The sequence below is a fragment of the Micromonospora sp. MH99 genome, from assembly GCF_021442385.1.
Classification (GTDB): domain Bacteria; phylum Actinomycetota; class Actinomycetes; order Mycobacteriales; family Micromonosporaceae; genus Micromonospora.
On sequence record NZ_MUZA01000026.1, the window covers coordinates 1 to 55236 of the forward strand.

General features: G+C 71.5%; 57 protein-coding genes and 1 tRNA gene (1 of these 58 only partly in view). 27 read left to right on the top strand and 31 right to left on the bottom strand.

From position 1 onward, the window contains the following. From B0E54_RS15760 to B0E54_RS15770, 3 genes are all read right to left on the bottom strand, one after another. The coding region (locus B0E54_RS15760) for a WXG100 family type VII secretion target (protein ID WP_234584289.1) at positions 1 to 933 on the bottom strand (933 nt) is incomplete at its 3' end. Then, the gene (locus B0E54_RS15765) at positions 930 to 1259 is read right to left on the bottom strand and encodes a hypothetical protein (RefSeq protein WP_234584290.1); all 330 of its coding nucleotides are present in this window, start codon (positions 1257 to 1259) and stop codon (positions 930 to 932) included. The genes B0E54_RS15765 and B0E54_RS15760, both read right to left, overlap by 4 nt. Further along, positions 1243 to 1677 (bottom strand): YbaB/EbfC family nucleoid-associated protein, encoded by a 435-nt coding sequence (locus tag B0E54_RS15770; protein WP_234584291.1) that lies wholly within the window; start codon positions 1675 to 1677, stop codon positions 1243 to 1245. The genes B0E54_RS15765 and B0E54_RS15770 overlap by 17 nt, the downstream gene beginning before the upstream one ends. An 85-nt stretch (positions 1678 to 1762) precedes the next feature. Here B0E54_RS15770 and B0E54_RS15775 point away from each other — a divergent pair, with 85 nt between their 5' ends. Beyond that, entirely contained in the window at positions 1763 to 1939 is a 177-nt protein-coding gene (locus B0E54_RS15775) for a hypothetical protein (protein WP_234584292.1), read from the top strand. 120 nt (positions 1940 to 2059) lie between these two features. Here B0E54_RS15775 and B0E54_RS15780 read toward each other — a convergent pair whose 3' ends face one another. Continuing rightward, the gene (locus B0E54_RS15780; RefSeq protein WP_234584293.1) at positions 2060 to 4516 is read right to left on the bottom strand and encodes a ricin-type beta-trefoil lectin domain protein; all 2457 of its coding nucleotides are present in this window, start codon (positions 4514 to 4516) and stop codon (positions 2060 to 2062) included. Between the two features lie 334 nt (positions 4517 to 4850). Then, positions 4851 to 6221, bottom strand: a complete 1371-nt coding sequence (locus B0E54_RS15785; RefSeq protein ID WP_234584294.1) for a lectin — start codon at positions 6219 to 6221, stop codon at positions 4851 to 4853. Positions 6222 to 6781: 560 nt separating this feature from the next. Between B0E54_RS15785 and B0E54_RS15790 the strand changes: the two genes are divergently transcribed. After that, complete coding sequence (locus B0E54_RS15790; RefSeq protein WP_308195363.1) at positions 6782 to 7144, top strand: STAS domain-containing protein; 363 nt, start codon at positions 6782 to 6784, stop codon at positions 7142 to 7144. Here the strand turns inward: B0E54_RS15790 and B0E54_RS15795 are convergent, their stop codons facing one another. Then, complete coding sequence (locus B0E54_RS15795; RefSeq protein WP_234584296.1) at positions 7145 to 8368, bottom strand: PP2C family protein-serine/threonine phosphatase; 1224 nt, start codon at positions 8366 to 8368, stop codon at positions 7145 to 7147. It lies immediately after the preceding gene. Positions 8369 to 8560: 192 nt separating this feature from the next. On the opposite strand from B0E54_RS15795, the gene B0E54_RS15800 reads away from it, so the two are divergent. The 3 genes from B0E54_RS15800 (at position 8561) to B0E54_RS15810 (ending at position 11989) form a co-directional block, all read left to right on the top strand. Next, positions 8561 to 9094 carry a SigE family RNA polymerase sigma factor gene (locus B0E54_RS15800; RefSeq protein WP_234584297.1) on the top strand — a complete coding sequence of 178 codons (534 nt, stop codon included), beginning with the start codon at positions 8561 to 8563 and terminating at the stop codon, positions 9092 to 9094. Continuing rightward, a complete protein-coding gene (locus B0E54_RS15805; protein WP_234584298.1) occupies positions 9081 to 10316 on the top strand; it encodes a hypothetical protein in 1236 nt (411 codons plus the stop codon). The genes B0E54_RS15800 and B0E54_RS15805 overlap by 14 nt, the downstream gene beginning before the upstream one ends. 302 nt (positions 10317 to 10618) lie before the next feature. Beyond that, on the top strand, positions 10619 to 11989 hold the full coding sequence (locus tag B0E54_RS15810) for a glycoside hydrolase family 6 protein (RefSeq protein WP_374109276.1): 1371 nt from the start codon (positions 10619 to 10621) through the stop codon (positions 11987 to 11989). 198 nt (positions 11990 to 12187) lie between these two features. Here B0E54_RS15810 and B0E54_RS15815 read toward each other — a convergent pair whose 3' ends face one another. After that, positions 12188 to 13408, bottom strand: a complete 1221-nt coding sequence (locus B0E54_RS15815; protein ID WP_234584300.1) for an MFS transporter — start codon at positions 13406 to 13408, stop codon at positions 12188 to 12190. 254 nt (positions 13409 to 13662) lie between these two features. On the opposite strand from B0E54_RS15815, the gene B0E54_RS15820 reads away from it, so the two are divergent. From B0E54_RS15820 to B0E54_RS15830, 3 genes are all read left to right on the top strand, one after another. Next, a complete protein-coding gene (locus B0E54_RS15820; protein WP_234584301.1) occupies positions 13663 to 14313 on the top strand; it encodes a CGNR zinc finger domain-containing protein in 651 nt (216 codons plus the stop codon). Between the two features lie 84 nt (positions 14314 to 14397). After that, positions 14398 to 15813 (top strand): nitrilase-related carbon-nitrogen hydrolase, encoded by a 1416-nt coding sequence (locus B0E54_RS15825; RefSeq protein WP_234584302.1) that lies wholly within the window; start codon positions 14398 to 14400, stop codon positions 15811 to 15813. Between the two features lie 1211 nt (positions 15814 to 17024). Beyond that, positions 17025 to 17097 (top strand) — tRNA-Arg (locus B0E54_RS15830). Positions 17098 to 17253: 156 nt separating this feature from the next. Here B0E54_RS15830 and B0E54_RS15835 read toward each other — a convergent pair. Next, entirely contained in the window at positions 17254 to 18219 is a 966-nt protein-coding gene (locus B0E54_RS15835; RefSeq protein ID WP_234584303.1) for a phosphotransferase enzyme family protein, read from the bottom strand. A 190-nt stretch (positions 18220 to 18409) separates the two neighbouring features. Here B0E54_RS15835 and B0E54_RS15840 point away from each other — a divergent pair, with 190 nt between their 5' ends. Then, a complete protein-coding gene (locus tag B0E54_RS15840) occupies positions 18410 to 18931 on the top strand; it encodes a GNAT family N-acetyltransferase (RefSeq protein ID WP_234584304.1) in 522 nt (173 codons plus the stop codon). Between the two features lie 6 nt (positions 18932 to 18937). Here the strand turns inward: B0E54_RS15840 and B0E54_RS15845 are convergent, their stop codons facing one another. After that, positions 18938 to 19840, bottom strand: coding sequence for an NADP-dependent oxidoreductase (locus tag B0E54_RS15845; RefSeq protein ID WP_234584305.1), 903 nt, complete (start codon positions 19838 to 19840; stop codon positions 18938 to 18940). A gap of 105 nt (positions 19841 to 19945) precedes the next feature. Here B0E54_RS15845 and B0E54_RS15850 point away from each other — a divergent pair, with 105 nt between their 5' ends. Further along, positions 19946 to 20344: a helix-turn-helix domain-containing protein gene (locus B0E54_RS15850; RefSeq protein WP_234584306.1), complete on the top strand. Its 399-nt coding sequence runs from the start codon at positions 19946 to 19948 to the stop codon at positions 20342 to 20344. Positions 20345 to 20384: 40 nt separating this feature from the next. Here the strand turns inward: B0E54_RS15850 and B0E54_RS15855 are convergent, their stop codons facing one another. Continuing rightward, on the bottom strand, positions 20385 to 20735 hold the full coding sequence (locus B0E54_RS15855) for a DoxX family protein (protein WP_234584307.1): 351 nt from the start codon (positions 20733 to 20735) through the stop codon (positions 20385 to 20387). Positions 20736 to 20855: 120 nt separating this feature from the next. Then, positions 20856 to 21626: a hypothetical protein gene (locus B0E54_RS15860; RefSeq protein ID WP_234584308.1), complete on the bottom strand. Its 771-nt coding sequence runs from the start codon at positions 21624 to 21626 to the stop codon at positions 20856 to 20858. Between the two features lie 258 nt (positions 21627 to 21884). Between B0E54_RS15860 and B0E54_RS15865 the strand changes: the two genes are divergently transcribed. The 3 genes from B0E54_RS15865 to B0E54_RS15875 are packed head-to-tail and all read left to right on the top strand — an operon-like array spanning position 21885 to position 24531. After that, on the top strand, positions 21885 to 22721 hold the full coding sequence (locus B0E54_RS15865; protein WP_234584309.1) for a CPBP family intramembrane glutamic endopeptidase: 837 nt from the start codon (positions 21885 to 21887) through the stop codon (positions 22719 to 22721). Beyond that, positions 22721 to 23875 carry a sensor histidine kinase gene (locus tag B0E54_RS15870; RefSeq protein WP_234584310.1) on the top strand — a complete coding sequence of 385 codons (1155 nt, stop codon included), beginning with the start codon at positions 22721 to 22723 and terminating at the stop codon, positions 23873 to 23875. The genes B0E54_RS15865 and B0E54_RS15870 overlap by 1 nt, the downstream gene beginning before the upstream one ends. Then, complete coding sequence (locus B0E54_RS15875; RefSeq protein WP_234584311.1) at positions 23872 to 24531, top strand: response regulator transcription factor; 660 nt, start codon at positions 23872 to 23874, stop codon at positions 24529 to 24531. Before B0E54_RS15870 ends, B0E54_RS15875 begins: the two co-directional genes overlap by 4 nt. Before the next feature lie 10 nt (positions 24532 to 24541). Here the strand turns inward: B0E54_RS15875 and B0E54_RS15880 are convergent, their stop codons facing one another. Together B0E54_RS15880 and B0E54_RS15885 are read right to left on the bottom strand one after the other, a co-directional pair. Beyond that, positions 24542 to 25141 (bottom strand): ClpP family protease, encoded by a 600-nt coding sequence (locus B0E54_RS15880; RefSeq protein WP_234584312.1) that lies wholly within the window; start codon positions 25139 to 25141, stop codon positions 24542 to 24544. Between the two features lie 136 nt (positions 25142 to 25277). Then, the gene (locus B0E54_RS15885) at positions 25278 to 25865 is read right to left on the bottom strand and encodes a helix-turn-helix domain-containing protein (protein ID WP_234584313.1); all 588 of its coding nucleotides are present in this window, start codon (positions 25863 to 25865) and stop codon (positions 25278 to 25280) included. 265 nt (positions 25866 to 26130) lie between these two features. Here B0E54_RS15885 and B0E54_RS15890 point away from each other — a divergent pair, with 265 nt between their 5' ends. Then, positions 26131 to 27144, top strand: coding sequence for a TrkA family potassium uptake protein (locus B0E54_RS15890; protein ID WP_234584314.1), 1014 nt, complete (start codon positions 26131 to 26133; stop codon positions 27142 to 27144). A 10-nt stretch (positions 27145 to 27154) separates the two neighbouring features. Here B0E54_RS15890 and B0E54_RS15895 read toward each other — a convergent pair whose 3' ends face one another. After that, positions 27155 to 27634: a MarR family winged helix-turn-helix transcriptional regulator gene (locus B0E54_RS15895; protein ID WP_234584315.1), complete on the bottom strand. Its 480-nt coding sequence runs from the start codon at positions 27632 to 27634 to the stop codon at positions 27155 to 27157. 82 nt (positions 27635 to 27716) lie between these two features. Between B0E54_RS15895 and B0E54_RS15900 the strand changes: the two genes are divergently transcribed. After that, positions 27717 to 28361: an FMN-dependent NADH-azoreductase gene (locus B0E54_RS15900; RefSeq protein ID WP_234584316.1), complete on the top strand. Its 645-nt coding sequence runs from the start codon at positions 27717 to 27719 to the stop codon at positions 28359 to 28361. Positions 28362 to 28433: 72 nt separating this feature from the next. Here B0E54_RS15900 and B0E54_RS15905 read toward each other — a convergent pair whose 3' ends face one another. From B0E54_RS15905 to B0E54_RS15915, 3 genes are all read right to left on the bottom strand, one after another. After that, a complete protein-coding gene (locus tag B0E54_RS15905) occupies positions 28434 to 29468 on the bottom strand; it encodes a 2-oxoacid:ferredoxin oxidoreductase subunit beta (RefSeq protein ID WP_234584317.1) in 1035 nt (344 codons plus the stop codon). Next, positions 29461 to 31308 carry a 2-oxoacid:acceptor oxidoreductase subunit alpha gene (locus B0E54_RS15910; RefSeq protein ID WP_234584318.1) on the bottom strand — a complete coding sequence of 616 codons (1848 nt, stop codon included), beginning with the start codon at positions 31306 to 31308 and terminating at the stop codon, positions 29461 to 29463. The genes B0E54_RS15905 and B0E54_RS15910 overlap by 8 nt, the downstream gene beginning before the upstream one ends. Positions 31309 to 31680: 372 nt before the next feature. Continuing rightward, positions 31681 to 33132, bottom strand: coding sequence for a hypothetical protein (locus B0E54_RS15915; RefSeq protein WP_234584319.1), 1452 nt, complete (start codon positions 33130 to 33132; stop codon positions 31681 to 31683). A gap of 127 nt (positions 33133 to 33259) precedes the next feature. Between B0E54_RS15915 and ndhC the strand changes: the two genes are divergently transcribed. After that, positions 33260 to 33637 (top strand): NADH-quinone oxidoreductase subunit A, encoded by a 378-nt coding sequence (gene ndhC, locus B0E54_RS15920; protein ID WP_234584320.1) that lies wholly within the window; start codon positions 33260 to 33262, stop codon positions 33635 to 33637. A gap of 70 nt (positions 33638 to 33707) precedes the next feature. Here the strand turns inward: ndhC and folP are convergent, their stop codons facing one another. Continuing rightward, entirely contained in the window at positions 33708 to 34577 is an 870-nt protein-coding gene (folP, locus tag B0E54_RS15925; protein ID WP_234584321.1) for a dihydropteroate synthase, read from the bottom strand. Positions 34578 to 34728: 151 nt separating this feature from the next. Here folP and B0E54_RS15930 point away from each other — a divergent pair, with 151 nt between their 5' ends. Further along, positions 34729 to 35364 (top strand): DivIVA domain-containing protein, encoded by a 636-nt coding sequence (locus B0E54_RS15930; protein ID WP_234584322.1) that lies wholly within the window; start codon positions 34729 to 34731, stop codon positions 35362 to 35364. Then, positions 35361 to 35858 (top strand): SRPBCC family protein, encoded by a 498-nt coding sequence (locus tag B0E54_RS15935; RefSeq protein ID WP_234584323.1) that lies wholly within the window; start codon positions 35361 to 35363, stop codon positions 35856 to 35858. The genes B0E54_RS15930 and B0E54_RS15935 overlap by 4 nt, the downstream gene beginning before the upstream one ends. Here the strand turns inward: B0E54_RS15935 and B0E54_RS15940 are convergent. Next, the gene (locus B0E54_RS15940) at positions 35803 to 36696 is read right to left on the bottom strand and encodes a sterol desaturase family protein (protein WP_234584324.1); all 894 of its coding nucleotides are present in this window, start codon (positions 36694 to 36696) and stop codon (positions 35803 to 35805) included. The genes B0E54_RS15935 and B0E54_RS15940 overlap by 56 nt on opposite strands. A 138-nt stretch (positions 36697 to 36834) precedes the next feature. Here B0E54_RS15940 and B0E54_RS15945 point away from each other — a divergent pair, with 138 nt between their 5' ends. Continuing rightward, entirely contained in the window at positions 36835 to 37404 is a 570-nt protein-coding gene (locus tag B0E54_RS15945) for a DNA-3-methyladenine glycosylase I (RefSeq protein ID WP_308195365.1), read from the top strand. 25 nt (positions 37405 to 37429) lie between these two features. After that, positions 37430 to 38053 (top strand): hypothetical protein, encoded by a 624-nt coding sequence (locus tag B0E54_RS15950; protein WP_234584325.1) that lies wholly within the window; start codon positions 37430 to 37432, stop codon positions 38051 to 38053. Here the strand turns inward: B0E54_RS15950 and B0E54_RS15955 are convergent. Genes B0E54_RS15955 through B0E54_RS15970 form a run of 4 tightly spaced genes read right to left on the bottom strand, consistent with a single transcriptional unit; the run spans position 38050 to position 42280 of the window. Then, positions 38050 to 39291 carry a DUF1501 domain-containing protein gene (locus B0E54_RS15955; RefSeq protein ID WP_234584326.1) on the bottom strand — a complete coding sequence of 414 codons (1242 nt, stop codon included), beginning with the start codon at positions 39289 to 39291 and terminating at the stop codon, positions 38050 to 38052. The two genes, B0E54_RS15950 and B0E54_RS15955, sit on opposite strands and share 4 nt — an antisense overlap. A 16-nt stretch (positions 39292 to 39307) precedes the next feature. Beyond that, complete coding sequence (locus tag B0E54_RS15960; RefSeq protein ID WP_234584327.1) at positions 39308 to 40606, bottom strand: DUF1800 family protein; 1299 nt, start codon at positions 40604 to 40606, stop codon at positions 39308 to 39310. A 59-nt stretch (positions 40607 to 40665) separates the two neighbouring features. Then, positions 40666 to 41457, bottom strand: a complete 792-nt coding sequence (locus tag B0E54_RS15965; RefSeq protein ID WP_234584328.1) for an enoyl-CoA hydratase-related protein — start codon at positions 41455 to 41457, stop codon at positions 40666 to 40668. A gap of 4 nt (positions 41458 to 41461) precedes the next feature. Next, complete coding sequence (locus B0E54_RS15970; protein ID WP_007455243.1) at positions 41462 to 42280, bottom strand: PaaX family transcriptional regulator C-terminal domain-containing protein; 819 nt, start codon at positions 42278 to 42280, stop codon at positions 41462 to 41464. A 190-nt stretch (positions 42281 to 42470) separates the two neighbouring features. On the opposite strand from B0E54_RS15970, the gene B0E54_RS15975 reads away from it, so the two are divergent. Then, positions 42471 to 42638: a DUF3117 domain-containing protein gene (locus tag B0E54_RS15975; RefSeq protein WP_007455245.1), complete on the top strand. Its 168-nt coding sequence runs from the start codon at positions 42471 to 42473 to the stop codon at positions 42636 to 42638. 148 nt (positions 42639 to 42786) lie between these two features. Next, positions 42787 to 44262 (top strand): M17 family metallopeptidase, encoded by a 1476-nt coding sequence (locus B0E54_RS15980; protein ID WP_234584330.1) that lies wholly within the window; start codon positions 42787 to 42789, stop codon positions 44260 to 44262. Positions 44263 to 44265: 3 nt separating this feature from the next. On the opposite strand, the gene B0E54_RS15985 is transcribed toward B0E54_RS15980, so the two are convergent. Then, a complete protein-coding gene (locus B0E54_RS15985) occupies positions 44266 to 44853 on the bottom strand; it encodes an O-methyltransferase (protein WP_234584332.1) in 588 nt (195 codons plus the stop codon). Positions 44854 to 45147: 294 nt separating this feature from the next. Between B0E54_RS15985 and B0E54_RS15990 the strand changes: the two genes are divergently transcribed. Together B0E54_RS15990 and B0E54_RS15995 are read left to right on the top strand one after the other, a co-directional pair. Next, a complete protein-coding gene (locus B0E54_RS15990) occupies positions 45148 to 46479 on the top strand; it encodes a S1C family serine protease (protein WP_374109277.1) in 1332 nt (443 codons plus the stop codon). Positions 46480 to 46555: 76 nt separating this feature from the next. Continuing rightward, positions 46556 to 46978, top strand: a complete 423-nt coding sequence (locus B0E54_RS15995) for a preprotein translocase subunit TatB (RefSeq protein WP_234584334.1) — start codon at positions 46556 to 46558, stop codon at positions 46976 to 46978. Between the two features lie 70 nt (positions 46979 to 47048). Here the strand turns inward: B0E54_RS15995 and B0E54_RS16000 are convergent, their stop codons facing one another. From B0E54_RS16000 to B0E54_RS16010, 3 genes are all read right to left on the bottom strand, one after another. Continuing rightward, on the bottom strand, positions 47049 to 48197 hold the full coding sequence (locus B0E54_RS16000; RefSeq protein WP_234584335.1) for an Mrp/NBP35 family ATP-binding protein: 1149 nt from the start codon (positions 48195 to 48197) through the stop codon (positions 47049 to 47051). An 87-nt stretch (positions 48198 to 48284) separates the two neighbouring features. Beyond that, positions 48285 to 48911 carry a DUF1003 domain-containing protein gene (locus B0E54_RS16005; RefSeq protein WP_234584336.1) on the bottom strand — a complete coding sequence of 209 codons (627 nt, stop codon included), beginning with the start codon at positions 48909 to 48911 and terminating at the stop codon, positions 48285 to 48287. Beyond that, positions 48904 to 50190 (bottom strand): magnesium transporter MgtE N-terminal domain-containing protein, encoded by a 1287-nt coding sequence (locus B0E54_RS16010; RefSeq protein WP_234584337.1) that lies wholly within the window; start codon positions 50188 to 50190, stop codon positions 48904 to 48906. Before B0E54_RS16010 ends, B0E54_RS16005 begins: the two co-directional genes overlap by 8 nt. Before the next feature lie 33 nt (positions 50191 to 50223). Here B0E54_RS16010 and B0E54_RS16015 point away from each other — a divergent pair, with 33 nt between their 5' ends. Both B0E54_RS16015 and B0E54_RS16020 read left to right on the top strand, forming a co-directional pair. Continuing rightward, a complete protein-coding gene (locus B0E54_RS16015; RefSeq protein WP_234584338.1) occupies positions 50224 to 51099 on the top strand; it encodes a PhzF family phenazine biosynthesis protein in 876 nt (291 codons plus the stop codon). Positions 51100 to 51111: 12 nt separating this feature from the next. Continuing rightward, positions 51112 to 51642 (top strand): hypothetical protein, encoded by a 531-nt coding sequence (locus tag B0E54_RS16020; protein ID WP_234584339.1) that lies wholly within the window; start codon positions 51112 to 51114, stop codon positions 51640 to 51642. Between the two features lie 17 nt (positions 51643 to 51659). On the opposite strand, the gene B0E54_RS16025 is transcribed toward B0E54_RS16020, so the two are convergent. Next, positions 51660 to 52385, bottom strand: a complete 726-nt coding sequence (locus B0E54_RS16025; RefSeq protein ID WP_234584340.1) for an HAD family hydrolase — start codon at positions 52383 to 52385, stop codon at positions 51660 to 51662. A 97-nt stretch (positions 52386 to 52482) separates the two neighbouring features. On the opposite strand from B0E54_RS16025, the gene B0E54_RS16030 reads away from it, so the two are divergent. Further along, positions 52483 to 53451 (top strand): DMT family transporter, encoded by a 969-nt coding sequence (locus B0E54_RS16030; RefSeq protein ID WP_255787084.1) that lies wholly within the window; start codon positions 52483 to 52485, stop codon positions 53449 to 53451. Between the two features lie 6 nt (positions 53452 to 53457). Here the strand turns inward: B0E54_RS16030 and B0E54_RS16035 are convergent, their stop codons facing one another. The 3 genes from B0E54_RS16035 to B0E54_RS16045 form a co-directional block, all read right to left on the bottom strand. Beyond that, positions 53458 to 54102: a hypothetical protein gene (locus B0E54_RS16035; protein WP_234584342.1), complete on the bottom strand. Its 645-nt coding sequence runs from the start codon at positions 54100 to 54102 to the stop codon at positions 53458 to 53460. A gap of 310 nt (positions 54103 to 54412) precedes the next feature. After that, complete coding sequence (locus tag B0E54_RS16040) at positions 54413 to 54688, bottom strand: hypothetical protein (protein ID WP_234584343.1); 276 nt, start codon at positions 54686 to 54688, stop codon at positions 54413 to 54415. A gap of 10 nt (positions 54689 to 54698) precedes the next feature. Further along, a protein-coding gene (locus tag B0E54_RS16045) for an SDR family NAD(P)-dependent oxidoreductase (RefSeq protein WP_234584373.1) crosses the window boundary here: on the bottom strand, positions 54699 to 55236 show its 3' portion. Its footprint extends 287 nt past the window's final position; 538 of the gene's 825 nt are visible here — the last part of the coding sequence; the start codon falls outside the window, past its right edge; the stop codon is at positions 54699 to 54701.

Here is a 55236-nt window from a genome sequence, read left to right on the forward strand (position 1 = left end):
GCCGGCCGGTCCCGGCCCGTGGCCCGCACCGGCCGGCCCGGGCCCGTCCTGCCAGGCCCACGGCGGCGCCTGCCCGCCCCCGCCCGCGGGATCGGTGTAACCCCGCGCGCCCGGGCCGGGAGCCGGCATGTCGGAAGGACTCGACCCGCCCGGGGTACGCCGCAGACCGCGCAGCGCCGTACGCAGGGTGTCGAGCAGTTCGCCGAGCTTGGACAGGATCGGCCGGAGCCGGCTGACGCTGCGGGCCAGCGCCGTGAGCAGCCCGGCGACCTTGGCGGCCCACTTGGCGACCAGCGTGGAGACCTGCGCCGCGACCAGTGGGGTGGCCGCCCCCAGGGTCAGCCCGGCCTCGGCGAGCCACTCCCACAGCCGGACGGCGAGGACCGAGACGAAGTCGGCGATCAGGTCCCGGACCAACTCCCGGACCAGCGCCACCAGCAGGCCCGCGCCCTCGACGACCGTGCCGATCAGCCCGGTGGCGTCCGCCAGGCCGGCGAGGTGGCGCACGTGCTGGTCGCTGTAACGGCGGTACGCCTCGGACGCGGGACCCGTCCAGGTGGCGATCTCGGTGCGTACCGCCTCGGACAGGGCGGTGACCTGACCGGTGACCTGCCGCGAGACGTTGTGCCACGTCTGCGCGTACGCGGTGATCTGGTCCGGGTCGCCGGCCAGCCAGTCGAGGGCGTCGGAGAGCGGCTTGACGTGCTCGATGAGCCAGGCGACCCCCCACGAGACGATCGACCCGATCGGGTCGACGCAGGTCGCCAGCACCTCCATCGACGTACCGAAACCGCCGATCGTCGTGTCGATCCAGGACCCGCTCTCGATGCCGTGACGCAGGTCAACCAGGCTCTCGACGAGGCCGACACCGCTGTACGCCGCGGTGGTGTCCTGCCGGGCGGCGATCAGCGGGTTCGCCACGTCGGTGCTCATCGGTGCATCCGCCCGAGGGCAGCGGAGATCGTCCCGTCCGTCTGGTGGTAGGCGTCCACCGTCCCGTCGAGTGCCCCGGCCGCGCTGTGCAACGCCTCCTGCGCCGCGGCGAGCGCCTCCACCGCCGGCCCCTGCAGGAAGTCCAACAGGAAGGGGATCGCCTGGCAGACGGGCAGATGCCCGTACGCGCCGGCGCCCATCCGCACGTACGCCCCCGCGTCGTGCGCGGTGCCGATCGCCTCGGCGATCCGGTCGACGGAGCGGGCGTGCCCGGTCACCGCCGCAGTGGTGACCTCGAACCCGGCTGCCTCAGCGCCCACGGTCACCCCAGCCGGCGTACCCCTGCTCGTCCTCTTCCTCGGGCACCTCCGGGAAGCGCCGCTCGTAGCTGCCGACGACGGCGCGGGCGGTCTCGGAGTCGGCGCCCACGGTCTCCGCCGCGGCGTCCGCGACCTGCGGGGCCAACCGCCCCTGCGCCCGGCGCATGACCGCCAGCACCTCGGCGGCGATCTCGTCCGCCCGCCAACGCGACACTCGGTCGTCGAGTCGAAGGTCGGTCATGGCGCCGGACGAGGCGACGGTCACCTGGACCGCGCCGTCCGCGCCTTCGGCGGTCGCCGACAGCGCCGCGACCCGCTCGGACAACTCCTGCGCCCGGGCGGCCCGCTCAGAGATGTCCGCCGACCAGGAGGCGACGAACCGCTCGGTCGCCGCGCCGAAGTCGCCGCTGGGAAACTGCGCCATCAGACCTCCCCGTGTGACGGCTGCCGGCCGGCCGGGATGAGCCCGTGCGGCGCGGCCAGCACACGATACGCCCTGATCCTCCGACGTGGAGTCCGCCGACGACTGTGGTCAGGGGACGGTGGCCGATCGGGGCTTCCGCGGCCGGGTCGTGGTCGGAGGCCGTTCCGGCAAGCCGGAGGTCACCGTGATCATGTACGCGACCACGATCAGCGCCCGGTTCCCGGACGACCCGGGTTCCTCGACCCTGACCCCGGCGGTCTGACGTCCACCGCAGCCGTGGGGATCGGGTCGATGCCCCTCCTGGCGACGTCGGCCGCCCGCACGGACGGCGGCCGGCCGCTCAGTTGAGCGGCCGGCCGTCGCGAATCGGGTAAGCGTCAGGTCAGCTACGAATCCACTGCTGGTTGCTGCCGCCGGTGCAGGTCCAGATCTGCACGGCGGTGCCGTTGGCGGTGCCCGCGCCGTTGACGTCGAGGCAGAGCCCGGATCCGACGCCGGTGATCGTGCCGTCGGCGTTGACCCGCCATTGCTGGCCGCTACCGCCGTTGCAGGACATGATCCGCGCGCGGCTCCCCGCTGCGGTGCCCGGCACGTCGAGGCACTTGTTGCCGTAGACGGTCAGCTGGTTGCTCGCGGTGAGCGTCCACTGCTGGTTGGCGCCGCCGTTGCAGTCCCAGATCTGCACGACCGACCCGTCGGCCTGGCTGGCCCCGTTGACGTCCAGGCACCGGTTGGAGCCCGCGCCCCGGATCGCTCCGGTCGCGCCCGGCTCACCGGAGTTGCCGACCGGCGTGATGGAGAGGTTGTCGAACTGGGCGGTGACCCCCTGACCCGTGCCGTACCCGATCTGGCCGGCGACCCAGGTCGAGTCGGAGACCGTCCCGACGGTGTTGCCGTCGATGGCCCCGGTGAGGGTGCTCCCGTTGAGCGTCAGCGACAGGGTGTGCCAGCGTCCGGTGCCCAGCGCCGAGGTGTTTCCGCTGGCCAGCGTGCGCCAGTTGCCGCTGGTGTTGTTGCTCCGGATGGACCACGCGCCACCGTCGGTCACCCGGAAGTAGTAACCGTTGAGGTTCTGCGGCCCCTGGTGGTTGTACGTGTTGGCGCGTCCGATGAGCTGCGCGTAGCCGGACTTCTCCAGCATCACGTCCGAGGAGACCGTGTAGTTGCGCCACGACAGGTCACCCAACAGCGTGTACGGCTCGGCCTGACCGGAGGTCCAGAAGATCGGCGTCTGCTCGGACATCTGGCGTACGCACTGGCCAGAGCGACCGCCCCCGCAGCCGGCGATCTCGAACGAGCCCTGCTGGTCCATCAGGTACTTCGCCTCGCGCCCGACCGCGTAGCTGTCGAAGGTGTCGGCGTACGGCAGCTTCAGGTTGCCCGCCGCCGGGCTGACCGCAGTGCTCTTACCCTGCCCGCTGGTGGTGGTGATGCTGTAGACGTAGCCGGGCTGGACGGTGAGCGAGAAACGACCGCCGCTCGGCGTGATGTCGCTGCCCCTGACGAAGTGGTCGGCGGTGTTGTTCGACCGGACGTTCGTCGACCAGACGTGCACGGCACCCGTGGACAACCCGCCGGTGACGGTGAAGTCGAGGGTCTGCGCGGAGCCGGCGTCCATCGTCTCGATGATGGTGCTGTAGTCACTGTTGTTGGTGGACTTCAGCGAGACGTAGCTGCCGTTGTTGCGGTTACCGCCGAGGTAGCCGGTCGATCCGTCGAGGTAGCGCCAGCCGGGAGCGGTGAACTGCGTGGTCTGCGCCATCACCCATGTGCTCTTGCCGATGGAGTACGCACCGGACCAGGGCTGCTGGGCCACCGCCACGCCCGTGGTCGCCCACGGGATGTTGGGCGTGATGGCGGCGATGGCGGGCCAGTTGATGTAGCCGGTCATCTTGCCGTCGATGTAGCCACGGTTGATGCCCCGGGCGAGGGCCTGCGCGCCGGCGTTGTAGTCGTCGGAGCCGTTCTCGCTGGCCCAGAGCGACTTGCCGGTGGATATCGCGTTGTTCGAGCTGGGGCAGCTGGTCTGTGCGCTGCGGTAGCCGCAGACGTAGTGGCTGCCGAAGACCTGCACGGCGTTGGCGAACGCCGGGTCGCGCAGCGATTCGTCGGCGGCGCCCCACCCGAAGTCGTCCGAGGCGACGATCTTCACGCTGCTGTAGCCGTGGGAGTTGAGGGCCGAGCGCAGGTTCTTGTACCAGGTGGCGTTGTAGCCCTTCTCGTTCCACCCGCCGAGGTAGTTGATGGTGAGCCCGTGGGTGGCAGCGCAGTCCAGCCAGGCCACCAGGTAGTCGATCGAGTCGTTGGACCAGAAGTTGCCGTTTCCGATCCAGCCGGGCGCTCCCCAGGCCAGGCCCGCCAGGGCGATGTTGGCGTTGCGCGCCCGCGCCTGCTCCATCAGCCACCACTCGTAGCCCCGGTTGCAGTTGATGTTGCCCCGGGTGTGCTCGTGGCTGGGCTCCGCGCCGGAGGTGGAGTTGGTGTCCCCGCCGATCTCCGTCTTCAGCAGCTGCATGGCGGCGCCGCGGCCCGGCTTGAACAGGTAGTCCAGGATGTCACTGCGCTGAGGCTCGGGGTAGTCGATCAGCAACCTGCTGTTGCCGCCGCCGCCACTGACCGCGCCGATCCCGTCGAGCGCCCGTCCACCGGATCCGCCGTTGATGGTGATGGCGGTCGCCGCCTGGGCGGGGGAGGCGAATCCGGTGAGCACGGCTGCCGCCAGGACCACACCTCCCAGCACCGAAGCGGTCAGCCGACGCGGAGGTCGCGTGCTTCGCCATCCCCAGCGGCGCGGCCCGCCCTCACCAGTACTGCGCCGATGACTCCCTCTACCGAACATCTGACTCGCCTCCCCAACCGCTTCCGACCCCAGAAGCCGTACGGCAGGTGTCGAGCTGTCGTACCGCAGAGGCCGTCAATCGAAGATCATTAATAACTAGACGTCATATGTTAGGCACTGCATGGATCGGCGGTCAACGGGTTCGACCAACCACAAATGCCGCGATCTTGGGCGGCAGGATCACCGGGCATCCTCGAAAGATTTGATGAATGCCGCGAGCACGCACCGGCAGGGCGGGCCGGCTCGGCGGCGGAACCGGGTGGTTCCGCAGCCGAGCCGGCCCCGTGGTGGGCTCAGCGATCCCGATCGGTGCGCCCCGAGGCGTTCGCCGGGTTCAGCTCCGACTCCATCGCTGGTTGGCCCCGCCGTTGCAGTCCCAGATCTGGATGCGCGTGCCGTTGGCCGTACCGTTGCCGACCACGTCCAGGCACCGGCCCGAACCAACTCCGGTGATCGAGCCGTCGGCGTTGAGCCGCCACCGCTGGTTCGACTGGCCGTTGCAGTCCCAGATGATCACCGAGCTGCCGTTCGCGGTGGCGGCGCCGTTGACGTCGAGACACTTGCCGCCGAAGACGCGCAGCTCCTGAGCGGCGGTCGAGGTCCAGCTCTGGTTGCTCTGGCCGTGGCAGTCCCAGATGATCGCCGCCGTGCCGTTGGCCTGCGAGGCGCCGTTGACATCCAGGCACCGCCCGGAGGCCGTGTTGCGCAGGGCCGACGTGCCGCTCGGAGGCGGGGTGGTCGGAGCGCCGGTGGGTGACACGGTCGGGCTCGGCGTCGGATCGGTGCTGCCGAACTGGGTGAAGAACCGCCACACCTCGCCCTTGGTCCAGGTCCGGGCTCCGCTGTCCCCGCCGCCGTCCACCGGGCCGGGGGTGTGCCCGCCGTCGAAGGCGGCCCACACCACGGGATAGCCGGCACGGCATCCGGAGTAGGTGGTGGTGATGTGGGTCAGGCTGCCCGCTCTCGGCTCGGGCGGACTCTGTGGGGTGCAGCCGTTGTTGCGCACGAACGTGTCCCGCAGGGACCGTCCGGCCGAGATGTTGAGCACCGGATCCCCGATGCCGTGGATTCCCATGTACGCGATCGGTTGGGTGCCGCCGCCGCATCCGCTGAGCTGCCCGCCGGAGTAGACCGCGACCGCGCGGAAGACACCCGCGCGCGAACAGGCGAGCGAATAGCTCATGCCTCCGCCGTAGCTGAAGCCGAGGGCGAAGAGCTGCGTCGTGTCGACGCAGAGGTCCGCCTCGATCAGGCTGATCATGTTGTCGACGAAGGTGACGTCCTGGCCGCCGGGGTTGGCCCAGCCGTTGCCGTTGCCCTGCGGGGCCACGAAGATGGTGCTGTTGTTCGCCTGCTGCCGCAACCCGTAGTAGGACCAGGCCGCGCCGTCCGAGCCGCCGCCGTCGACGTCGTTGGCGGTGCCGCCGTTCCAGTGGAATCCGAAGATCAACCGGTACGGGTGGTTCCGGTCGTAGTTGTCGGGGATCCTCAGGATGAAGCTGCGGTTCTGGCCGCTGCTCTGGATGGACCGTGAACCGCTGGTCAACGTGGGCGCCTTGCCGCATCCGGCGGTCGCCGCGGCCGCTGTGACGTTCGCGGTCGACGCGTTGGCGCTCAGGCCACCGGTCATTCCCGCCACGCCCACGGTCGCGACGACGAGCGCGGCCGTCGCAAGAGAACCAAGGAGGGGTCTACGTCTTGTCATGAGGGGGCTCCCGCCATTCGGCACGAACTGATTCAGGTCAGGGGGCGCGCGACGACCACCCTCGGTCACCCCGCCGACTCCGCTCGTCGTCGAGGAACGTGGAAGACGTGATCTGCCCACGACGACGGCCGGCTCATCGCCACAGGTTTTCGCCCCTGGCCTCGCCGCCCATGCGGGACCAGGTGGTCGTCGAATCGTCGGTGGCCACGTCGTTCGCCCGAACACCACACGACCGGCCGCCGAAGGACGCCGGAGGTGTCCGGCAGGTGGCCGAACCGATTCGACCCGACGCTAGATCGCACAGTGAAATATGTCAATGCCGTGTCCGGCGGGTTGCGATTCGGTCAGCCGGGGCGTCCGCACTGCGGTACGGGGCCACTCGTCGGTCGGCGAGGCGCCTGGCGATGCGGAGCGGCACCGGCCCTGGTGCGTCGGGAGGAAAGGCGACCATGTCGGCGAGTGCGCTGGTCAGGGGCAGTCCGCGGCCGGCGATGGCCGACGGCGGTTCACCCCTCGGCGAATTAGGGTAAGGGTGAGGTCAACGGCGTGGGGAGGTAGTAGTGGATCTAGGGTTGTCGGTCCGGCCGGGCCGCGGCTGCACCGTTCTCGAGGTGCGCGGCGAGCTGGACATGGCGACGTCCCCACAGTTGCGCGAAGGCCTGCAACGGCTGGTTGAAGCCGGGGAGCGTCTGGTGGTGGTGGACATGGCCGAGGTGGGGTTCATGGACTCCAGCGGGCTGGGCGCGCTGGTGGTGATGTTCAAGGCGTTGCGCGAGGCCGGGGGTCGGCTGTGCCTGGCCACGGTGCAGCCCGCCGTCCGCAGCGTCCTGTCGGTCACCTCGGTGGACCGGGTCATCGGCATCTACGACGACGTGCCGGCGGCTGAAGCGGATCTCCGCCCCGCCGACGCGACCGGCCGCTAGTCACCCCAGAGAGCTGGCGCGTTCCTGGTCGGCGCCGGCGCTGGTCCGCCGGTCCTCGCTGTGCCCGCCGTGCCAGTCGACGACGAACAGGGTGGCGTCGTCAGCGAGGGTCGGCCCGCTGACCTCCAGCACGGCGTCGGCCAACGCCCGGACGGCCTCGCGGGGGTGCAGACCGGCGATCGACCGCAGCATGGATGGCAGATCCAGGCTGGCCGCGTTGCGCTCGCGCACCCCGTCGGTGACCACCACCAGACGGTCGCCGGGGCGCAGCGTGACCTCGCCGGCGCTGTACGCGGCCTCGGTGAACATTCCCAGCGGGAAGTTGCCCGGCAGGGACAACGCGAGGGTGTCCCCGTCGCGTACCAGCATCGGCGGGACGTGCCCGGCGTTGAGCAGCGTGCACACCCCGGTGCGCAGGTCGAGACGGCCCAGTAGCGCCGTGACGAAACTGCCGGGCACGGCTGTGTGCCCGGCCACGTCGGCGTTCGCGGCCTCGGCCTGCTCCACCAGGCTCACCCCGCGACGTCGACCGTTGCGCAGACTGCCCACCCCCAGAGTGGCCGTCAGCGCGCTGGCCACCCCGTGGCCCATCGCGTCGGTGACGCTGAAGTGCAGCACGTCGCGGGCAAGGCTGTAGTCGAAGGTGTCCCCGCCGACGCTCGCGGCGGGCTCCAGCCAGCCGGACAGGGTGAACGCGCTGGCCTCACACGTGAACGAACCGGGCAGCAGGCGGCGTTGGATCTCTCCCGACAGGGTGAACGGGGTCGTGCGTTGCCCCCACTCGAAAAGGTCGGTGTGCCGCCGGTTGGCGATCACCACGAACGCCAGCACGTGCGCCGTGCGGCCGATCTCCTCCAGCTCCCGTGAATCCGGCTCCCTCGGCAGGACCATCTCGAGCAGGCCGATCGCCTCACCACGGTCGGTCACCGGTGCCAACACCGTCCAACCATCGGGCTGCCCGAAGACCCGCACCGTCTGGCTCCGCAACGCCTGCTCCACTGGGCCGCTGTCGAACGGCAGGACCGTGGCGAACTCAGCGCCGTCCCGGCGTCCGCCACCGGCGTCGGCCCCGGCGAACGGCACATGGGCCAACCGGACCAGCGCCCGGCCGCTGAGGTCAGCGATCAGGAACGCGACGCTACGTGCTCCCAGCGCCGCACCGAGTTCCCGGGTGACCGCCTCGACCGCGTCGACAGGCGAGGCGTTCTCCGCCGCATCCAACATGTGAGCCATTATCTGGCTCCGACTGCTCTCCACCATCCGAGCCTACGAGAGGCCCGAGCTGCGGCGCACAGGCGGCGAAGGTCCGCGCTGAGCCGCGCCGTCACGGTCGGTGAGCGCACAACTACTTCTTTCGCCGTGCAACTTCCCGGGCTACCGGCTCCGTTCTACCTCCGTCACGAGGAGGCAGTGGACTTGAGAGCCGAAGACGAGCAGGCATTCCGCGAGTTCGTGACGTCCGAGATGGCGTCGCTGCGCAAGCTGGCGTACGTGACCTGCGGCGACTGGCACACGGCGGAGGACGCAGTGGCCAACGCGTTGGTCAAGCTCTACCCCCGCTGGCGCAAGCTGGACCGACCCGATCTCTACGTCAAGACGATGGTCTATCGGGCAGCGGTCGACGAGACACGCCGGCCCTGGCGGCGTGAGCGGGCGGCCGGCGACGCCATGCCGGACGTCGCCCTGCGGGACCCGACCGGTGCGACCGACGAGCGGATGCGCCTGCGGGCGGCGCTCGACGCCGTACCGCCCCGACAGCGGGCCGCGGTCGTGCTCCGGCACTACCTGGGTCTGAGCCTGGAGGACACGGCCGGCGTCCTCGACTGCACGGTCGGCACCGCCAAGAGCCAGGTCTCCCGGGGCCTGGCGAAGCTGCGCGTGTCACTGGCCGCCGAACGCATCAATCTCACCGGAAAGCCGATCGAGGAGTGGACAAATGCAGTTGCATGAGTTCGTGGACGCCGTGACGGGCGAGGAGCCACCGATGGCCCGCACCGCGGACGACATCATCGCGGCAGGGCGGCGGGCCGAGCGGCGTCGCCGGGCCGGGTTCGCGTCGGCCGGCGCGGCCGGTCTCGTCGTGGTCGCGGTCGCGGGCGCGTTCGTGCTGCCCACCCTGGGCGCCGAGCGGAACACGCCGGCCCCGGTCGGCGCGGCGACGTCCAAGCTCGCCGAGGCCACGTGGTCCGACGCCGCGCCGTTCACCTTCACCTTCCAGGGGTACGACGCCGGCACCCTGCACGTGCAGGACCCGATCGTCGCGTCCACCGCCTACCAGATCGCTTCCGTCTACTCCGACGGTCACACCTCGAACGACAAGCCCCTCACGGAGGAAGAGGCCGCGGCGCTGGGCGGCGCCACCGAGCAGGACAGGAAGAAGGCCGCCGGGGGAAAGCCGAGCCTGTGGGCGTACCTGACGGTCTACCGGCCGGGCGCCTTCGACCCCGCGAAGATCAAGGACGGTACGGACGTCACAGTTGCCGGGCGCAGGGCCGTGCAGGCGCTGCTGCCGGTCGGCCTCGACCCGCGCAACGATGTCGACGCGGGCAACAAGCTGTTCGCCTGGGAGTACGCCGACAACGCCTGGGCGGCTGTCACGTCGATCTCCAGCGACGAGGCCACGCCGAGCTTCGAGAATCTGGGCGGCCTGGTCGAAGGTCTGAAGCCGAGCAAGCCGACGCCGGCTCTGGTGCCGTTCACGGTGGGCTACGTGCCGGGCGGCTACGCGCCGTTGCAGATCGGGAGCCACGCGATGCCCGGCCTCAGTGGCATCGCCGCGGCCCGTGCCGGTGACTACGGCGGCGCGACGTACACCAGGCCAGCCGCGCCCACGACGGGCCTTTCCGCGCCGTACGACACCGTCGAGGGCGCCATCAAGGACGGGTTCCACATCTTCGTCACGCCGAGCACCAGCTCGAACCAGTCGCCGGAGCCCGGCGCGACGACGTGCCACAACGTGTCCGACCAGCGCGGCCCGGACGCCGGCACCGGAGACGGCGGCTTCTGCAACGTCTGGAGCGCCGACGGGAAGGTCGTCGTCCAGGTGAGCACCAGTGGCCTCGGCAACGGCCTGCCACGGGCCGAGTTGGAGAAGATCGCCAAGGGCATCACGGTCGCCGACGTCGGGAACGAGTCGACCTGGACCCCGGCCGCGGACGCACTGCAGCCGTAACGATCGGCCTCTGACCGACCGCGCACCACCACGGCGGTGATCGCACACACAGGTGCGGTCACCGCCGTCGCGCGTTCGGGGGTCGTCAGCGACAGCGGGCCGGCCAGCCGCCGACCGCGTCCCCATGTCGCTGCGCGAGCCCGCCACGCCCGCGCCCACCGCCGCAACGACGAGCCCGCACGTCTTGGCAGCGACGCCCGCCTCCGCTACCGTCTTGGGAACGCTCCCACGAACTTAGATACATCAATGTGATCAGGAGGAAACACGTCGTGGCTATCCTCTCCCCCCGGCGCCGTAGATCGGTGGCCCTCAGTGTGGCGGCCATCGCGGGCACCGCCGCCGCCAGCATCTGCTACGCCGTCGGCGGCGCGTCCGCCGGCACGGTGTCCGGATCGCTCTACCGCGATCCGAGTTCGGCAGTCGTCCGCTGGGTCGCCGCCAACCCCGGCGACTCGCGTGCCGGCGTCATCCGCGACAAGATCGCGAGTCAGCCGCAGGCCCGCTGGTTCGCCAACTTCAACCCGTCGACAGTGCAGTCCGAGGTCTCCGGATTCGTCGGCGCTGCCAACGCGGCGCAGCAGATCCCGGTGCTTGCGGTGTACGAGATCACCAACCGGGACTGCGGCGGGGCCAGCGCCGGTGGCGCCCCCGACCTCAACCAGTACCAGACCTGGGTCTCGAACTTCGCCAGAGGACTCGGCAACCAGACCGTCCTGATAATCCTGGAAACCGACTCGCTCGCCTTGCAGACGTGCCTGAGCGGCAGCGAGCTCAACGCCCGCAACCAGGCGATCTCGACTGCCACCCGGACCATCAAGTCGGCGAACCCCAACGCCAAGGTGTACCTCGACGCCGGCCACTCCACCTGGAACAGCGCGAGTGAGACGGCCAACCGGCTCCGGGCGGCGGGCGTGCAGTACGCCGACGGCTTCTTCAGCAACGTGTCGAACTTCAACTCGACGTCCAGTGAGGCGAACTTCGGTCGGGCGGTCATCTCCGCCCTCAACGGCATGGGCCTCTCGGGCAAGCGCCAGGTCATCGACACCAGCCGCAACGGGGGTGCCAGCGGAGACTGGTGCGGCGACGACAACACCGACCGGCGCATCGGGATGTACCCGACCACCAACACCGGCGACAGCAACATCGACGCGTACCTCTGGGTGAAGCCGCCGGGCGAGGCCGACGGTTGCCGCTACACGGCTGGTTCGTTCCAGCCCGACCTGGCCTACAGCCTGGCCAATGGGGTGCCGAACCCGCCGACCACCGCGCCGCCGACGACGGCTCCGCCGACCACGGCTCCGCCGACGACGGCTCCGCCGACGACGGCCCCGCCGACGACCGCTCCGCCGACCACCGCGCCCCCCACCACTCCGCCGCCGACCGGTAACGGCTGCTCCGCGTCGGTGGCGGTCAACCAGTGGTCCGGCGGATTCACCGCGAGCGTGACGGTCACCGCCGGCTCCGCGGACATCAACGGCTGGACCGCGACCATCACGCTGCCCAGCGGCACCGCGATCACCGGCACCTGGAACGCCCAGGCCAGCGGCACCAGCGGAACCGTCCGGTTCACCAACGTGGGCTACAACGGACACGTCGGCGCGGGACAGTCGACCAACTTCGGCTTCCAGGGCACCGGCACCGGCCCGGCATCGGTCATCTGCGCAGCCAGCTGACCCCCCGAGGCGACGGCCCGGCGTGGAGGACCACCCTCCACGCCGGGCCCGACCTCGTGCTCAATGCGGCCACATCGACGCTGGCACACCGACCGTCGTGGCCCGGCGAGCGGCGGCAACCGGTGCGACCTTCGGCGACACGTCGTGGACCGTGCCCGGCGGGATGGTCGTGATCCAGGGGCCCCGTGGAACAAGGGATCAAGCGTGAGCCGCGCGATGTCCGGCCGGTGGTAGCTCGACATCGATCCGGGCAGCCTCATCGCCGCGACTTCTCCTGCGGGACATCTCGTGCCAGGCGAGCAGGGCGAACGCCGCGGCCGTCAGCAGGCCACCGAACAGCGGGATGACCCGTATCCCGGCCGTCGCCAGCAGGCCCGCGCCGATGAGCGAGCCGGCCGCGAGGCCGACGTTGAACGCGACGCTGAGACCGGCCGACGCCATGTCGGTGGTCGACGGGGCCACCTGCATGATGCGGTGTTGGATTCCCGCGATCAGCGAACTGAACGACATGCCCGCCACGGCGAGCAACGGGATCGTCAAGGCCTTGCTCGTGCCGAGCCCGTAGAGGCCGAGCATCGCGGCGGTGATCAGCCCGAGCAGACCCAGCACGACACCGAGCGGGAACCGGTCCAGCACCCGGCCGACCGCCCAGGTGCCGACGACGCCGAACGAGCCCTGCACGAAGAGCAGCACGCCGAGAGACGCCGCGGCGAACCCGCTGACGTCGAGGAGGAAGACGGTCATGTAGGTGAACGCCCCCATGGCGCCGGTGACCGCGAGAATGGTGGCGACGAGGAGCACCACGAAGCGCTGCCGGTCGGGCATCGGCCCGACGTCGCCCGTACTCTCGTGCGGTGTGACGGCCGGCAGGAGCAGCGCGACCGCGATGCACGTCACGAAGCCGAGGACGGCCATGGCAACGAAGGCGGCCCGCCACCCGGCCTGACCGCCCAACCAGGTGCCCAACGGCACGCCGAGCACCGGCCCCAAGGCGCTGCCGATCGACAGCCGCGCCACGATGCGGCCTCGGATGTTCGCGGGAAACATCGAGATCGCCACGGGAAACACCACCGCCCAGAAGACGCCGTTGGTGGTCGCGGCCAGCAAACGCGCGGCGAGCAGCACCTCGTAGGAGGTGGCGAAGGCCGACACCGCCGTCGCCGCCGCGAACACGCCGAGGGCGCCGGCGAGCAGTGGGCGTCGGGGCACTCGCCGGGTGACCCGGGTCAGCGGGAGCGCCACGATCATGACCACCACGGCGTACCCGGTCACCAGCAGGCCGGCCTCCGACCTGGACCGGCCCAGGTCTGGCGCGATCAGCGTGAGCAGCCCGATCGGAAGCACCTCGGTGGTGACGTAGCAGAACGTGGCGGCGGACAACGCGGCGAGGGCATAGACCGCGCGTCGGTGGTGCGCCATTGGCTACCTCCAAACCTCGAAGCCGCTACGCGGGCGCTGTGCAGTGAACGCCCGACCACGCTGCCGAGCAGTGATCGCAGGCCCGTCCGCGTGATGCCGGCTAACTGAGTTTTGACGGTAGCATGTGATCATCGAAACATCTCACCGTTTCCTGTGTGGAAGCTGTCCTGCGCTCATGCCGTGGCGGCCTCGGTGCGCGCACCGGCCACGATGGAGCAACCGCCTTCGGCGGGTTGGATGGTAGCCTTCCTTGCATGCCACCCGATGTGTGTCAGCTGCCGTTGGTCGGCGGGCACCCTGCACTCGATCTGGTCAACACCCTCGAACGAGGGGGCGCGTCGCCGCACGACTTCCTGTCCGACAGCTCCGCCCTGCTGCGCTGGTCGGTTCTGGCGGGCGTGATCAGCGACGCGGAGGCGGACCAGGTCGGCCGGGCGTGGGGCGACGAGCCCGCGGCGGCACAAGCGGGCCTGGTCGCCGTGCGGGACATCCGTGAAGGGCTGTACCTCGTGATGCTTGCGGTGATCACCGACGCGGACGGTGGTACGGCGGGCGATCCTGTCGCGGCCCGCGCCGCGCTTGTCGCCCTACATCAGCGCTGGTCCAGCGCCGCCGCCCGCGCAAGATTCGTGCTCGACCCGTCGCGGGTACGGCTGGCGTACGGCACGGTGCCGGCCATGGTGGTGCCCGACCGGATCGCCGAAGCGGCCCGCGACGTCATGCTGAACGCCGACCTGACCCGGGTGCGCCGCTGCCCGGTGCGCGAAGGTGGCTGTGGCTGGCTGTTCCTCGATCAGACTCGCAACGGCTCCCGTCGCTGGTGCCGCATGGCCGACTGCGGTAACGCGGTGAAGGCACGACGGCTCACCGAGCGCCGTCGCGCCGCCCGACCCCCGCTCGGTTGACGCGGACCGGCATCGATACGCGCCGGTACCATTCGAGAACTACCCCTATCGAACGGTATTGCCGATGTCCTGTCGGGACGCGTCGTGAGCGGTGCGGTGGTCGGGCAGGTCGCCGTGTGTGTGGCAGTTGCGGTGTTTTCCGGCGGGATGTATCACCTGGGTTCGGGGCTTCGACCGATTGCAGTTGCCGCCTGGGTGGCACCGGTGCCGCTGCTCGTGCTCGCGCCGAGGGTCCCGTGGTTCGCGGCGGTCACCGTGGCGGCTGGTGCCTGGCTCATCGGTCAGCTCGGGCTCTGCTCGTACTACACGCGTGATGTGAAAATGCCCAGCCCGCTTGTCGCGGTGCAGTTCGTCGGCGGCGCCGCAGGGGTCGCGTCCATCGTGGGGCTTGCGCGGGCGCACCTCGTCGGCGGTCACGTCGCGATGGCCGCGCTGGCCCTGCCCGTGGCGTGGGTGGCAATGGAGTTTCTCGTGGCGCGCGGATCGCCGCATGGTGCGTGGTGGAGCCTGGCCTATTCGCAGGCGGACGTTCCGACCATCACCCAGGTGGCCTCGCTGACCGGGGTCTGGGGCATCACCGCGTTGCTCGTGCTGCCGGCCAGCATCGCCGCTGCGGTGACCGCGCCAGTGGGCGCGGACGGCGAACGGGTGGTGGTGCCCTTCGTCGCCGCAGCCCTGGTCGCCGCACTCATCGGGTACGCCGCCCGGCGCGGCAGACGTGCAGTGGCCGGAGAGCCCACGCACGTCGGACTGGCTGCGGTTGAACAGCCCGATGGGCCGGTGCCGATCGACTCGCCGGACGGCGTGGTACTGCTGGCACGGTATATCGAGCGGGTGCGGCTGCTCGCGGGTCGGGGGGCCGGTGTCATCGTCCTGCCCGAGCTGACGTTCAGCGTCGACGAAGCCCGGATGGTTGAACAGATGCGGCCCCTCGCGCGGACGGCGGTCGACCTGAGCGTGGACGTCGTGGTCGGCGTGGCACGCCTAGCTGAGACCGGGGCGGCCAACGTCGCGGCGGTGTTCGGCGCCGGCGGCGACCCACCAACCATGTACGAGAAGCATCACCTCGTGCCGGGGTTGGAGGCCGCCTACCGACCAGGTCGCGACCTGCTCCACCTGCCCAATGACCGGCGCATCGGTGTGCTCATCTGTAAGGATCTTGATTTCCCCGGACTGGTTCGCGCCTACCGGCGAGGTGGCGCGCAGATGCTGATCGCGCCGGCGTGGGACTTCGCCCGTGATGGTTGGTTGCACAGCCGGATGGCGGTGGTGCGAGGTGTGGAGTCGGGCGTCGCAGTGGCACGCGTTGCCCGCACTGGCCGAGCCACGATAAGCGACGCGTTCGGCAGAGTCCTCGTCGATGTCGACACCTCCGAGGACGGGACCGTTGATGCCACATTCGCGCTGGCCGCGACCCCCACCATCTACAGCCGAGTCGGAGACTGGTTCGGGTGGTGCTGCGTTACAGCTGCGGTCCTGACCACGGTGACGCTGATCTGACGCAGACGGCCACCGACCTTATCCGTTTCGATCGATCTCTGCTTGTGGCCTGTTACCACCGCCGCCGTACCCACCGACGGTCGGCTCTTGATATATCGCGCGACACCACCACCGCGCACCGGCTTGGCGTTCATGCCGCTGCTGGATCGGCACCGCAGCCCGGACTCCACCGGCACCGGTCTCGGGAGGCGACGCTGCGTACCAGGCGGCCGTCCGACGAAACGACGTCGGCTTCCGGAGCTGCCGAGAAGCGGATGTTGGGCAAGTGGGCGCTTGGTGCAGACCGCTACGCTTCGCACCTGAGTTGTGAACTCGACTCTCGACCTCCCAGGCTTTGGGGGTGGTGGTGCCGGTCGTCCTTGGGCCATACCCGCTGTGTTTGCTGTGCCAAAAGACCAACGGCGGTCTGATCGCCGTCAGACACCGCCAGATTCACCTCCGAGCTCACGGCAAGGAGGCGTGTGTAGATGGCGGCCTTGCCGGACTGCTGGCCAGCTTGTGGGCGGTCTGCGACACGCGGAGCTGTTGCGAGAACGACGGCGGGCGTGCGTACGTCGTGCCGACCGCGGATACCTGTGACGCAGCAGTACGTCTGCTAACCAAGCTTGGACTGCACCCGACGGTCCTCGACGGGACCATCTATTTCCAGACGCCCAGCTCATTACGGTTGGACGACGTTGACCAGGTGCGACGAGCGCTCGAACAGCCAGGTAGTGCAGATTCGCGCTGGCGGGTGAACGAGAACGGGGTGTTCGAACCCGTCCGACCCGTCGACGGGTCTGCCGTCCCTGACGCCTGAACATGAGGAGCGTCTGCCGCGTTCCGTGCGCGGATGTGTCTGCGATGGGGTAACCGGGCGTAGTCGGACAGAGTGCTCCGCCTGAGTCGCGAGGGGCACTCGGGTCGGCCATCCTGGGCTCCGTCGTCATGTGGATCTTTGTACGTAAGTGCGTACCTACCTATGCACTCCGACGGCGGGTAGCCGCACATGATCTTCGACGATGTGCGGGGTGTGTGCTCTCCAGCGGATACCAACCCGGGTCCCCGGTGCCAACGCGGGTCACCGTGGCCGACCGCCGGTCGCAAACCGGGGTTCGTGTGCTCGGCGCGTGGTCCTGGGCTGGGCGAACGGCGGTCCGGGAAACGTGGGTGAACGTGGGCCACTCCCTGCCATCCCAGGCGAACCTCAGGTCGTTAGACTGGGCCCTCGCGCCCTCGTAGCTCAGGGGATAGAGCATCGGTTTCCTAAACCGTGTGTCGCAGGTTCGAATCCTGCCGGGGGCACCTCGAAGATCAGCCAAAGCGCCATCTGACCTGCGGATACGCTCGCACGTCGATCGGTTTGGCACGCGCAGCCCTCCACGCGGATGCTGCATTGATGGATCAACCGCAAGTGCGAAGCGACAGGTTGTGGCAGCGCGCTGACCGGTCGGGATCAGGTCAGGGCGTGTAGGTGGTCTCGGCGACGGTCTCGGCGATGCGGGTCAGCCAGTGCCTGTCGTTGGCCTGGGATTCTGGACTGGACTCGGGGCTGAGGATGCTGGACAGAAATGCGGCGACGTCGTCGAGCTGCCGCTCGGCGCGGTAGTAGCTCAGCATGGTCTGGTCTGGTTCCAGCGGCCCGTAGCCTCGGCGGAAGAGCTCGGCCCGGTGCGCGTTGACCGGGTGGTCGCCGAAGTCCTGGCTGTAGACGAACATCAGGTCCCGCTCGCGCGGTGCCAGGATCGGCGCATCCCAGTCCACGACGTGCAGCGGACCGTCGCCGTCAGCGAGCAGGTTGCCGGGGTGGATGTCGGCGTGGCAGATCACGTGGTGCGCTTGCGTCACTCGGGAGGCGAGGTCATCGACCGTTGCCGACAACCTATGCAGCGCCGCACCGTACCGGTCCCAGAAGGCGCCGAGGGCCTCGCTCGCCGCAGCCTGCTCCCCGAGGGCGCGCAGCCGCTCGCCCGCGTCCGATCGGTAGGTCTCGACCGGCAGGACCCCGGCGAGGTCGGCGCTCGGCCTGACCGCGTGCAGCCGACCCAGGAATTCGCCGTACTCGACCCACTGACGGTCGGTGAGACCGCGATCCCACAGACTGCCGCCGTCGTGGAACGGATAGAGCAGCAGCTGGTAGTGCCCGAACCCGCGACCGGCTCCGCCCTCGGGAAGGTCGATCGGCGCGACGACCTGCCGGACGCCCTGCGCTCGGAGAAAGCGGGGCAACAGGACTGCCGCCTCGGTGAACTCACCGCGGCGCATCTTCAGGAAGTAGCGGTCGCCGGCAGACGTGTCGACCCGGTACGCCCACGCACCCTCGTCGAGTCCGACCGGCAGAAAGACGAGGTCGGCGACATCGATGGCCCAGGCGGCGGCCACCTCAGCGGCCAGCAACCGCTGGTCGACGCGAGGCTTGTCGAACATCGACGGAGCGTCGCAGAGTGCGGTCCGGCCGGCAACAGATTTTTTGCCATCGGCAGGCGGACTCAGCGGAAAGCGTCCGGCTCTCGGCCGGAACGGCCGTCGACAGCAACGCCGTTGGACGGCGGCACTCTGACGAGCGTTGGGACGGTAATGCTGGCCCGGCCGCTGGGCCAGCACTACCGTCGGCCGCATGCCCGAACTGATCCTGCCGACCATCGACCTGCATGCTGCCTTCCTGCGGTGCCGCGACGACTGGGGCCCCGGCGTGCACGAGGACGGCTTCGGTCTGGGCGCTGACGACGACGTGGATTCGCCGGATGGCTTCGCCGACTGGGTGCGTCGGCGGACCCGGCTGGTCCATCCCGCCGGAACTCCGTGCCCGGACGAGGAGCACGGCTCGCCTCGGTGGATCGTCGCAAACGGTCAGGTTCTCGGCGGAATCGCGCTGCGGCACACGTTCGACGACGCCCTCGGGCAGATCGGCTACGGCGTACGCCCGTCCGCGCGTGGACGCGGCGTGGCGAGTTGGGCGCTGGGCGAGATGCTCAAGGAGGCCCGGGCTGCGCTGGGCCTGGACCGTGTCCTTGTCATCTGCCTCGCGGACAACCTTGCCTCGGCGCGAACCGTCGAACGCAACGGCGGTGTCCTTGACGGCATCCGCGACACCGGACATGGCCCGGTGAGGCGCTACTGGATCAGCCTGGTGGGGTGATGCCGGTCAGGGGACGATGACCACGCCGCCGCGTACGCCGCCCTGGGCGAGCCGTTCGTGGGCGGCGGCCGCGGCGGCGAAGGGGTACACGCCGGCGACCCGCAGCGGGATGTCGCCGCTGGTGACGAGCTTGACCAGTTCTGCCAGCCGGGATCCGTCCGACTCCACCTCCAGCGCGAAGGTCCGGATGCCCCGCACCGGCTCCGGGCGCAGCGGAGGTGACGCGGCCACGTAGCCGCCGCCGTCCCGGACGCGGTCCAGCAGCGAGGGACCGATCACCGCCAGGTCGATGACCGCGTCGTACGTCCCGGTCGGTTCGTCGGAGCGCGACAGGAACGCCGCGCCCAGCGATTCGACGAACTCGCGGTCGTCGGGGCCGGCGAGGCCGGTGGCGCGCAGGCCGGCCGCCCGCGCCAGGGCCAGGACGAACCCGCCGACCTGCCCGGCGGCGCCGGTGACGAGCACTGTCGAGCCAGCCGGGAGCGCGAGCAGGTCGAGGGCCTGGGCGGCGGCGAGGCCGTTGGCCGGCAGGGTCGCCGCCTCGGTGGCGGGGACGCCGGTGGGTGCGGTGGTCAGCGAGGTGGCGTCGAGCACCACGTACTCCGCGTGGGCGCCGGCGGTGGTTTGCAGCCACGGCGAGAAGCCGATGACCTCATCGCCGATCGTGTGCTCGTCGACCGATGGCCCGACGGCGTCGACGGTGCCGGCCACGTCCCAGCCGGGCGTGTACGGCAGGCCGGTCGGCAGCGGTGCCGGGAACCCGCCGGAGCGGACGATGAGGTCGACCGGGTGGACGACGGACGCGGCGACGCGTACCCGCACCTGTCCCGGGCCGGGTTCGGGCGTCGGTACGTCGGCCACGTGCAGGACCTCCGGGCCTCCGAACTCTTCGTAGCGGACTGCGCGCATCGTCGTCTCCTTCGTAGCTGTCGTGATCACCTCGACCGTACGAAGTAGCGGGCACCATAAGGAAGTAGGTACCTTGGAGTGCCTAGGGCACCGCAGGAGGGCAAGATGGCGACGACAACCGCGGCGCAACGCCGCGAGCAGGCAAAACGTGATTACGACGCGTTCCTGGAGCGCTGCCCGACGCGGGAACTGCTGAGCAGGCTCACCGACAAGTGGGTGGCGCTGGTGATCCCGGCGCTTGCCAACGGCCCGCAACGGCACGGCGAACTCGCCCGCCGCATCGCCGGCATCAGTCAGAAGATGCTCACGCAGACCCTCCGGACGCTGGAGCGCGACGGCCTGGTCACCCGCACGGTCACCGCGTCGGTGCCGGTCCGCGTCGACTACGAGCTCACCCCGCTGGGCCATGAACTGTTCCCGGTCATGATCTCCATCAAGGACTGGGCGGAATCGCACATGGACCGGGTGTTCGAAGCCCGAGCCCGATTCGACGCACTCCCCTGAGGAGCCGCGGTCCAGCGGCGACCGTGGGGCGCCCGGGCAGTCACCAGCGGTAGGCCAGGTGCACGGCGAGCGCGGCCAGCACGGTGACGAAGAAGACGGCCCATCCCACGAGATCGCGTGACCCGACCCGCAGGTGGGCGATGAGCGCGCCGACGAAGTAGAGCACCAGCCCCGCCGCGGCGAGCGTCCCCAGCAGCGGTACGACGAAACCGGCAAGCAGCCCCACGGAGCCGGCCGCCAACAGCAGGCCCAGCACCGGTAGCCAGGACCGTGGCACCCGCTTCCTGTCCGCCTGGGCCTTGGGATAGTCGTGGCCGATGAGGTAGGTGACCGCGGCGGTGCCGGTGAACACCGAGGCGATGATGGTGACTGTCACGTAAGCGGCGAACATGAACCCTCCCTGTGGTTGTCACCTCAGGGACGGGGCAGCTCCGCGAAACGTTACGGGCGCGCGCTCAGCAGAAAGCGGTGCCCTCCGGGTCATCCCGGAGGGCACCGCTTCGTCGCAGGGTCAGAGGAACTTGTACATGTCCGCGGAGGCGGGCTCGGTGTCGCCGGCGGGCGGCGCGGTCACCGAGACCTTCTCGCCGAAGCCGCTCATCTTCATGTCGGTGACGAGATCACCGAGGCTCTTCGTGGCGACCGTGTAGGAGAGCGCGGTGAGCCGGCCGTCGGCGTCGACTGTCGCCTCGAAGGGGACCGCCGCCGGGTCCTTCGCCAGCTTGGCGGTGGACTTGAGGCCGTCGCGCATTCCACCGTCGGTGCCGGCGGCCTCCGCGGCCTTGTTCAGGTCGGCGGTGCCGCTGTAGCGGCCGGGGCTCACCTCCTGAGCGGTCACGATGCCGCCGATGATGCCGGTCTGCGCCTTGAGGTCGAACGACTGGCGCAGCGAGCTGGTCGGCCGGAGCTTGTTGAGGTCGATCTTCATCCAGGGCTTCTCGCCCTCGAGCGAGTCCGACTTGATGTAGGCGGCATCGCCGATCAGCCGGGCCTCGATCGGCTCCGGGGCGTTCCCGGTGACGTGGATCGCCTTGGCGGCGGGGTCCATCTTGCCGCTGAGGGTGATCGACTGGTTGCCGGCCTTGACCGAGGCGTCCATGGTGACCGTGCCAGCGAGACTGCGGTCCATGGCCTGTCGCACGGCGGCGACCGGTTCGACCTTGGACGTGGCGGGGGCCGCGGAGGGCCCGGCCCCTCCGGTGCTGTCACCGGAGCTGGTGCCGCAGCCGGCCACGAGGGCGGCGGCGAGGGCAATCGAAAGGGTAGGGATCAGTCGACGCATAGACGTGACCCTAACCGCCCACCGCTACCCGATTTTCACGAGTGGCAGACGCCGCGCGAACAGGCCGAGGCGACAGGTGCAGGAGCCGGACGGTTTTCGGCTGTCCCGCTCGGCCGAGAACCTGGTCGACGAGGCCGTTGTCCCTCGTGCGAGCTACCCGCAAGTGTCCACCGCGCGGTGACGATTCCTGACCGGCGGCTCCATAGCGTTTGACGTGGCCGCGGCGCTACCGCCGCGGACCTCGTTGAAGGAGTCATCATGCGCCTGTTGAAGCAGCTCGTGACCGTTGCGGCGGTCGCCTTCGTCGGTGGCCAGGCCATCGCCGCGGTGGAGGGAAACGACTTGCTCACCCTGCTCCTCGGTCTGTCGACGGCCGTGGTCGCCGTCCTCGTCTATGGGTGGGTGGTACGGCGTACCGAACGTCGCCCGGTCACCGAGTTGGCGCGGTCCGGGGCAGGCGCTCGGATCACCCGAGGACTTCTGATCGGGTTCGGGATGTTCGCGGCGGTGATCGTCAACATCGCCTTCGTCGCCGACTACGACATCGACGGACTGGGGTCGGTGACCGGCGCGGTGGCGCTGCTCGGGTTCATGGCCGCCGCCGCCGTGACCGAGGAGTTGATGTTCCGGGGTGTGCTGTTCCGGATTGTCGAGGAGCGTACGGGCACCTGGATCGCGCTGGCGCTCACCGGCGCGGTGTTCGGCCTGATGCACCTGTTCAACCCCGACGCCAGCGTGTGGGGTGCGATCTGCATCGCGGTCGAGGCCGGGTTCATGCTCGCGGCCTGCTACGCCGCCACCCGCAACCTGTGGGTGCCGATCGGCCTGCATTTCGCTTGGAACTTCGCCGCCGGCGGTATTTTCAGCGTGGTGGTCTCCGGGAACGGCGAGTCTGAGGGCCTGCTGGACACCTCGCTGTCGGGCCCGGCCCTGGTCACGGGCGGCGACTTCGGACCGGAGGGCAGCCTGTACACGGTGGCGGCGGGTGTGGCGCTGACCGTGGTGTTCATGTGGCTGGCTCGCCGCCGGGGTCACATCGTCCCGCGTCGCCGCAAGGCGGTCGTCACCGAGGCGGCGCCGGTTACGGTTTCATGATGATCGACCTTCGGATGGTCCCGGGCTCGTGGCGGCGGTGGCCCGTCACGGTCCGGGATCTACCGTTGGCGCTGCTGCTCGCTCTGGTGTCGGTGGTGCCGCCGCTCCGCAATCACGGTACGCAGCTCGGCGACCTGCCGGGGCGTCCCTTCGACGCGCTGACCGTCGCGGTGATCGCCCTGGAGTGCCTCCCACTCGCCGTCCGCCGGCGCTGGCCTGCCCTCTGCCTCGCCCTGGTGTCGGTCGGTTTCGTGATCGACCAGCTGCGCGCCTATCACACGGTGGCGGGCTCCGCGTTGGCGATCGCGCTGCTGAGCGCGGGGGCACACGTGCAACGTCATCGACGTGCCACCATGGTGCTGGGCTCCGCCGCGTACGTGGCGCTGGCCGTCGCTCTCGACCGACAGGGGTCGACCGAGGGCGTGCTCGGCTTCGCCACGTTCTACCTGTTGCTGGTCCTCGCGTGGGGCGTCGGCGCGTGGTTGCGGGAGGCCCGGGCCGTCGAAACCGAACGCCGTCGCCATGTGGCAGTGACCGCCCGCGCCGCCGAACGCACCCGCATCGCGAGCGAACTCCACGACATCGTGACCCACCATGTGACGGCGATGGTCGTGCAGGCCGAGGCGGCCCGCTACCTGACCGCCGCCCCGGAGCGCCTCGACACGACGCTGACCGCCATCACCGACACCGGCCGCCGGGCCATCACCGATCTGCGGCACCTGCTCGACCTGCTCAACCCCGACCACAGCACCGACCCGTGTACGCCGGCCGTGGGCGAGCTGCACGCCCTCGTGGCGCAGACGCGGCAGGCGGGTCAGCCGGTGGAGTTCACCGAGGACGGCAGCCCCGCGGAGACGACAGGCGGTGCCGAGGTGGTTGCCTACCGGGTGGTGCAGGAGGCGCTGACGAACGCCCTCAAGTACGCGCGCGGCGGCCGCACCACTGTTCACGTACAGCACGGCGAGAGGGAGACCACTGTGCAGGTCAGCACCGAGGGTTCGGGTTCGTACTCCGAGGGTCCCGGCGGGAGCGGGCGTGGCCTCGCGGGACTGCGCGAACGGGTCGACGTGCTCGGTGGCGACTTCAGCGCGGGACGGCAGGCGGACGGCAGCTTCGTCGTGCGTGCCCGCATTCCCACCGGCAGCCCGTCATGACGACGCCGATCCGGGTGCTGGTCTGCGACGATCAGGCGTTGATCCGCACCGGCTTCGCGACGATCATCGGCGCTCAGCCCGATCTCGAGGTGGTGGGTGAGTGCGGCGACGGGCGTGCCGCGGTCGACCTCGCCAGGCGGCTGCATCCGGACGTGGTCGTGATGGACGTACGGATGCCGGTGCTCGACGGCATCAAGGCGACGCGCCTGCTGGCCGGTGCCGGGGTGGCTCAGCCCGTGAAGGTGCTGGTGGTGACGACGTTCAACCTCGACGAGTACGTGTACGAGGCGCTGCGCGCGGGAGCGAGCGGGTTCCTGCTGAAGGACGCCCCGCCGGCGCAACTGCTGCACGGTATCCGCACCGTCGCGAGCGGTGCGGCGCTGCTGGCGCCCGAGGTGACCCGGCAGCTCGTTGGCAGGTACGCGGCGCGGATCCGCCCCGCCGAGGGCACGCCGGACGACGTCGGGCTGACGCCACGTGAGCTGGAGGTGTTGCGCCTCATCGCCGATGGCCTGTCCAACAGCGAGATCGCCGCGACGCTGGTGATCAGCCAGGAGACCGTCAAGACGTACGTGTCACGCATCCTCACCAAGCTCGACCTGCGCGACCGAGTACAGGCGGTGGTCTACGCCTACCGCGCGGGCCTGGTGACGTAGGAGTCCGACGTCAGTCCGCCGGCAGTTGATCGGCGCGGGTGAGCACCCGGTCGACGAGGCCGTACTCCCGGGCCTGCTCGGCGGTGAACCAGCGGTCCCGGTCCCAGTCCCGCTGGATCTCGTCGAGCGTCCGTCCACTGTGCTCGGCGATCAGCTCCTGCATGGTCCGCTTCACGTGCAGCATGTTCTCGGCCTGGATGGTGATGTCCGAGGCTGTGCCGCCCATCCCGCCGGAGGGCTGGTGCATCATGATCCGCGAGTGCGGCAGCGCGTACCGCTTGCCGGCCGCGCCCGCGCACAGCAGGAACTGCCCCATCGAGCCCGCGAACCCGAGCGCCAGCGTGGCCACGTCGTTGCGGACGTAGCGCATCGTGTCGTAGACCGCCATTCCGGCGCTCACCGAGCCACCCGGCGAGTTGATGTAGAGGTAGATGTCCCGCTCGGCGTCCTCGGCCGCGAGCAGCAGGATCTGCCCGCAGATCTGGTTGGCCGACTCCTCGGTCACCTCGGTGCCGAGAAAGACGATCCGCTCCCGCAGCAGCCGCTCGAACACCTGGTCACCGAATGTCGGTTGCCCACTGTCCCGCATCCGTACGCCGTACCCGATCATCTGTCGCCGCCCTCCGCCGTGCCGGCGGGCGGGGGAACCGCCCGGGGGACCGGCTCCTCCAGCGTGCGGCGGCGACCGGCGGCCGGCCAGGGATTCTGCCGCCGGCAGATCCGCCGACGGCAGAACCCCGGCCGGCCTACACCAGGGTCAGCCGCCGCCGGCCCGTCAGGGCCCGACGGCAGGCCAGCATCTTGGAGGTACGCGGACCGGGGCGCCGGGTCGGCGCGGAGGCGATCAGCCGGACCCGCAGCCCCGCCCCGCCAACGGTCGACCCGACCGGCGATGCCGGACCGCCGACGTGCAGGATCGGCCCGCCCAGCCGCAGCACCGGCCCGGCCGGCTGCCGGACGGGGGTCGGCGCGGCGGCCACGGGTGGCGTGGACCCACCCGGCTGGAAGCCGATCCGGAAGGTTGAACCGGTCTCGGTGCGCGCCGACGGCACCCGCTCCAGTCGGGCCAGCGCGGCCCGGGGCGCGGCGGGGAGGCGACGTTCGACGCGGCGCAGGTCGTCGCGGGCCGCTTCGAGCAGGTCGGAGAGTTGGATGCCGAGCGCCCGGCAGATCGCCGCGAGCACCTCCGAGGATGCCTCCTTGCGGCCGCGCTCGACCTCGGACAGGTAGGGCACCGAGACCCCGGCGGACGCGGCCACCTCGCGCAGCGTGCGGCCCTGGCTCTGGCGCAGCCGGCGCAGCACCCCGCCGATCACTCGTCGCAGCAACGACATGCCGACCTCACTCTCGCGGTCGTCGGAGGAACACCTCCATCATGCCGGTTGTCGGACCGGTCGGCGGTCCCGTGCGGTCGCGCGCCGCAGCCGTCCGCCGCTCGTCACGGATCCCGGCTGCCGGCCCGCGCCGGGCTCGGTGGTGTCGTCCGACAGTGGCGTGCCGGGGGCGGTGCGGTGTCCGCTGCGCGACCCGGGCGTGCGGCGTGCGGCGTACCCGCTATGTTGTGCTCGTGCAGGCGACGGCGGCGGAGCAGGTTCGACGGTGATCCATTTTCCCGCGCAGCGCCGGGGCCCGCTGAGCGCGCTGAGCCTCCGGCTCGCGGCCGCCCTGGGTCTGGTCTTCGCCGTGGTGGCGGCGGTCTATCTGGACCGGGACGGCTACCGCGACGTCAACGAGGACGGCCTCACCCTGCTCGACTGCTTCTACTACGCGGTCGTCTCGCTCTCCACGACCGGTTACGGGGACATCACCCCGGCCGCGCCGTCGGCCCGGCTGGTCAACGTCCTGTTCGTCACCCCGGCCCGGGTGCTCTTCCTGATCATCCTGGTCGGCACCACCCTGGAAGTCCTGACCGAGCAGTACCGGACCGGCCGTCGCCTGTCGCGGTGGAGGAGAGTCGTGAAGGACCACGTCATCATCTGCGGCTACGGCACCAAGGGCCGCAGTGCGGTCAACGCCCTGATGGAGAACGGCCTGGACAAGTCGAGGATCGTGGTGGTGGAGCGCAGCAGCACCGCCCTGCGGCAGGCCACGTCGGCCGGGCTGGTGGCGATCGAGGGGTCGGCGACCCGGTCGTCGGTGCTGAACGAGGCGCACGTGCGCAACGCGAAGGCAGTGATCATCGCGACCGACAGTGACGATGCCTCGGTGCTGGTGGCGCTGACCGTACGGCAGCTCACCGCCGGGCAGGTCCGGATCATCGCGGCGGCACGGGAGGCGGAGAACGCCCCGCTGCTCAAGCAGAGCGGCGCGCACCACGTCATCGTCTCCTCGGCGACCGCCGGCCGTCTGCTCGGTCTGTCCACCTCGGCGCCGCCGCTGATCGACGTGGTGGAGGACCTACTCACGCCGGGGCAGGGCATGGCGCTGGCGATGCGCTCGGCGGAGCGGGACGAGGTGGGTCGCTCGCCGCGCGAGCTGGATTCCCTCGTGATCGCCCTGGTGCGACGCGGCAAGGTGGTCACCCTGGCCGACCGGGCCGGTGCGGTGATCGAGACCGGCGACATGCTGGTGCACGTCCGCGACGACCGCCCGCAGTCCACGGCGACGGTCTGACGCTGGCGCGTCAGCAGGCGTCGGGCTCCTCGATGAGCGCTTCGCCGCAGCTGATCGGTGTCGTGGTGGCGGCCCGCCTGAGCAGCTCGTAGAGCGTTTCCCGCTCGGCCGGCTCCAGCGCCCCGAACACCTCGTCCTCTGCGCCCGCGAGGGCGCATTCCGCCTCTTTGAGGCGTTTCGCACCATCTTCGGTGAGTTCGACGACGTGTCGGCGGCGGTCCTGGGGTGACCGCCGCCGCTCGACCAGGTCTTTTGCTTCGAGGTCGTTGAGCAGCCCGACGATGTTGGTGCTGTCCATCTCCAGGGTGCTGGCGAGCGCCTGCTGGCTGGTGCCGCCGCCCGCGCGCAGCACCGTGAGCGCGACCAGGTGTCGGGGCCGCAGGCCCAGCGGCGCGAGCACCGACTCGGCCCGCAGTCGCATCCGCCGCGCCAGGTGATCCAGCAGGGCTCCTGAGCGGTGCTCCGAGGGATCCAGCGGTAGGGCGGACATGTGACCCAGTCTACCGAGCCGTCGGAACATCTGCCTGCTATAAATAGTTGGCGCTACACAGACGATCCTTGGAGGAGAAATCATGAACCTGCTGCATATCGATTCGAGCATCCGGGGTGACTGGTCGGTCAGTCGGCGGCTCACCGCCCGTGCCGCCGCGGCCTGGCGCGCGGCACACCCCGACGGCACGGTGACCTACCGTGACCTGGGCGCCGAGCCGCTGCCGCACCTGGACTCGGAGGGCGGGCTGGCGCGGATGACGCCGCCGGAGCAGCACACTCCGGCCCAGCGCGAGTCCTGGGAGCTCAGCGTGCGGCTGGTCGACGAGGTGAAGCAGGCCGACGTGGTGCTGCTCGGGCTGCCGCTCTACAACTACGGGGCGCCGAGCAGCGTGAAGTCCTGGGTCGACCACCTGATCGTCGCCGGCCTCACCTACGACCCGACGACGCAGGAGGGCCTGCTCAGCGGCCGCGAGTTCGTGGTGCTGGCCACCCGGGGTGGCGGCTACGGCGAGGGCACCCCGCGGCACGGCTGGGACCACGCGGAGCAGTGGCTCCCGCACGGCCTGTCGATGACCGGCCTGGAGCCGCGTTTCATCAGCACCGAGCTGACCCTGGCCCCGTCGGTGCCGGCGATGGCCGAGCTGATCCCGCTGCACGAGGCGAGCCTCGCGGCGACCGAGAAGGAGATCGACAACCTCTGGCTGCCGGCCTCCGCCCAGCGCTGAAGCACCGCCGGTACGAACGACAGCGGCCGTCCCCGGAATCGGGAACGGCCGCTGTCACTCAGCTTGGACGGGTCAGAGGATCGTCCAGGTGTCGCCGCTGCCCAGCAGGCCGGCGAGCTGCTGCTCGGGGGTCTCGGTGACAGTCGCCTTCGCCGCCGCTAGCTGGCCCTGGACCACGCTGTCGTAGGACGGCCGGTCCACCGACCGGAACACCCCGATCGGGGTGTTGCGCAGATCCAGGCCGGGCAGCCGGGACAGCGCGAAGGCGTACGCGGGGTCGGTCACCGTCGCGTCGTGCACGACGATCTCCTCCGGGCGGACCGAGGCGGTCTCCCGGACCTCCAGGCCGAACGCGCCCGGCGGGTGCACCACGCAGAACCGCCCGTCCGCGCCGAAGGTGATCGGCTGCCCGTGTTCCAGGCGGATCAGGTAGTCGTCCCGGGTGGACGGGTCCTTGAGCTGGTCGAACGCCCCATCGTTGAAGATGTTGCAGTTCTGGTAGATCTCCACGAACGCCGAACCCTCGTGCTCGGCGGCGGCCCGCAGCACCGACTGCAGGTGCTTGCGGTCGGAGTCGATGGTGCGACCGACGAAGCTGGCCTCCGCGCCGAGGGCGAGCGAGAGCGGGTTGAACGGGGCGTCCGCCGAGCCGGCCGGGGTCGACTTGGTGACCTTGCCGACCTCGGAGGTCGGTGAGTACTGGCCCTTCGTCAGACCGTAGATCCGGTTGTTGAACAGCAGGATCTTGAGGTTGACGTTGCGGCGCAGCGCGTGGATCAGGTGGTTGCCGCCGATGGACAGCGCGTCGCCGTCCCCGGTGACCACCCAGACCGACAGGTCCGGCCGGGACACCGACAGGCCGGTCGCGATCGCCGGCGCGCGGCCGTGGATCGAGTGCATCCCGTACGTGTTCATGTAGTACGGGAAGCGGGACGAGCAGCCGATCCCGGAGACGAACACGGTCCGCTCGCGGGGGATGTTCAGCTCCGGCATGAACTGCTGGATGGCCGCCAGGATCGCGTAGTCACCGCAGCCGGGGCACCAGCGCACCTCCTGGTCGGACTTGAAGTCCTTCGCGGTGAGCTTGAGGGCGACGGGCTCAGACATTCTTCAGGACCTCTTCCAGCGTCGTCTCCAGCTCGGCGGCCGTGAACGGCAGGCCGCGGACCTGGTTGTAGCTGATCGCGTCGACCAGGTAGCGGGCCCGGATGACGTGGGCCAGCTGACCCAGGTTCATCTCCGGGATGACCACCTTGTCGTAGGAGCGCAGCACCTCACCGAGGTTGGCCGGCATCGGAGCCAGGTGCCGCAGGTGCGCCTGGGCGATGGACAGCCCGCGCTGGCGAACCCCACGGCAGGCGGCGCCGATCGGCCCGTACGTCGAGCCCCAGCCGAGCACCAGCACCCGGGCGTCGCCGTCCGGGTCCTCCACCTCGATGTCCGGCACCGGGATCGTCTCGATCCGGGCCGCCCGGGTGCGGACCATGAAGTCGTGGTTCGCCGGGTCGTACGAGATGTCACCGGTCTTGTCGGCCTTCTCCAGCCCACCGATGCGGTGCTCCAGCCCCGGGGTGCCGGGGATCGCCCACGGCCGGGCCAGGGTCTCCGGGTCACGCAGGTACGGCAGGAAGGTCGTGCCGTCCTCGCCGTTGGGCCTGGTGGCGAACTCGACCCGCAGGTCGGGCAGCGACTCCACGTCGGGCAGCAGCCACGGCTCGGAACCGTTGGCCACGTAGTTGTCCGACAGCAGGATCACCGGCGTGCGGTAGGTCAACGCGATCCGCGCCGCCTCCAACGCCGCGAAGAAGCAGTCCGACGGCGACTTCGGCGCGATCACCGCGACCGGCGCCTCGCCGTGCCGGCCGTACAGCGCCATGTTGAGATCGGCCTGCTCGGTCTTGGTCGGCATGCCCGTCGACGGCCCGGCCCGCTGCACGTCCACGATCACCAACGGCAACTCCAACGCCACCGCCAGGGAGATCGTCTCGCTCTTGAGCGCCACACCCGGCCCGCTGGTGGTGGTCACCCCCAACGACCCGCCATAGGACGCGCCCAGCGCCGCGCCGACCGCGGCGATCTCGTCCTCGGCCTGCATGGTCAGCACGCCGAAGCGCTTGTGCTTGCTCAGCTCGTGCAGGATGTCCGACGCCGGAGTGATCGGGTACGCCCCGAGGAAGACCGGCAACCCCGAGCGCACCCCGGCGGCGACCAGGCCCAGCGAGAGCGCGGCGTTGCCGGTGATGTTGCGGTAGGTGCCCGGATGCATCTTCGCCGGCTTGACCTCGTAGCGCACCGCGAAGTCCTCGGTGGTCTCGCCGAAGTTCCACCCGGCCTTGAAGGCGGCCACGTTCGCGGCGACCAGCTCGGGACGGGCCGCGAACTTGCGCTCCAGAAAGCGCAGGGTCGACTCGTACGGCCGGGAGTACATCCAGGAGAGCAGACCGAGGGCGAACATGTTCTTCGACCGCTCGGCGTCCTTCTTGGACACCTCGTACGCGGCGAGCGCCCCGACTGTCATCGACGTCAGCGCCACCGGGTGCACGACGTAGCCGGCCAACGAGTCGTCGTCCAGCGGGCTGGTCTGGTAGCCGACCTTGGCCAGGTTGCGCCGGGTGAACTCGTCGGTGTTGACGATGATGTCCGCGCCGCGCGGCAGGTCGGCCAGGTTGGCCTTGAGCGCGGCCGGGTTCATCGCCACCAGCACGTTCGGCGCGTCGCCCGGCGTGAGGATGTCGTAGTCGGCGAAGTGCACCTGGAAGCTCGACACACCGGGCAGGGTGCCGGCGGGAGCCCGGATCTCAGCGGGGAAGTTCGGCAGCGTGGAGATGTCGTTGCCGAGCTGCGCCGTCTCGGAGGTGAACCGGTCGCCGGTCAACTGCATGCCGTCGCCGGAGTCACCGGCGAACCGGATGACCACCCGGTCGAGTTGACGGATCTGCTTGGTCACTGTGCCACCTTCGTTCGCGACTGCGGGGCCCGCAAAACCGGCTCACTCCTCGCGCTCACCGAGTCACCGTCGTTCGCTGCGTGCGGTCGCGTGGACGGCTGAACATCATGGTGACCTCGCCTTGCCCGGCCACGGGACCTCCTTGACGCAACGCCGCACCGCACCGCCCCAGGCTGGTCCGGTCCGCTGTCGTTCCTTACCGAGAGCCTACGTCGAACGGACCCCCGACCCTCCCCGGAGGTCCGCCGACTGAGACCCGATCGACCCGATATTTGCCCAATTTTGCGGGGTTTCGCCCCGGCCGCCGTAATTCAGATCACCGTCCCCGGCCGGCCGCGACCCCGGCCGGGGACGGCCAGGGTCGTCGATCGGTCATTCGGTGGGCGGAGCCGTGGGCTCTGCCGGCGGCCCGCCGAGGCGGCGGCGCAGCGAGGTGGTCGCCAGCGTGAGGGCCAGCACCACCAGCAGCGCGGAGACCGCGATCAGGATGACCGCGGTCCGCTGCACCGAGGACATGCCGCCGTCGTCGTCGGTGGTCGCGCCCGCCGGGAGTACGCCCTGCGAGCCGGTCGGCGCGGGCGGCGAGACGACAGGCGTGGCCATCGCGGCGGCCGCGGTGATGCGGAAGCTCATCTGCACCCGCCGGGTCGCGCCGTTGCGCGGGTCGAGTTGACCAATCACCGCTCCGGACAGCGGCGCCTCCCGCTGGGCCTGCGGAGTCGCCTCCACCGGCAGCCGCAGCTCGCGGGTCTCGCCGGCCGACAGCAGGCCCGCGTCGCACCGGGTGCGGGACGCCTCGACCGGCAGGCAACCCGCCGGTGGGGTCGGTACGTTCACCCCGGCCGGCAGGATCACCTCCACCAGGCCGGCGGCGTCCACCGTGCCGGTGTTGACCAGCCGCACCGCGAGGGTGCTCGCCGCGCCGCTGATGTCGAACGCGACCTCGTCGGCGGCCAGCGAGATGCCGGGCACCGGCGGGCCGGGCGGGAACAGCACCGCGAAGCCCTGGTCGTCGGCCACCTCGCCGGACACCCCCGGCGCGTCCGCGACGACCCGCACGGAGCCACTGAGCGGCATCCGCTCCCAGGCGTCGCCGGCGACCCGCAGCCGGATCAGGCTGCTGAACCGGACGCCCGCCTCGGCCGTCCAGGCACCGCACTGGTACGCGTCGCCGCCCGCTGCGGCGCACCCCTTCGTCCCGGCGTCGCTCAGCCCGGCCGGCAGGGTGTACGAGAGCCGGACGCGCTGCGCTGCGGTGCCGGTGTTCGCCACGGTGACCCGCAGCGTGGTGGTGGTGCTGGCCGCGTTCCAGTACGCCTCGGGCAGGGTGACGTCCTCGGTGGTCACCTGCACGCCGAGCGGGCTCGGCACCGGCGCCGGCGTGCCACCCGGCGCGGGCGGCTGAACCGGGGGGACCGGGGGAGCCGGCGGCCCGGGCGTCGGCGGTCGCGTGCTGCCCCCCGGTGCGGGAGCGGTGGTGGTGGGCGGCGGCACGTTCGGCGGGGTGGTCGGCGGAGGCGCCGGGGGCGTCGTCTCCGGTGGCGGCGCGGTGGTCTCCGGGGCCGGGTCGGTAGGTGCGGGATCGCCGCCCGGATCCTCGGTGGGGGTGGGCTCCTGGGCCGGGGTGGTCTCCGGGTCCGGATCGGGATCGGGCGCCGACTCCGTCACGGCGGCGATCGGGTGGGTGTGCGGCACCGCCGCGCTGGCGAGGGCCGGAGCGCCCGCGAGCGCCGCGAGCAGCCCGAGCGCGAGCGACGCCGCCAGCAGGGGCGCGGGATGTCGCCCCGCAGCCCGGCGTTCGGGCGATACCTTCACGCGGGCCATCTGTCCTCCGGTGCCATGGGTGGAAGTCCAATGTTCGTAACAGTTGTCTCAGTGCACTAGTCCCACGCGGAAACAAATCCGTAACGTGTTTGGGACGACCTGTCCGTCTGGGCGGTAGGCTCCCGATGTGACCGGTTACCTGGGCTCGTACGCGACGCTCGGGCTCTTGCTGCTCGCCAGTGTCCTGTTCTTTGTGACGGCGTTCTCGGCCAACCGGGTGTTACGTCCCGCCCGTCCGGCCGACCCGTTCGGCAAGCGGACCAGCTACGAGTGCGGGCTCGACCCGGTCGGCGCCGACTGGGCGCAGATGCAGATCCGCTACTACGTGTACGCGTACCTGTACGTGCTGTTCGCGGTCGAGGCGGTGTTCCTCTTCCCGTGGGCGGTGGTCTTCGACCGGCCGGGCTTCGGCCTGGTCACGGTGGTGGAGATGGCGGTGTTCGTGGCGGTGCTCGCCCTCGGCATCCTCTACGCCTGGCGTAGGAACATCCTGCGCTGGACCTGAGCGCCGCGTCCTCCGGCGATCGTGCCGCTCCGCCGACCGTTCACGGCGGTCGCCGCACCGACCAGACGACTCAGGCCAAACCCCGCCGGGTCGCCGTGGGCGGGCGGTCGCCGCGGATCGAGGCGACCATGTCCAGCACCCGACGGGTGGGCCCGACCTGGTGGGCCCGGAACACCCGAGCGCCCAACCAGGCGGAGACCGCCGTCGCGGCGAGCGTGCCCTCCAGCCGCTCGGCCACCGGCAGGTCCAGCGTCTCGCCGACGAAGTCCTTGTTGGAGAGCGCCACCAGCACCGGCCAGCCGGTCGCGGTCAGCTCGTCCAACCGGCGGGTGATCTCCAGGGAGTGCCGGGTGTTCTTGCCGAAGTCGTGCGCCGGGTCGATGAGGATGCCGTCGGGGCGTACCCCCGCCGCCACCGCGCGCTCGGCGAGCCCGGTAACCGTCTCGACCACGTCGGCGACCACGTCGTCGAAGGCGGCCCGGTGCGGTCGGGTCCGGGGGACCAGCCCGCCGGCGTGCGAGCAGACCAGGCCGGCGCCGGTGCTCGCCGCGACCCGGGCGAGCGCCGGGTCGGCGCCCGACCAGGTGTCGTTGAGCAGGTCCGCGCCGGCCGCCACGGCCTCCGTCGCCACCTCGGCACGCCAGGTGTCGATGGAGATCACCACCTCCGGGAACGCGGCCCGTACGGCGGCGATGGTGTCCACGGTGCGGCGGATCTCCTCCGCCACGTCCACCTCGGCGCCCGGTCCCGCCTTGACCCCGCCGATGTCGATGATCGCCGCGCCCTCGTCGACCGCCCGCTCGACGGCACGCAGCGCGCTGTCGGCGGCGAAGGTGGCGCCCCGGTCGAAGAACGAGTCCGGTGTGCGGTTGACGATGGCCATCACCACCAGCTCACCCGGGGCGAACGTCCGCCCACCAAGCCGAAGTGCCCCGGCCATCACGCCTCCCGACTGTCCGCACCGTCGCCGCCGCTCCGGCCGCCACCGACGCTAGCGGGTCGGCCGGCCGGTGCGCGGGGCGGGCGTGGGCGTCGATCGCGATCGGGGTGGTGGGGTCGCTCCCAGCCGCCTGTCGTGCCACGATCAGTGCATGGGTCAGCTTCTGCTCCTCCTGGTCGTGGCATTGACGGTCGCGGCGGTCGTTTTCGGCGTGACGGTGTTGGTCAGTGGCCGGGATCCCGGCCTCGCGCCGACCGAACCGGATTCGCAGGCCATCCCGCTGCCCGGCACCCGGCCACTGCGGGAATCCGATGTGGGCGCGGTCCGGTTCGACACCGGTTTGCGCGGGTACCGGATGGCCCAGGTCGACCAGGCGATGCGCCGTGCCGCCTACGACATCGGCTACAAGTCCGAGCTGATCGGCGTGCTGGAGTCGGAGGTCATCGCGTTGCGTGAGGGCCGCATCGACGACGCGGACGCGCTGCGCCAGGCCCGCGAGCAGGCCGCGACGGCGGTGCCGGCCGCGGCCACCGCGGAGTCGGATGCGGACGGATCGCCGGCCGACGCCGTGCCCGCTCCCACCTCCTCGGCTGCCGATTCGGACGGCGTCGCACCGGGGGACAGCGAGCCGACCGACCGCACGCCTACCGACAGCGAGCCAACCGCCCACAAGCCGGCGGACGGCGAACCGACTGACCGCGAGCCGGCCGCTGACGAGCCGGCCGAGGACGAGCGGGCCGGTGGGGCCGGGCAGCACGGCGCGGTGGTCCGGTCGGAGTCCGCGTGACCGGTCCGGAGGGCGCCGACGATCTTCAGGAGGCGGCGCAACCCGGTGCCGGTGAGGTGACCGCCACCGTCATCGTCAACGCCCCGGCGGCCCGGGTCTTCGCCGCGTTGCTCGCCTGGGAACGACAGTCGGACTGGATCCCGTTCACCCAGGTCCGGGTCGTCGAGGGCGACGGGCGCGAGGGCAGCCGGATCGAGGCGGTGACCGCGCTCGGCCGGGCGACACTGCGCGACGAGATGCTTGTGGTCCGGGTCGACGAGCCGTACGAGATTGGCGTCGTGCACCACGGCCAGGTGCTACGCGGCCCGGGTGTCCTGCGGTGCACCGCACTCGGCGAGGCTCGCACCCAGGTCGTCTGGCACGAGTGGTTCCACCTGCCGGGCGGCCGGGCCGGCCGGCTGGCGTGGCCCGTGCTCTGGCCCGGCTCCAAGCTGGGCCTCACCCAGGCGCTGAAGAGGTTCGCCCGTCTGGTCGAGCAGGGACGACTGCCCTGACCACGCCCGGCGCCGGCTGCCAGCCCGGCGCGCGGAGGAGATGCCCCAGGCGGTGCCGCCACGTCCCGGCGGCGCGCAGGTCCCGGGCGATCGAGACGTACTCGTGGAAGGCCACGCGCACCGGGTTGTAACTGCCCACGTTCTTGGTCAGGCCGTAGACGCAGCGCTCCCGCTCCGCCGCGAAGGAGCCGAACAGCCGGTCCCAGACGATCAGGATGCCGCCGAAGTTGCGGTCCAGGTAGCCGCCCTGGGAGGCGTGGTGGACGCGATGGTGCGACGGGGTGTTGAAGACGAACTCGTACCAGCGCGGCATCTTCTCGATGCGCTCGGTGTGGATCCAGAACTGGTAGAGCAGGTTGACCGAACCGCAGAACGCGACGACCGCCGGGTGTACGCCGGCCAGGATCAGCGGGACGTAGAAGACCCAACTGGTCAGCCCGGTCCACGGCTGCCGGAGCGCGGTGGAGAGGTTGAACCGCTGCGACGAGTGGTGCACCACGTGCGAGGCCCAGAGGATCCGGATGACGTGGTGGCCCCGGTGTGACCAGTAGTAGCAGAAGTCCTGTGCCAGCAGGATCAGCGGCCAACTCCACCAGATGTCGGCGATCCGCAGCGGGGTGAGCGCGTAGAGCAGCGCGTACGCGGCGGCGATCGGCACCTTCCAGAGCAGGTCCGTGAAGACGCTGCCGAGCCCCATGGCCAGGCTCGTCGCGGTGTCCGCGCCGCCGTAGCCGACCTCGTCGTCGTCGCGGTGCAGTAGGTAGGAGACCCGTTCCAGCACGATGAGCAGCAGGAAGGCCGGGATCGACCAGGCGATGACGTCCGGAAATTCCTTCATCGCGCCGCCTCCACTCGCCGTCGTCGGCCGGGGACGCCCCGCTGGGCGACCCCGACCTACCGGTCGGTAACAAGCACGATAGGCAGTGGAGCGGCAGGTGGCAATGGGCTGTCGGTGCGATGGCCTAGCGTGTGCGACGTGAGTGACCTGGTGATCGGCGCCGACGGGCTGGCCCGCTGCGCCTGGGGGGCGAGCACCCCGGACTACGTCGTCTACCACGACACCGAGTGGGGGCGGCCGCTGCGCGGCGACGACGCGCTCTACGAGCGGATGACCCTGGAGGCGTTCCAGTCCGGCCTGTCCTGGCTGACCATCCTGCGCAAACGCCCGGCGTTCCGGTTGGCCTTCGACGAGTTCCACCTCGCCACCGTGGCCGGCTACAGCGAGGCCGACGTGACCCGGCTGCTCGCCGACGCCGGCATCGTCCGCAACCGGGCCAAGATCGAGGCGGCGATCGCCAACGCCCGCGCCGCCCTGGAACTGCCCGACGGGCTGTCCACGCTGCTCTGGTCGTTCGCTCCGGAGCGCCGGCCGGCCCGCCCCGCCTCGTTCGCCGAGCTGGCGCCGATCACCCCGGAGTCGACGGCGATGGCCAAGGCGCTCAAGAAGCGCGGCTTCCGGTTCGTCGGCCCCACCACCGCGTACGCCCTCATGCAGGCCACCGGGATGGTCGACGATCACATCGTCGGCTGTCACGTCACCCGCTGACCGACGGCGTGATGGGATGGCAGGCATGACGACCGAGACCGCGTACCGGGCCGGTGCGGCCGGCAACACCGACGGGCCGGGCACCTGGGCCGTGCTGCTGCCCCCGGAGCGCTACGAGGCCGAGCGGCTCGTGCACCACGACTCGCTGGAGCTGACCGGGCTGACCGACGTCGGGCGTCCCGGCCCCGGTGACCGGGTGGCGGTGCTGGCCGACGCGCCGCCGCGACTGGTGGCCCTCGGCCGGGTCACCGCGCCGACGCAGCGGCACTCCGAGGATCCGGACGATCCGCAGTCCGACATCGAGCCGGGGACGCTCGTCGTGACGTACACCCGCAGGGCCTTCGACGAGCCGGTGCCGACCGACCTGCTCACCCTCGACGGGCTGGTCACCGCACTGGAGCCGGCCGCCTTCCGGGCGTTGGCCGACCGGCTCGGCCCGCCCCCGGCGCGGCGCACCTGGCTGGTCAGCCTCGACCTGCCGATCGAGGCCGGTACGCCGGCCGAGGCGGTGCGTCTGTTCTGGTCGTACGTGCAGGAGTTGGGACCGCGCGAGCTGCCGGCGTTCGTGTCACCGGCCGGCGACGAACTCGCCATGCAGGCGTTCGTGCTGGGCGCGGAGGCCAACCAGGACCCGGAAGAGGACGACTAGAACAGCTTGTCGAGGCGTCCCCGCCAGTCGGCCAGCACCGGCCCCGGGTCGGTGTCCAACACCCGTTCCAGCAGCGTGGCGTAGACGTCCCGGAAGTCCGTGGTGTATTTCAGGTCGCCATCGTCGAGGTCGGTGAGGCTGGGCGCGTCCCCGTGCCAGCCGCCGCGCACTCCCGCGCCGAGCAGCAGCATGTCGGAGGCGGTGCCGTGGTCGGTGCCGTCCGAGGCGTTGGCCTTCACCCGGCGGCCGAACTCGGAGTAGACCGCCACCACCACCTTGCGGCCCGCCTCGCTGCGACTCATCCGGTCGGCGAACGCGGTCAACGCCCGGTCCAGCTGCCCCAGCAGGACGGCCTGCAACTGCTTCTCGTCGGCGTGCGTGTCGAAGCCGCCCAGCGACACCGAGAAGACCCGCGTGGACACGTTCGCCTCGACACACTGCGCGACCAGGTCCAGTTGGGCGTCCAGCGGGGTTCGTGCCCCGCCGGTCGCCGTGGCGGGCGCCTGCTCGCCGTCCGGGTCGTCCGCCTCCGTGGCGGCGGAGTCGCGTACCTGGCGGATCATCTCGTCCACCGACCGCAGGTCGGCGAAGCAGGCGGCCGCACGGCCCCGGGCCGCCGACTCGCCCGCCTCGGCGGCGGAGAACGCCTTCAGCGTCTCGGCCGACAGCCCCTTGGTGGCCTTGCGGTCGGTCACCGGCACGGCGGCGCCCGCGCTGTGCGCCCCGGCCAGCAGCGGTGGCAACGCCGGCTCGAACGACACGGCCAGCCGGGGGTCGCCGCCCGTCCCGTCCAGCCAGCGGCCGAGCCAGCCGGTGTTGCCCGGCCGGTCGGGCTGCGCCGTGTGCCAGATGTCCATCGACCGGAAGTGGCTGCGGTCCGGCTTCGGGTAGCCGACCCCGCGCACGATCGCGAGCCCACCGTCCGACCAGCGCTGGTGCAGCCCGGCCAGCGCCGGGTTGAGGGCGAAGTCGTCGTCGAGCCGCCGCACCTCGCCGTCGGGGTACGCCAGCTCCGGGCGGGCCGCCCGGTAGGCCGGGTCGCCGTACGGGATGACGGTGTTCAGGCCGTCGTTGCCGCCGTAGAGGGTGACCAGCACCAGCGTGCGGGACTGCGGATCACGGTCTCCGGCGGTGTCCAGGAGGTCCCGTAGGCCGTACGCGCCGGCGCCGGCGGCCAGCGCGCCCGCGCCGACCACCCCGCTGGTGAGCAGGAACCTGCGTCGGGTCAGGGTGTCCACTTCTCGACTCCTCCGCTCAGCTGACGGTGTATTCGGGGCTGACCAGCCCGGCGGCCAGCAGCTTGCGCGGCTCGCCGGCCAACGGTGTGAGGGCGGCCCGGGTGCGGGCGCCCCAGCCGTCGACGACCAGCAGTCGGGCCAGCGCGTCCGGCCGGCCGGCGACGGGCGCGGCGGTCAGCCGGGCCAGCACCGCCGGGGTGGCCGCCGCAGCCAGCATCCCGGCCATCCGGAGCCGGGCCTGCAACGACGAGGTGGTCAGCCACGCGGCGCCGGCCGGCCAACCGCCCACGCTGGGCGGCCGCAGCGGCACCTGGTCCAGCGCGTTCAGACCGGAGAGCAGTTGCTTGCGCTGCTGCTCGGGCTGGGCGGAGGGCCGGACGCCGAGCTGTCGCAGCGCGCCGACCATCCACTCCACCGGCTGCTTCACGAGGGTGCCCCGGGTCTGGGCGAAGGCCGGCGAGGAGAACAGCGCGCGCAGGGTGGCGACGGTGTCCGCGCCGGCCAGGCCGTCCGGCGCCGGGACGTCGGTGCCGGCGTAGCGGAACCAGAGCCGCCCGGCCACGAACGTCGCCGCCGTCGGCTGGGCGGCCAGCAGCCCGGCGTACGCCTCGGCGTCGAAGCGGCCGGTCTGTCCCAGGATCGTCTTCTCCCCGGGGTCGTGCCGTTTGGCCTCCAGACGGGCGACGCCGGTGCGCCGGTCCACCACCCAGCCGGTCAACGCCCGCGCGCCGGCCTTCACGTCGGCCTCGGTGTAGCCGCCGATGCCGAGGGTGAACAGCTCCATCAGCTCGCGCGCCAGGTTCTCGTTCGGCGCCTTGCGGGTGTTCTTCTGCCCGTCCAGCCAGATGATCAGGGCGGGGTCGCGCACCATCGCGGCGACCAGCGGGGCCAACGGCCCGCGCCCGTGGCGGCGCAGGGTCTCCAACTGGCCCAGCATCACCCGCGCCGACTTGACCTTCTGCGCGCTTGTCGCCCAGTGCCCGTGCCAGAAGAAGAGCAGCTTCTCGGTCAGCCCGTCCTCGGCGGCGACCATCCGGTCCAGCCACCAGAGGGTCACCTGCTGGAGCTGCTCCCGGCGCTGGGCGTTGGCCTTCTGCCGCTCTTCGCGGGTGGATTCCTTGGTCAGCGCGGCGTACGGGTCCGGGGGCAGCGTCGGCGCTGGGGTGGCCGCCGCGCCCCGGTCGGCCCCTTTCGGGGCGAGCAGGTTGTCCAGGGTCGCCGCCGGCCCAACCCGCTCGGCGGCGTCCACCTCGTCGGCGGTCGGCCCGAAGGTGGCCCGCCGCAGCAGGTGCGCCACCGCTTCACGATCGCTCATGCGGCCCGACGCTAGGCGGCCCGCGTACGAGGACGGTAAGGGCGGGGTGCGAATCGCGTTCAGTGTCCCTCGAAGACCGGTTTCTGCTTGGCGACGAACGCGAGGGTGGCCGCCCGGTGGTCGGCGGTGGCGCCGCAGATCGCCTGAGCCTGCGCCTCGGCCGAGAGGGCGTCGGCGAGCGTGCCGGCGTCGGCGATCGAGAGCTGCCGCTTGATGGCCCCGTACGCGACGGTGGGGCCGGCGGCGAGCCGGGCGGCCAGGTCCTGCGCGACAGGCAGCACCTGCTCGTCGTCGTCCGTCAGTCGGGTGATCAGCCCCAGCCGGCAGGCCTCCTCGGCGCGTACCGGCTCGGCCAGCATCAGCAGCTCCACGGCCTTGGCGTGACCGACCAGCCGGGGCAGCGTCCAGGAGGCGCCGGTGTCGGCGGCGAGGCCGACCTTGGCGAAGGCCATCAGGAAGCTGGTGCTCGGGCCGCCGATCCGGATGTCGGCGAGGAAGGCAAGCGACGCGCCGGCGCCGGCGGCCATTCCGCGGACCGCTGCGACCACCGGCTTGGGCAGGTTGGCCAGCCGGGCGGCGATCGGGTTGTAGTGCGCCCGCACGGTGTCCAGCGGCGGGCCGGAGGAGTTGCCCAGGGTGGCCACGTGCTCGCGCAGGTCCTGCCCGGCGCTGAACGCTCCACCGGCCCCGGCCAGCACGACCGCCCGGCAGGACCGGTCGGTCTCCAGCTCGGCCAGCGTGTCCCGCAGGGCCTCCTTGAGCGCCAGGTCGAGCGCGTTCATCGCCTGCGGCCGGTTGAGGGTGAGGGTGACGACGGCGTCGGTCCGGTCGACGAGCAACGGCTCGGTCACGTGTCTAACGACCCTTCTGTCGAACGATGCGGTTGCCGGCGTCGAGGCACTGCTCGACGTACCGGTCGGCGGCCGGACGCAGGCGGGCCGCGTGCCGGTCGAAGAAGCTGGCGGCGGCGGTGCCGGGCCAGCGCTCGGGCAGCAGCGCGGGGGGCAGCTGCGGGTCCCGGAACAGGAAGGTACGCCACGCGTGCACCAGCCGGAATCGGGCCGCGTACGCCTCCTCGTCGCTGCTGCGCACGGTGACCGCGCCGAGGAGGGGGCGCTGGTCGGCGACGAACCGCTCGTACGCGCGGCCGATCTCGGCCAGGTCCCAGGCGCGGCGGACGACGCCCATCGCGCCGGGGGTGCCGGAGAAGTGCGAGGCCGTGAACCGCTCGAACCGGATGCCGGCCTCGGCGAGCAACAGGTCGACGTCCTCGGCGGGCCGGGTGGCCACCCAGGTCTGCTCGTCGAGCGTGCCGTAGCCGAGGAAGCTGAGGGTGGCGGCGAGTCGTTGCCGGTCCCGCCGGGAACCCGGGGCGTCGAGCACGAGCAGATCGAACCGGCCGTCCCAGGTGACCCGGCCGGTTCGGTAGATCCGGGCCGCCGCCTCGTCGAGTCGTCGGGCGGCTTTTGGTGTGATCGAATATCCCGGTCCGGAGGCCAGCCGGAGCGGGTCGAGCCAGCCTTGACGCACCATCCGGGACACGGCGGTGCGAACGGCGGGCGGCGCGATTCCCAACGGCGCCAGTAGCTTGACCAGGGCGGCGACCGGTGCCCGGCCACCCCTCGGCCGGAGGTGGTCGCCGTACAGGTCGAAGAGTGCCGACCGTGCCTGCATGACCGCACATTGTGACAGGCCTTCTCAAGATAAGCTAGATGCTGTTACATCAATGCTGCTCCGGTTTGGGTCCGGCGGTGTTCATCAGGGAAAATCGTCTGTCGACACCCCCGCGAGAGTTGCGGGAGGTCGTGACGAAGTGGCTGTGGGGCAACCCACCGACCCTGGTGTAGGTCTGAGGGGAGACAACATGGCGGCGATGAAGCCGCGGACGGGCGACGGTCCGCTGGAAGTCACCAAGGAGGGTCGGGGCATCGTCATGCGGGTCCCGCTGGAGGGCGGTGGCCGGCTCGTCGTCGAGATGACTCCCGACGAGGCCAACGCGCTCGGTGACGCGTTGAAGGCAGCCGCCGGCTGAGTGAGGAGCGACCCGGACGGCGTACGCCGCTCGGAGCGTTTCTTGGACCCTGAGCCACCGGGATCGCCGGTGGCTCAGGGTCTTCATCGGTGTGGGCGGGCGATGGCCCGGTCCCACTCTGCGACATTTCCTGGAGGTGCGGTTCCGCGTGCTCGCCATCCGTCCGCTTGCCGAGCCCGACCGGCTCGACGTCCTCGTCCTGCCCGTCCGCCCCACCGATCCGGCGGCGGGAGGTGACGCCCCGGCGGAGTTGGCGCCCACCGCCGTGACGCCGCCGGACGGCACCGCCGAGGAGGCTGCCGCGCTGGTGCCGGTGGCCCGAGTGAGCGGCCGGGCCGGTGAGATCGCTACCCACCTGCGCCCAGGGCGCAGCCCCGGTCGGCTGGTGCTGCTCGGTATCGGCGACGGCGGAGAGTCGTCCTGGCGGGCTGCCGGCGCTGCTCTGGCCCGCTCCGCGTCCGATGAGACGCAGATCACTATCGCGCTGCCGGCCGAGGTGACCTCCGAGGCGGTCCGTGGGTTGACCGAGGGGCTGCTGCTCGCCTCGTACCGGTTCCGGCTGACCGACGCGGGCGACCCGCCCGCGCTCACCGGCGTCGACCTGCTGCTCGACGACCCGGAGGCGTACGAGAGCACCGTGGCCACCGCGCGGACCACCGCCGCGATGACCCGCCTCGCCCGCGATCTGACCAATACCCCCTCCTCGGTGAAGACCCCGCAGTGGTTCGCCGACCAGGTGGCCTCCGCAGCCGCCGACCTGCCGGACGTGCGCCTGACGGTGCGTGGCCCGGCTGAGCTGGCCGCGGAGGGCTTCGGTGGGATCCTCGCCGTCGGCGGCGGCTCGGCCAGCGGCCCGCGGCTGGTCGAGGTGGACTGGCACCCCGCGAACGCGCGCACCCACGTGGTGCTGATCGGCAAGGGCATCACCTTCGACACCGGCGGCATCTCGATCAAACCGGTGCCGGCGATGAAGCTGATGCGCAAGGACATGGCCGGCGCGGCGGCGGTCGTCGCCGCCACCCTCGGCGCGGCGGCGCTGCGCCTGCCGGTCCGCGTCACCACCCTGGCCCCGCTCGCCGAGAACATGGTCAGCGGCTCGGCGTTCCGCCCGGGCGACGTGATCCGGCACTACGACGGGACGACCAGCGAGACGACCAACTCCGATGCGGAGGGCCGGCTGGTCCTCGCCGACGCGCTGGCGTACGCGGTGCGGCAGCTCAAGCCCGACGTGCTGATCGACCTGGCCACCCTCACCGGCGCCAACGCCGTGGCGCTGGGCAAGCGCACCGCGGCCCTCTACAGCGAGAACGACGACCTCGCCGCCGACCTGCTGACGGCGATCGAGGCGGCCGGCGAGGCGGCCTGGCGGATGCCGCTGCACACCGACTACGTCGAGTACCTGGGCAGCGAGATCGCCGATCTCTACAGCGCGCCCGCACAGGGCGCCGGATCGGTGACGGCCGCGCTCTACCTGCGCGAGTTCACCGGCGACCTGCGGGACCGCTGGCTGCACCTGGACATGTCCGCCCCGTCCTGGGCGGACGGCGACCAGGCCGAGCTCACCCGCGGTGCGACGGGCTGGGGCGTCCGCTCGCTGCTGCGCTGGCTGGCCGCCGTCGACTGACCGTCAGCACTTCACGGCGGCGAGCACCCCGTGCCCGACCGGGAGCAGCGCGGGAATCCAGTGCTCCGACTCCCGGACCGCCTTGATCGTTTCGCGGACCGTCACCGTCTCCGCGTCCCGGGCGGCTGGGTCACCGATCCGACCGTGCGCGAGCATGCCGTTGAGCGCGAGCACGCCGCCCGGGCGCAGCAGTCGCAGCGCCGCCTCCACGCAGGCGTGGAAGCCGGTCGCCTCGGCGTCGACGAAGACCAGGTCGTACGCCCCGTCGGCGAGCCGCGGCAGCACGTCCAACGCGCGACCGGTGATGATCCGGGTGCGGCCGGCGGCGAAGCCCGCCTCGGTGAAGATCCGCCGGGCGATCCGCTGGTGCTCCACCTCCACGTCGATGGTGGTGAGCACTCCGTCGGCGCGCATGCCTCGCAGCAGCCAGACGCCGCTCACGCCCGTGCCGGTGCCGATCTCCACCACCGCGCGGGCGTTGCCGGCCGCGGCCAGCAGCCGCAGCGCCGCCCCCGCTCCGGGGGTGACCGCGTCGAGGCCCACCTCGTGGGCCAGGCTGCGGGCGGTCCGTAGGACGAGATCCTCGGTCACGTACGACTCGGCGAACTGCTGAGCCTGGGTCGTCGAACTGCCGGAACCGGCGACCGTGGCGATGGGGCACCTCCGGGCGGTGCGTGGTGCGGGGGCGGGTTGGCACTGTGAGCGTAGAGGCGACCCGACCGAGGCGCAGCCGCGCCTCCGTCCCCTCGCGATCGCCGGGGGCAACCGCTGACTCCACCGCGCGCATCCGTGCAATCCTGGAAGCGGTATTCCGTCAGCCTCGACCGCGCCGAACCGTGGCCGGGCGACGCCGCGGGATCCGGGGACGGACTGGGAGGCACCGACGTGACCGACGGCTGGGATTGGCGCCGGGGCGGTGAGACTCCGGCTCCGGCGAACCCGCCCGGGGCAGGGACCCCGCCGGCGGGAGCGCCGACCACGCCGGGGAGCGGCACCGCGCCTGCGGCTGCGGCCGGTGCGTCGCCCTGGTGGTCCGACGCGCTCGGTGATCCGTGGCGTGATCCGGCGACGCCCGCCGCGGTGGTGGTGCCGGGGGTGGTGGCGGCCGGCACCGAGCCCGAACCGGTCACCGACCCGGACGCGCCGGGTCGACCGACGCTGCGTCACCTGCTGCTCATACCGGTGATCACCGCGCTGCTGGCGGGCACCCTCGGTGGCGCGCTGGGCTACGCGTTCGCGGTCCGTGGTGGCGCCGCCGGCACGGTGCTCGGCGCGCAGGCCGCGGAGCCGCCCGTGCTGGCCCAGCGCAAGCCGGAGTCTCTGGCCGGAGTCGCCGAACGTGTCCTGCCCAGCGTGGTCACCGTCCGGGTGAGCAGCTTGGGCGGGACCAGCGAGGGCTCCGGCTTCATCGCCAGCGCCGACGGTCATGTGATCACCAACGACCACGTGGTGGCCGGCAGCAGCGGCAAGGCCTCGGTGATCTTCAACGACGGCACCTCCGCCCCGGCGACGGTCGTCGGTCAGGACCCGGAGTCCGACATCGCGGTGATCAAGGTGAACCGGACAGGGCTGCGACCGGTGGAGTTCGGTGACTCCGACGCGCTGGCCGTCGGCGACCCGGTGCTCGCCATCGGCTCGCCCCTGTCGCTGGCCAACACGGTCACCGCCGGCATCGTGAGCGCCCTGGACCGGACGATGCAGGCCGGTGAGCCGGGTGGCCCGGTGCGCTACTACGCGGCGATCCAGACCGACGCCGCGGTCAACCACGGCAACTCCGGCGGCCCGCTTGTCGACGGCGCCGGGCGGGTGGTCGGGGTCAACTCCACGATCAAGTCGCTGGTGGCCGAGGGCCAGGAGGCCGGCAACATCGGGCTCGCCTTCGCCATCCCGATCAACCAGGCCAAGCGGGTCACCCAGGACATCATCGGCACCGGCAAGGCCCGGCGTACGGTCATCGGCGCCCAGGTGGGTGGCCCCGGGGCGGGTGCCAACGGCGGCGTACGGCTGGCCGCCGTGGAGCCCTCCGGGCCGGCGGCCGGTGCCGGGCTGAAGGTCGGCGACGTGATCCTGAAGCTCAACGGCCGGCCGATGACCGAGCCGACCGACCTGATCGCCCTGGTCCGCAAGTTCGCTCCGGGTTCGGTGGTGACTGTCGAGTTCCGGCGGGGGGCCGCTCGGCAGAACACGTCGGTGACCCTCGCCGCGGATGCCAAGTGAACAGCGGGTCACCCCCTGCCGGAAAGCCGTCCGACGTGCGTAGTCTTGCTGCTGACGCCGAGAGGAGGCCCACGGGATGTTCGAGAACCTGAACATGTGGGAAGTCGGGGCGCTGCTGCTCCTGGCGCTGTTGATCTTTGGTGACCGGCTGCCCGCCGTGATCAACGACGGCCTGCGGATGGTGCGCAATCTGCGCAACATGGCCCGCAACGCCACCGGCGACCTCAGTCGCGAGCTGGGCACCGACATCCAGCTCGAGGATCTGCACCCGAAGGCCTTCATCCGCAAGCACCTCCTCAGCGAGGAGGACGAGGCGGCGATCCGCAAGCCCATGCAGGGCGTCTACGACAACCTGCGCGCGGACGTCAGCGGCGTGCACAACGAGCTGAAGGACGTGGCCAACGCCGTGGACCCCCGCGCGAACGGCTCCCGGCCCGGCACCGCCACCGGCGCCTCGCCGGCACCGGCTCCCCGGCCCAGCTACGACGACGCCACCTGACTCGTACGGCACAACGACGAAAACGCCCCGCAGGCCCGAGTGGGCCGGCGGGGCGTCGTCGATCGGGAGGTCAGCGCCCGGCCGGCTTGAGGCCGAGCGGCTTGCCGAGCAGCGACTCGCGGCGCAGCGCGAGCCGGTCGGCGATCGTGCCGAGCGCCTGCGCGGCCGGGGACTCCGGCTCGGCCAGCACGATCGGGTTGCCGGCGTCGCCGGCCTCGCGGACCCGGGTGTCCAGCGGGATCTGGCCGAGCAGCGGCACCTGGGCGCCGATGGTCCGGCTCAGCGACTCGGCGACAGCAGTGCCACCGCCGGCGCCGAAGACCTCCATCCGGGAGCCGTCCGGCAGCTCCAGCCAGGACATGTTCTCGATGACGCCGACCACCCGCTGGTGGGTCTGCAGGGCGATCGCACCAGCCCGCTCGGCCACCTCGGCGGCGGCGGTCTGCGGGGTGGTCACGATCAGGATCTCCGAGTTGGGCAGCAACTGGGCCAGCGAGATGGCCACGTCGCCGGTGCCCGGGGGCAGGTCGAGCAGGAGCACGTCCAGGTCGCCCCAGTAGACGTCGGCCAGGAACTGCTGCAACGCCCGGTGCAGCATCGGGCCGCGCCACACCACCGCCGCGTTGCCCGAGGTGAACATGCCGATCGAGATGACCTTCACGCCGTGCGACTGCGGCGGCATGATCATGTCTTCGACGCGGGTCGGTCGGCCGTCCGCGCCGAGCATCCGGGGCACCGAGTGGCCGTAGATGTCGGCGTCGACCACGCCCACGGAGAGCCCACGGGCGGCGAGCGCCGCCGCCAGGTTGACAGTCACGCTGGACTTGCCGACACCACCCTTGCCGCTGGCCACCGCGTACACCCGGGTGCGGGAGCCGGGCTGGGCGAACGGGATGACCGGCTCCTCGCTGGCGCCGCCGCCGCGCAGCTGCGACTGCAGCGACTGCCGCTGCTCGGGGCTCATCACACCGAAGTCGATCTCCACGCCGGTCACGCTGGGCACCGCCGCGACGGCAGCGGTGATGTCCGTGCGCAGCTTGTCCTTGAGCGGGCAGCCGGCGACGGTGAGCAGCAGCTCGACCCGTACGACGCCGTCGGCGCCGATCGTGGCGGAGCGGACCATGCCCAGCTCGGTGATGGGCCGGCGGATCTCCGGGTCGTTGACGGTGGCCAGGGCGGCCTGGATCGCGTCCTCGACGGTGCTCACGGGTGCTGACATGCCCGCAATGCTACGTCGCGGGGCATCCGCTCCGACCGCTGGCCGACGGTGGTGTGAGCCATACGATTACCGAACCCGACCCGCTGATCAGCGGTCGGGCCGGGCGTCGCGGGCGAAGTCGCCGTCCAGGTCGTCGCGGGGCTCGTCCAGACCCAGGCCGTCGGTCGCCCGCTGCGCGCGCCGCTCCTGCTGGCTGTCCTTCTCCTGCTGCCGGCGCTCCAGGCGTTGCCGGCGCTGCCCCGCCTCATCCAGCTCCTCGGCCAGCCGGGTCAGCTCCGAACGCAGGAAGTCGCGGGTGGCCACCTCGCCGAGCGCGATCCGCAGCGCGGCGATCTCCCGTGCCAGGTACTCGGTGTCCGCCTTCTGGGCGGTGGCCCGCCGCCGGTCCTCCTCCAGCGCCAAGCGGTCCCGGTCGGCCTGCCGGTTCTGGGCCAGCAGGATCAGCGGTGCGGCGTAGCTGGCCTGCAACGACAACACCAGCGTGAGGAACGTGAAGGTGTACGGGTCGAAGCGCAGCTCGGCCGGGGCGAGGGTGTTCCAGCCGAACCAGATCGCGATCACCACTGTCATGACGACGATGAAGTTCGCGGTGCCCATGCCCCGGGCGATGCCCTCCGACCAGCGACCGAACGCCTCCGCGTCGAACCGGGGGAGTTTGATGCCCCGGGGCTCGCGGGGCTGGTCGAGCCGCTCCGTACGCCGCTGCTCAGCCACCGTCGCCGTCCAGCACCGCGTCGGAGGTGCCCGGGGCGGCCAGGGCGTCCCGGTCGCGCCAGTCCCGAGGCAGCGAGTGGTCCAGTACGTCGTCGACGGTCACGGCGCCGACCAGCCGGTTGCTCCGGTCGATCACCGGCATGGCGACGAGGTCGTAGGTGGCCATCCGGCGGGTGATCTCCGGCAGTGGGGTGGTGGGACGCAGCGGGTCGATGTCGTTGACCACCACCTTGCCCAGCAGGTCGGCCGGCGGTTCACGCAGCAACGCCTGGAAGTGCACCATGCCCAGGTAGCGGCCGGTCGGGGTGTTCTGCGGGGCCCGGGTCACGAAGACCTGGGCGGCGATGGCGGGGGAGAGCTGCGGCTCCCGGATCCGCGCCAGCGCCTCGGCGACCGTGGCGTCCGGCGGCAGGATGACCGGCTCCGAGGTCATCACGCTGCCCGCCGTGCCCGGGGTGTACTTGAGCAGCTGCCGGACCGGGTCGGCCTCGTCCGGCTCCATCAGGTCCAGCAGCACATCCTGCTCCGGTGGGGGCAGCTCGTTGAGCAGGTCCGCCGCGTCGTCCGGGTCCATCTCCTCCAGCACGTCCGCGGCCCGTTCCCGGTCCAGCGCGGCGAGGATCTCCACCTGGTCGTGCTCCGGCAGCTCGCTGAGCACGTCGGCCAGCCGCTCGTCGTTCAACGCCGCCGCGACCTCGTTGCGCCGAGCGTCGGGCAGGTCCTGCAGCGCGTTGGCCAGGTCAGCCGGGCGCATGTCCTCCAGGACGGCGAGCAGGTTCGCAGTACCCCGGTTGTCGGCGATGCCGCTGAGCCCGCGTACCCGGTCCCAGTCGACCTGGTGCAGGTGGCCGCGGCGGCTGAGCCGGCCGGTCTGCTCGCGGACCGCGACCCGGCTGAGCGACCATTCGCCGCCGCGCGTGCACTCCATCGCGACGTCCACCACCGCGCCGGGCTGGCCGCCCGGTTCGAGCTGTACGCGCCGGTCCAGCAGCTCCTGGAGCACCAGCAGCTCGTTCGGGCGCTTCTCGAAGCGTCGCAGGTTGAGGGTGCCGGAGCCGAGGACCACCGCGTCCGCGTCGATCGAGGTGATGCGGTTGATGGACAGGAAGATCCGTCGGCGCATCGGCATCTCGGCGACGAGACCCACCACCTCGGGGGGTCGCTTGGTCGCCCGCAGCCGTGCCACGGCGTCACGAACCCGCCCCACCTGGTCGCCGTTCGGATCGAAGACGGCGACTCCGGCGAGGCGGGCGATGTAGACCCGGGTCGGCGTGCTCACGGGCACCAGCCTAAGCGCCTAGTGTTTATCAACATGTCGACCTTGGCCTACGAGATCGTTGACGTCTTCACCGACCGCCCGTTCGCCGGCAACCCGCTGGCCGTGGTGTTCGGCGCGGAGGCGTTGGCCACCGAGCAGATGCAGGCGCTCGCGCTGGAGTTCAACCTCTCCGAGACGGTGTTCGTGCTGCCGCCGACCCAGGTGGGGGCCACCTACCGGGCCCGCATCTTCACGCCGGCCGAGGAGTTGCCGTTCGCCGGGCACCCGAGTGTCGGCGCGGCGGTCACCGCGAGTCGGCGCGGGATGTTCGGTGTGGGGCAGGTCACCCAGGAGTGTGGCGCGGGTGTGCTGCCGATCGAGGTGACCGCGACCGGCGCGACGCTCACCGGAGGCAGCCCCACCCTCGGTCCCGAGCTGGATCCGGAGCCGTTGCTGGAGATCGCCGGGCTGGTCGCGGATGACCATGACCAGGCCGGACCCGCCCCTCGGGTGGCCGGCTGCGGGCTGGAGTTTCCCTACCTGCCGGTCCGTCCGGAAGCGGTGGCCAGGGCGCGGGTGAACCCGGCGGCGGCGGAACGGTACGGGGTGGCGCACGTCAGCGTCTTCTCCTGGGACGCCGGCACGCAAACCGCGCACGCCCGGGTCTTCGTGCCGGGGCTCGGCGTTCCGGAGGACCCGGCGACCGGCTCGGCGGCGCTCGGGCTCGGCGTCTGGCTGGTGGCGACCGGCCTGCTGCCGGGCGACGGCCTGGCGCACTACGCGGTGCGCCAGGGCATCGAGATGAACCGTCCCTCCGCGCTGGCCTGCACGGTGACCGCGGCGAACGGTGTGGCAGTCGGCGCGACAGTCGCCGGTCAGGTGATGCCGGTGGCCCGGGGCGAGATCGCCGTGCCGCCGTTCGTGGGCTGAGCGACGGTGCCGATGCGGGAGAATGCCTGTGTGACGGACGAGAATGCCTCCGCTGGCACGCCGCTGGTCGACGAGGCGATGAAGAAGGCCGCGGTGGCCTGGGTCAGCGTGTCCGGTGGCCCGGCGCTCGCGCTCTGGTGCGCGCCGCTGGAGGGTGCGCTCCTCGTGGTGAGTGGGCCGGGCGAGCAGGCCGCGCCGGGGCTGGCCGACGCGACCGAGGCGCAGGTCACCCTGCGCGGCGACCACGGAGGCCGGATCGTCACCTGGCCGGCCCGGGTGACCCGGCTGGCACCGGGCACCGACGAGTGGGACACCACCGCGCCGCTGGTGGCTGCCAAGCGCCTGAACGCGCCCGGCCCGACCGCCGATCTGGTGGCCCGCTGGGCCGCCGAGGGTTGCGCGGTGAACCGACTCGTCCCGGCCGGTGAGCCGCTGACCGGCGCCGGCCTGCCGTCCGACGCGCAGGCCGAGCAGCCTCGGGAGACTCCGGCGGTCCGCGCCACCCGCAAGCCGTTCCGCCTGCACCGGGTCCGCCGCCGCTGACCACGGGCCCGGCTCGGTCAGGCCGCCGGACCGCCCGCGCCGACGGCAGCGACTCCGGCGACGGTGCCCACCAGGTCGAGCACCTCGCGCAGGGTGCCCAGCGTGCGGCCGCGCCACTCCCGGTCCGCGTTGAACACCATGTGCTCGGCCAGGTCGGGCGCGGCCAGCCGGACGGCGGTCATCCCGGCCCGTTCGGCGCCGGTCAACTCCTGGCTGCCGCCGTCGCCCACGTACAGGCACTCGTGCGGCGCGAGCCCGAGCCGACTACACGCGGTCAGGTAGAGCGCCGCGTCCGGCTTGCAGCGTCCGACCTGCACGGAGAAGACCCGCACGTCGAGCAGGGGCGCGATCGGGAGCTGCGGCAGGAACGCCGGCAGTTCGTGCGTACAGTCGCTGACCACGCCGGTGCGCAGGCCGCGCTGCCGCAGCGCCGCCAGCACGGGCACGGCGTCGGCCCGCAGCCGGGTGTCCGCGCGGACCGCGCGGTGCCGGGACGCCACCGCCGCCCGCAGCGCACTGTCACTCGGGTGTACGCCCGCCTGGCCGCACACCCACCGCAGGGTCGCCTCGGCGTTGCCGAGCCGGCCGGTGGCCCGCTCGTAGTAGGTGCGATTGAGCACCTCGGTAAGCGTCTCGGTGGGGCAGCCGAGCAGTTCCGCGGTGCCGAGGTGCGCGGCGCCGCGCTGGACCGAACGGGTCAGCGTGCCGAAGAAGTCGAACAGCACCGCCTGGAAGTCGGGCATGGGGGAGCGCCTCCGCGCGGTCGAGGGTCGTCGGCGCGAACGCGCGTGATCGTAACGGAGTGCTGACGGTCCGTGTTGCCCGCGATTCGTGTGACCATTGCTTCCCGTGCCCCCTGGATCTCCCCGCCCGCCGCTGGATCCGCTGACCACCGGCGCGGTCGGCCTGGCAGTTGTCGCCGTGTCGTCGTCCGCGCCGCTGATCGCGTACGCCGCCGCCCCCGCGCTGGCCATCGCCTTCTGGCGCAACCTGCTCGCGGTGGCCGTGCTGAGCCCGTTCTCGCTGGCCCGGCGCCGCGCCGAGTTCCGCGCGTTGGCGAGCCGGGCCGGCCGGCGGGAGGGCCTGTTCTGCGTACTCTCCGGGGTCGCGCTGGCCGGGCACTTCGCGACCTGGGTGCCGAGCGCCCAGCTCACCTCGGTCGCCGCGGCCACCGCGCTGGGTGCCACGCAGCCGGTCTGGCAGGGGCTGATCGCCCGGGGTCAGGGGCGGCGGCTGCCCCCTGTGGTGTGGGTCGGCATCGCGGTGGCCGTCGGTGGCGCGGTGATCGCCACCGGGGCGGACGTGGGCATCTCCGGCCGAGCCGTCGTCGGCGACCTGCTGGCGGTGACCGGCGGCATGTTCGCCGCCGTCTACACCGCCTTCGGTGAACGGGCCCGCGCCAGCATCAGCACCACCACCTACACGACCATCTGCTACGGCATCTGCGCGTCGATCCTGCTGGTGATCTGCCTGGTCGGCGGGGTCCGGATGACCGGCTTCGACACTCGGACCTGGTTGGCGATCCTGGCCCTGGTGGCGGGCGCCCAGCTGCTCGGGCACTCGATGTTCAACTACGCCCTGAAGAAGATCGCCGCGACCACTGTGAGCGTGCTGATCCTGCTGGAGGCCCCCGGCGCGGCCCTTCTCGGTTGGGCCTGGCTGCACCAGGTGCCCCGCCCGTACGCGCTGCTGGGCATGGCGGTGCTGCTGGTCGGGGTCGTCGTGGTGGTGGTGGGCGGTGCCCGTGCGGGCCGCCGCGCCACGCCGCCCACTCCGCTCCCGGCCGACGCCGCCCCGCTGGAGAGCTGACCGCTCTCACAGGTACGGCGCGAAGTGCTCCTGCACCACGTCGGTCAGCTCCTCGCCGTCGAGCGTGCCGTCGACGCGGATCACCCGTACGCCCAGCCGTTTCGCCTGCGCCGCCGCGTCCGCCGCCACCAGTTCGTCGCGTGCCCACCGGTTGCGCAGCGCCCGTTCCGGGTCGCTGACCCCGGCGGGGACCGCCCGCGCCCGCGGCAGTCGGGCGATCTGCTGGGCACGGAACTCGGCGGTGGGCACCAGCACCACCATCTGCCGTACCGATTCGACGACCGGTGCCACCAGTTCGGGGCGCAGTCCCCAGCCCTCGGCCACCATGCGGCGGGCGGGAACGAGGGCGCTCAGGTCGTCCATGACCCAGTCGAAGCGGCGGGGGAAACTCGCGAGCGTGTCGGCGGCCATCCGGGCCGGGTCGGTGCGCACCCAGGTGGTGTCCGGGTCGGGCCCGGCGGGCGGTTCGCCCCGCCGGACCCGGTCGGCGACCCGCCGGTCGTCGTGGCCGCGGGCGTCGTGTCGGTCGTAGAGGTACGTGGTCAGTCCGTGTCGCAGGGTCAGGTTCACGGCGACCGTGGACTTGCCGGCCCACTGTCCACCGCCGATCCAGAGGGCCTGCCGGGCGGTGGCTGTCGCATCGAAATCCATGCCTCGACCCTGGCCCTCGAACAGTCCAAGATCAAGTCTTGTTCCGGCCCACCACCACGTGATGAAGTAGGGGAAGAGGCGGATCTCTGCCTCCGCGCGGCGCTCAGCCGGTTGTCCTACGGCCAACCCGACCTGCCCTTCCCGGCCTGCTTCGCGCGGCCCGCGCGGTCCGCTTCGCGCGGCCCGGCCGCGAAGCGCATGTTGAACAGATCTTGGACAGTTTCCGTTGGCCGCCAACGGAAACTGTCCAAGACTGCGAAGAAGTGCCGGGTGGCGCGTCCGCGCCCATGTTCCGCGGGCCGGGCGGCGGTCAGACCTCGTGGACCTCGATGACCCGGGTGTTCGGGGCGGTCTCGCCGAGAGCGGTGCGCAGCGCCGCCCGCTCCGGGTCGACGAGGAACGACTCGTACCCGGCCCGGTCGTCGAAGGTGATCACGTGGACCTCGGCCCGCCCGTCGGTGCCGCGCAGCCGTCGCTCCAGCCGGCCACCGTGCCGGCCGAGCAGCGCCAGCACGGTGTCCTCGTAGCGCTGCCCGACGGCCTCGGCTCCGGCCGGATACTCGACGACTGCGACAAGGGTCAGCATGACGGCCACGCTACCCATCGATGCCGACGGCCGTGGCGCTGGCTTCCCAGAGCCGGGCCGCGAGCCGCGGGTCGGCTGCCTTGCGGTACGGCCGGCGGGGCCGGCGGTTGTAGTAGTACCCCCCGTTGACGAGCCGGGCCGGATCCCGGTTGGCCAGCCAGAGCAGCGTCTCGGCGCCCTTGGAGGGGCTGCGGAACGGCAGGAACCGCATGCCGAACGCGACAATCGCACTGTCGTTGGCGAACCGGGTACGCACCACGCCGGGGTGGAAGCTGTGCGTGGGGATGTGCGGCCAGCGGCGGGCCGCCTCGGCGGCGAACAGGATGTTGGCCTGCTTGCTGGTGCCGTACGCGCCCATCGGCCGGTAACGGCTCAGCGGCTTGTTGAGGTCGGCCGGGTCGAGCCCGCCGAAGCGGTGCGCGCCCGAGGCGGTCACCACTATCCGGCCCACCCGCTCGGCGAGCAGGTTGGTCAGCAGGAAGGGGGCCAGGTGGTTGGCCTGGATCGACAGCTCGAAGCCGTCGACGGTGGTGAGCGGCTGGAGCGCG

Coding starts and splice junctions, on each gene's coding strand:
- folP (WP_234584321.1), bottom strand. CDS start 34,577: ATGGCCGGGGCACTTCGGCTTGGTGGGCGGACGTTCGCCCCGGGTGAG.
- B0E54_RS15970 (WP_007455243.1), bottom strand. CDS start 42,280: ATGCAGGCACGGTCGGCACTCTTCGACCTGTACGGCGACCACCTCCGG.
- B0E54_RS15875 (WP_234584311.1), top strand. CDS start 23,872: ATGACGACGCCGATCCGGGTGCTGGTCTGCGACGATCAGGCGTTGATC.
- B0E54_RS15960 (WP_234584327.1), bottom strand. CDS start 40,606: ATGAGCGATCGTGAAGCGGTGGCGCACCTGCTGCGGCGGGCCACCTTC.
- B0E54_RS15805 (WP_234584298.1), top strand. CDS start 9,081: ATGCAGTTGCATGAGTTCGTGGACGCCGTGACGGGCGAGGAGCCACCG.
- B0E54_RS15950 (WP_234584325.1), top strand. CDS start 37,430: ATGACGACCGAGACCGCGTACCGGGCCGGTGCGGCCGGCAACACCGAC.
- B0E54_RS15900 (WP_234584316.1), top strand. CDS start 27,717: ATGAACCTGCTGCATATCGATTCGAGCATCCGGGGTGACTGGTCGGTC.
- B0E54_RS16025 (WP_234584340.1), bottom strand. CDS start 52,385: ATGCCCGACTTCCAGGCGGTGCTGTTCGACTTCTTCGGCACGCTGACC.
- B0E54_RS15795 (WP_234584296.1), bottom strand. CDS start 8,368: ATGTTGGATGCGGCGGAGAACGCCTCGCCTGTCGACGCGGTCGAGGCG.
- B0E54_RS15780 (WP_234584293.1), bottom strand. CDS start 4,516: ATGTTCGGTAGAGGGAGTCATCGGCGCAGTACTGGTGAGGGCGGGCCG.
- B0E54_RS15930 (WP_234584322.1), top strand. CDS start 34,729: ATGGGTCAGCTTCTGCTCCTCCTGGTCGTGGCATTGACGGTCGCGGCG.
- B0E54_RS15840 (WP_234584304.1), top strand. CDS start 18,410: ATGCCCGAACTGATCCTGCCGACCATCGACCTGCATGCTGCCTTCCTG.
- B0E54_RS15785 (WP_234584294.1), bottom strand. CDS start 6,221: ATGACAAGACGTAGACCCCTCCTTGGTTCTCTTGCGACGGCCGCGCTC.
- B0E54_RS15975 (WP_007455245.1), top strand. CDS start 42,471: ATGGCGGCGATGAAGCCGCGGACGGGCGACGGTCCGCTGGAAGTCACC.
- B0E54_RS15860 (WP_234584308.1), bottom strand. CDS start 21,626: ATGCGTCGACTGATCCCTACCCTTTCGATTGCCCTCGCCGCCGCCCTC.
- B0E54_RS16035 (WP_234584342.1), bottom strand. CDS start 54,102: ATGGATTTCGATGCGACAGCCACCGCCCGGCAGGCCCTCTGGATCGGC.
- B0E54_RS15995 (WP_234584334.1), top strand. CDS start 46,556: ATGTTCGAGAACCTGAACATGTGGGAAGTCGGGGCGCTGCTGCTCCTG.
- B0E54_RS15855 (WP_234584307.1), bottom strand. CDS start 20,735: ATGTTCGCCGCTTACGTGACAGTCACCATCATCGCCTCGGTGTTCACC.
- B0E54_RS15820 (WP_234584301.1), top strand. CDS start 13,663: ATGCCACCCGATGTGTGTCAGCTGCCGTTGGTCGGCGGGCACCCTGCA.
- B0E54_RS15940 (WP_234584324.1), bottom strand. CDS start 36,696: ATGAAGGAATTTCCGGACGTCATCGCCTGGTCGATCCCGGCCTTCCTG.
- B0E54_RS15870 (WP_234584310.1), top strand. CDS start 22,721: ATGATCGACCTTCGGATGGTCCCGGGCTCGTGGCGGCGGTGGCCCGTC.
- B0E54_RS15835 (WP_234584303.1), bottom strand. CDS start 18,219: ATGTTCGACAAGCCTCGCGTCGACCAGCGGTTGCTGGCCGCTGAGGTG.
- B0E54_RS15885 (WP_234584313.1), bottom strand. CDS start 25,865: ATGTCGTTGCTGCGACGAGTGATCGGCGGGGTGCTGCGCCGGCTGCGC.
- B0E54_RS15905 (WP_234584317.1), bottom strand. CDS start 29,468: ATGTCTGAGCCCGTCGCCCTCAAGCTCACCGCGAAGGACTTCAAGTCC.
- B0E54_RS15915 (WP_234584319.1), bottom strand. CDS start 33,132: ATGGCCCGCGTGAAGGTATCGCCCGAACGCCGGGCTGCGGGGCGACAT.
- B0E54_RS16015 (WP_234584338.1), top strand. CDS start 50,224: ATGTCGACCTTGGCCTACGAGATCGTTGACGTCTTCACCGACCGCCCG.
- B0E54_RS15880 (WP_234584312.1), bottom strand. CDS start 25,141: ATGATCGGGTACGGCGTACGGATGCGGGACAGTGGGCAACCGACATTC.
- B0E54_RS15865 (WP_234584309.1), top strand. CDS start 21,885: ATGCGCCTGTTGAAGCAGCTCGTGACCGTTGCGGCGGTCGCCTTCGTC.
- B0E54_RS15895 (WP_234584315.1), bottom strand. CDS start 27,634: ATGTCCGCCCTACCGCTGGATCCCTCGGAGCACCGCTCAGGAGCCCTG.
- B0E54_RS16040 (WP_234584343.1), bottom strand. CDS start 54,688: ATGCTGACCCTTGTCGCAGTCGTCGAGTATCCGGCCGGAGCCGAGGCC.
- B0E54_RS16020 (WP_234584339.1), top strand. CDS start 51,112: ATGCGGGAGAATGCCTGTGTGACGGACGAGAATGCCTCCGCTGGCACG.
- B0E54_RS15845 (WP_234584305.1), bottom strand. CDS start 19,840: ATGCGCGCAGTCCGCTACGAAGAGTTCGGAGGCCCGGAGGTCCTGCAC.
- B0E54_RS15815 (WP_234584300.1), bottom strand. CDS start 13,408: ATGGCGCACCACCGACGCGCGGTCTATGCCCTCGCCGCGTTGTCCGCC.
- B0E54_RS15770 (WP_234584291.1), bottom strand. CDS start 1,677: ATGGCGCAGTTTCCCAGCGGCGACTTCGGCGCGGCGACCGAGCGGTTC.
- B0E54_RS16000 (WP_234584335.1), bottom strand. CDS start 48,197: ATGTCAGCACCCGTGAGCACCGTCGAGGACGCGATCCAGGCCGCCCTG.
- B0E54_RS15850 (WP_234584306.1), top strand. CDS start 19,946: ATGGCGACGACAACCGCGGCGCAACGCCGCGAGCAGGCAAAACGTGAT.